The organism is Candidatus Merdisoma sp. JLR.KK006 (genome assembly GCF_036941035.1).
In the GTDB taxonomy this organism is placed as follows: Bacteria; Bacillota; Clostridia; order Lachnospirales; family Lachnospiraceae; genus Laedolimicola.
The window spans coordinates 288,043-339,665 of the sequence record NZ_JAYMNS010000002.1 but is presented as its reverse complement, the minus strand read 5'-3'; the positions used below and the strand labels follow the sequence as shown (position 1 = coordinate 339,665).

The 51,623-nt window shown below is 43.6% G+C and carries 42 protein-coding genes (1 of these 42 running past the window's edge); 38 read left to right on the top strand and 4 right to left on the bottom strand.

The genetic code is table 11. The features are described from left to right. Nucleotides 1-76: 76 nt before the first annotated feature. From uppS to rseP, 4 genes are all read left to right on the top strand, one after another. Nucleotides 77-787: an undecaprenyl pyrophosphate synthase gene (uppS, locus tag VSQ61_RS03190; protein WP_334342981.1), complete on the top strand. Its 711-nt coding sequence runs from the start codon at nt 77-79 to the stop codon at nt 785-787. Further along, nucleotides 788-1,621, top strand: coding sequence for a phosphatidate cytidylyltransferase (locus VSQ61_RS03185; protein WP_334342980.1), 834 nt, complete (start codon nt 788-790; stop codon nt 1,619-1,621). A gap of 181 nt (nt 1,622-1,802) precedes the next feature. Further along, complete coding sequence (gene dxr / locus VSQ61_RS03180; RefSeq protein WP_334342979.1) at nt 1,803-2,945, top strand: 1-deoxy-D-xylulose-5-phosphate reductoisomerase; 1,143 nt, start codon at nt 1,803-1,805, stop codon at nt 2,943-2,945. 1 nt (nt 2,946) lies between these two features. Further along, nucleotides 2,947-4,080 (top strand): RIP metalloprotease RseP, encoded by a 1,134-nt coding sequence (rseP, locus tag VSQ61_RS03175; protein WP_334342978.1) that lies wholly within the window; start codon nt 2,947-2,949, stop codon nt 4,078-4,080. A gap of 67 nt (nt 4,081-4,147) precedes the next feature. On the opposite strand, the gene VSQ61_RS03170 is transcribed toward rseP, so the two are convergent. Then, on the bottom strand, nt 4,148-4,606 hold the full coding sequence (locus tag VSQ61_RS03170) for a MerR family transcriptional regulator (protein ID WP_334342977.1): 459 nt from the start codon (nt 4,604-4,606) through the stop codon (nt 4,148-4,150). Between the two features lie 213 nt (nt 4,607-4,819). Between VSQ61_RS03170 and VSQ61_RS03165 the strand changes: the two genes are divergently transcribed. The 24 genes from VSQ61_RS03165 to VSQ61_RS03055 all read left to right on the top strand — a co-directional run bounded on the left by VSQ61_RS03165 (nt 4,820) and on the right by VSQ61_RS03055 (nt 30,787). Continuing rightward, entirely contained in the window at nt 4,820-5,950 is a 1,131-nt protein-coding gene (locus tag VSQ61_RS03165; RefSeq protein ID WP_334342976.1) for an aldo/keto reductase, read from the top strand. A 183-nt stretch (nt 5,951-6,133) separates the two neighbouring features. Beyond that, complete coding sequence (locus VSQ61_RS03160) at nt 6,134-6,331, top strand: hypothetical protein (protein WP_334342975.1); 198 nt, start codon at nt 6,134-6,136, stop codon at nt 6,329-6,331. Between the two features lie 47 nt (nt 6,332-6,378). Next, the gene (gene acsB, locus VSQ61_RS03155; RefSeq protein ID WP_334342974.1) at nt 6,379-8,514 is read left to right on the top strand and encodes an acetyl-CoA decarbonylase/synthase complex subunit alpha/beta; all 2,136 of its coding nucleotides are present in this window, start codon (nt 6,379-6,381) and stop codon (nt 8,512-8,514) included. 271 nt (nt 8,515-8,785) lie between these two features. Then, complete coding sequence (gene dinD / locus VSQ61_RS03150) at nt 8,786-9,637, top strand: DNA damage-inducible protein D (RefSeq protein ID WP_334342973.1); 852 nt, start codon at nt 8,786-8,788, stop codon at nt 9,635-9,637. 22 nt (nt 9,638-9,659) lie between these two features. Then, complete coding sequence (locus VSQ61_RS03145; protein ID WP_334342972.1) at nt 9,660-10,025, top strand: ACT domain-containing protein; 366 nt, start codon at nt 9,660-9,662, stop codon at nt 10,023-10,025. 11 nt (nt 10,026-10,036) lie between these two features. Then, a complete protein-coding gene (locus tag VSQ61_RS03140) occupies nt 10,037-11,212 on the top strand; it encodes a hypothetical protein (RefSeq protein WP_334342971.1) in 1,176 nt (391 codons plus the stop codon). Nucleotides 11,213-11,358: 146 nt separating this feature from the next. Continuing rightward, nucleotides 11,359-12,246, top strand: coding sequence for a helix-turn-helix domain-containing protein (locus VSQ61_RS03135; RefSeq protein ID WP_334342970.1), 888 nt, complete (start codon nt 11,359-11,361; stop codon nt 12,244-12,246). Between the two features lie 473 nt (nt 12,247-12,719). Further along, the gene (locus VSQ61_RS03130; protein ID WP_334342969.1) at nt 12,720-13,409 is read left to right on the top strand and encodes an alpha/beta fold hydrolase; all 690 of its coding nucleotides are present in this window, start codon (nt 12,720-12,722) and stop codon (nt 13,407-13,409) included. Between the two features lie 607 nt (nt 13,410-14,016). Beyond that, nucleotides 14,017-14,685, top strand: coding sequence for a CRISPR-associated protein Cas5 (gene cas5 / locus VSQ61_RS03125; RefSeq protein ID WP_334342968.1), 669 nt, complete (start codon nt 14,017-14,019; stop codon nt 14,683-14,685). Beyond that, entirely contained in the window at nt 14,682-16,748 is a 2,067-nt protein-coding gene (locus tag VSQ61_RS03120) for a hypothetical protein (RefSeq protein ID WP_334342967.1), read from the top strand. The genes cas5 and VSQ61_RS03120 overlap by 4 nt, the downstream gene beginning before the upstream one ends. Then, entirely contained in the window at nt 16,741-17,610 is an 870-nt protein-coding gene (locus VSQ61_RS03115) for a type I CRISPR-associated protein Cas7 (protein WP_334342966.1), read from the top strand. Before VSQ61_RS03120 ends, VSQ61_RS03115 begins: the two co-directional genes overlap by 8 nt. Continuing rightward, on the top strand, nt 17,610-19,787 hold the full coding sequence (locus tag VSQ61_RS03110; RefSeq protein WP_334342965.1) for a DEAD/DEAH box helicase: 2,178 nt from the start codon (nt 17,610-17,612) through the stop codon (nt 19,785-19,787). Before VSQ61_RS03115 ends, VSQ61_RS03110 begins: the two co-directional genes overlap by 1 nt. 78 nt (nt 19,788-19,865) lie before the next feature. Next, nucleotides 19,866-20,555 (top strand): CRISPR-associated protein Cas4, encoded by a 690-nt coding sequence (gene cas4, locus VSQ61_RS03105; RefSeq protein WP_334342964.1) that lies wholly within the window; start codon nt 19,866-19,868, stop codon nt 20,553-20,555. Further along, nucleotides 20,552-21,583, top strand: a complete 1,032-nt coding sequence (cas1c, locus tag VSQ61_RS03100; RefSeq protein WP_334342963.1) for a type I-C CRISPR-associated endonuclease Cas1c — start codon at nt 20,552-20,554, stop codon at nt 21,581-21,583. The genes cas4 and cas1c overlap by 4 nt, the downstream gene beginning before the upstream one ends. Nucleotides 21,584-21,630: 47 nt before the next feature. Continuing rightward, complete coding sequence (cas2, locus tag VSQ61_RS03095) at nt 21,631-21,921, top strand: CRISPR-associated endonuclease Cas2 (protein WP_334342962.1); 291 nt, start codon at nt 21,631-21,633, stop codon at nt 21,919-21,921. A gap of 269 nt (nt 21,922-22,190) precedes the next feature. Next, nucleotides 22,191-22,322 carry a hypothetical protein gene (locus VSQ61_RS22910; protein WP_502877015.1) on the top strand — a complete coding sequence of 44 codons (132 nt, stop codon included), beginning with the start codon at nt 22,191-22,193 and terminating at the stop codon, nt 22,320-22,322. Nucleotides 22,323-22,484: 162 nt separating this feature from the next. After that, nucleotides 22,485-23,297 carry an MBL fold metallo-hydrolase gene (locus VSQ61_RS03090; protein ID WP_334342961.1) on the top strand — a complete coding sequence of 271 codons (813 nt, stop codon included), beginning with the start codon at nt 22,485-22,487 and terminating at the stop codon, nt 23,295-23,297. A gap of 307 nt (nt 23,298-23,604) precedes the next feature. Then, complete coding sequence (locus VSQ61_RS03085) at nt 23,605-24,381, top strand: Cof-type HAD-IIB family hydrolase (protein WP_334342960.1); 777 nt, start codon at nt 23,605-23,607, stop codon at nt 24,379-24,381. Between the two features lie 132 nt (nt 24,382-24,513). Next, nucleotides 24,514-25,539 carry a threonine aldolase family protein gene (locus VSQ61_RS03080; protein WP_334342959.1) on the top strand — a complete coding sequence of 342 codons (1,026 nt, stop codon included), beginning with the start codon at nt 24,514-24,516 and terminating at the stop codon, nt 25,537-25,539. Nucleotides 25,540-25,636: 97 nt separating this feature from the next. Further along, nucleotides 25,637-25,873 carry a preprotein translocase subunit SecG gene (gene secG, locus VSQ61_RS03075; protein WP_334342958.1) on the top strand — a complete coding sequence of 79 codons (237 nt, stop codon included), beginning with the start codon at nt 25,637-25,639 and terminating at the stop codon, nt 25,871-25,873. 186 nt (nt 25,874-26,059) lie between these two features. After that, complete coding sequence (gene rnr, locus VSQ61_RS03070; RefSeq protein WP_334342957.1) at nt 26,060-28,195, top strand: ribonuclease R; 2,136 nt, start codon at nt 26,060-26,062, stop codon at nt 28,193-28,195. A gap of 40 nt (nt 28,196-28,235) precedes the next feature. Next, nucleotides 28,236-28,703, top strand: a complete 468-nt coding sequence (gene smpB / locus VSQ61_RS03065) for an SsrA-binding protein SmpB (protein ID WP_334342956.1) — start codon at nt 28,236-28,238, stop codon at nt 28,701-28,703. A gap of 510 nt (nt 28,704-29,213) precedes the next feature. Continuing rightward, nucleotides 29,214-29,861: a methylenetetrahydrofolate reductase C-terminal domain-containing protein gene (locus VSQ61_RS03060; protein WP_334342955.1), complete on the top strand. Its 648-nt coding sequence runs from the start codon at nt 29,214-29,216 to the stop codon at nt 29,859-29,861. Beyond that, nucleotides 29,861-30,787 carry a methylenetetrahydrofolate reductase gene (locus VSQ61_RS03055; RefSeq protein ID WP_334342954.1) on the top strand — a complete coding sequence of 309 codons (927 nt, stop codon included), beginning with the start codon at nt 29,861-29,863 and terminating at the stop codon, nt 30,785-30,787. Before VSQ61_RS03060 ends, VSQ61_RS03055 begins: the two co-directional genes overlap by 1 nt. 188 nt (nt 30,788-30,975) lie before the next feature. Here the strand turns inward: VSQ61_RS03055 and VSQ61_RS03050 are convergent, their stop codons facing one another. Then, nucleotides 30,976-31,140, bottom strand: a complete 165-nt coding sequence (locus VSQ61_RS03050; protein ID WP_334342953.1) for a hypothetical protein — start codon at nt 31,138-31,140, stop codon at nt 30,976-30,978. Nucleotides 31,141-31,336: 196 nt separating this feature from the next. Here VSQ61_RS03050 and VSQ61_RS03045 point away from each other — a divergent pair, with 196 nt between their 5' ends. The 6 genes from VSQ61_RS03045 to VSQ61_RS03020 all read left to right on the top strand — a co-directional run bounded on the left by VSQ61_RS03045 (nt 31,337) and on the right by VSQ61_RS03020 (nt 46,122). Continuing rightward, nucleotides 31,337-33,172 carry a tetratricopeptide repeat protein gene (locus tag VSQ61_RS03045; RefSeq protein WP_334342952.1) on the top strand — a complete coding sequence of 612 codons (1,836 nt, stop codon included), beginning with the start codon at nt 31,337-31,339 and terminating at the stop codon, nt 33,170-33,172. A 397-nt stretch (nt 33,173-33,569) separates the two neighbouring features. After that, a complete protein-coding gene (locus VSQ61_RS03040) occupies nt 33,570-38,141 on the top strand; it encodes a hypothetical protein (RefSeq protein ID WP_334342951.1) in 4,572 nt (1,523 codons plus the stop codon). 291 nt (nt 38,142-38,432) lie between these two features. After that, entirely contained in the window at nt 38,433-40,127 is a 1,695-nt protein-coding gene (locus VSQ61_RS03035; protein WP_334342950.1) for an AAA family ATPase, read from the top strand. A gap of 358 nt (nt 40,128-40,485) precedes the next feature. Then, a complete protein-coding gene (locus tag VSQ61_RS03030) occupies nt 40,486-42,168 on the top strand; it encodes an AAA family ATPase (protein ID WP_334342949.1) in 1,683 nt (560 codons plus the stop codon). Between the two features lie 24 nt (nt 42,169-42,192). Continuing rightward, entirely contained in the window at nt 42,193-43,878 is a 1,686-nt protein-coding gene (locus VSQ61_RS03025) for an AAA family ATPase (RefSeq protein WP_334342948.1), read from the top strand. Nucleotides 43,879-44,283: 405 nt separating this feature from the next. Beyond that, on the top strand, nt 44,284-46,122 hold the full coding sequence (locus VSQ61_RS03020; RefSeq protein WP_334342947.1) for a recombinase family protein: 1,839 nt from the start codon (nt 44,284-44,286) through the stop codon (nt 46,120-46,122). Between the two features lie 83 nt (nt 46,123-46,205). Here the strand turns inward: VSQ61_RS03020 and VSQ61_RS03015 are convergent, their stop codons facing one another. Both VSQ61_RS03015 and VSQ61_RS03010 read right to left on the bottom strand, forming a co-directional pair. Next, on the bottom strand, nt 46,206-46,919 hold the full coding sequence (locus tag VSQ61_RS03015; RefSeq protein ID WP_334342991.1) for an ABC transporter permease: 714 nt from the start codon (nt 46,917-46,919) through the stop codon (nt 46,206-46,208). Beyond that, nucleotides 46,906-47,673 carry an ABC transporter ATP-binding protein gene (locus VSQ61_RS03010; protein WP_334342946.1) on the bottom strand — a complete coding sequence of 256 codons (768 nt, stop codon included), beginning with the start codon at nt 47,671-47,673 and terminating at the stop codon, nt 46,906-46,908. Before VSQ61_RS03010 ends, VSQ61_RS03015 begins: the two co-directional genes overlap by 14 nt. Nucleotides 47,674-48,010: 337 nt before the next feature. Here VSQ61_RS03010 and VSQ61_RS03005 point away from each other — a divergent pair, with 337 nt between their 5' ends. The 4 genes from VSQ61_RS03005 to VSQ61_RS02990 form a co-directional block, all read left to right on the top strand. Next, nucleotides 48,011-48,664 carry a response regulator transcription factor gene (locus VSQ61_RS03005; protein ID WP_334342945.1) on the top strand — a complete coding sequence of 218 codons (654 nt, stop codon included), beginning with the start codon at nt 48,011-48,013 and terminating at the stop codon, nt 48,662-48,664. 5 nt (nt 48,665-48,669) lie between these two features. Continuing rightward, on the top strand, nt 48,670-50,121 hold the full coding sequence (locus VSQ61_RS03000) for a sensor histidine kinase (RefSeq protein WP_334342944.1): 1,452 nt from the start codon (nt 48,670-48,672) through the stop codon (nt 50,119-50,121). A gap of 78 nt (nt 50,122-50,199) precedes the next feature. Then, nucleotides 50,200-51,084 (top strand): hypothetical protein, encoded by an 885-nt coding sequence (locus tag VSQ61_RS02995; protein ID WP_334342943.1) that lies wholly within the window; start codon nt 50,200-50,202, stop codon nt 51,082-51,084. A 68-nt stretch (nt 51,085-51,152) separates the two neighbouring features. After that, nucleotides 51,153-51,623, top strand: partial view of a M15 family metallopeptidase gene (locus VSQ61_RS02990; protein ID WP_334342942.1) — the 5' portion only. The gene runs 393 nt beyond the window's last position; the window shows 471 of its 864 coding nt (coding positions 1-471); the start codon lies at nt 51,153-51,155; its stop codon lies beyond the right edge, outside the window.

The window sequence follows — 51,623 nt, the reverse complement described above, 5'->3', positions numbered from 1 at the left end:
GTACTTGTGGCTGGGAATTGATTTAGGTTAAGGTGTGTTGAAAGGATATTACGGAACTTAAAATAGGAGAATTATAATGAAGATACCACAACATGTGGCAATTATTTTAGACGGCAACGGCCGCTGGGCCAAGTCCAAGGGCATGCCCCGGAACTATGGTCACGCTCAGGGAAGCAAAAATGTGGAAACCATATGCCGGGAAGCCTGGAACATAGGGATCAAGTACCTGACGGTATATGCCTTTTCCACCGAAAATTGGAAGCGTCCCCAGGAGGAAGTGGATGCATTGATGAAGCTTCTGCGTAATTACATGAAGACCTGCCTGAAAACTGCCGAAAAAAATCATATGCGTGTTCGTGTAATCGGGGATAAGACAGGGCTGGCAGAGGACATCCGAAAACGAATTGATGAGCTTGAGGAAGCTTCCAAAAACAATGACGGTCTGAATTTCCAGATTGCCATCAATTACGGCAGCCGGGACGAAATGATCCGTGCCATGAAAAAAATGGCGGCGGATCAGGAAAGCGGTCAATTAAAGCCGGAGGATATTTCCGAGGAAACTTTCACATCCTATTTGGATACGGCGGATATTCCGGATCCGGATTTGCTGATTCGAACGAGCGGAGAGCAGCGGCTTTCCAACTTTCTTCTCTGGCAGCTTGCCTATACGGAATTCTATTTTGCTGATGTACATTGGCCTGACTTTACAAAGGATGAACTGATGAAAGCAATCGAGGCTTATAATGGACGTGACAGGCGTTATGGCGGGGTTAAGGAGGAGGCATAGTTGAAGTCATTTTTTACCAGACTTGTCAGTGGAATCATATTGCTGGCGATTATGATTGCAGCCGGGATTTTGGGCGGATGGTTTTTGCTTGGTCTGACACTACTGATTTCTGTGATTGGATATACAGAGTTTGCCAGGGTGTTTCAGCTTGAACGTAGAATTTTTGGAATTTTGGGAGGGATGGTCTCCGTTCTTTATGTGCTGCTGGTTGGAATGGGAGTAAACAGGTATGTGCTGGGGAGTCCGAGTACTCTGGTCTGCCTGCCTTTGCTGCTGTTTGCATACCTCCTTTTGCTTATGGGGATCTATGTATTTACATTTCCCAAATACCGGATTGAGGACGTTATGTCTGCCTTTTTCGGTGTTATCTATGTTCCGGGCATGCTGTCTTTTCTCTACCTGGTTCGGATGTCTGATCTGTTCGGGTACGGAATGGGAATGTCTTTGTATTGGCTGATTTTTATATGCTCCTGGGGCTGTGATACCTGTGCCTATGCGGTGGGAATGCTGATTGGAAAACATAAGCTGGCTCCTGTGCTAAGCCCGAAGAAGTCGATTGAGGGTGCCATAGGAGGAGTTGCGGGTGCGGCACTTCTTGGATTTCTGTACGGAAGCTTTTTTATGGCGGAAAGGGCGGGTGTCTGTGCCCTGCTTTGTGGAGCCGGGGCCGTGCTTTCTCAGATTGGAGACCTGACGGCTTCTGCTATTAAGCGGAATCATGATATTAAGGATTATGGCCATTTGATTCCCGGTCATGGAGGGATCCTCGATCGGTTTGACAGTGTGATTTTTACAGCACCGGTAATATTTGTTCTGGCAATGCTGAGTTTGTAAAAAGATATCTAAAGTGCCCTGGGGCATATATCTTTATGCCCTGAGAAAACGGGCGGATTAAGGAAACACCCTACGGGTATACTTTTATGCCCTGAAAGGATGGGCAGATCAAGGAAACACCCTACGGGTATACCTATATGCCCTGAAAGGATGGGCAGAACAAGGAAAGGAACGGATAAGAATGAAAAGAATTGCTATACTGGGTTCTACCGGATCGATTGGAACACAGACTTTGGAGGTTGCCCGTGAGAATGGAGATCTGGAGATCGTTTCTCTGGCGGCAGGCTCCAATGTGAAAAAGTTAGAAGAGCAGATTCGGGAGTTTTCTCCGAAGCTTGTGGCTGTCTGGACAGAGACGAGTGCAAAAGATCTGCGGGAACGGATTCGGGATCTGGATGTAAGGGTAGTTTCAGGTATGGACGGACTGGTGGAGGTCTGTACCTGTCCGCAAGCGGAGATTGTGGTCACGGCCATTGTGGGAATGATTGGAATTATACCTACCATTGCGGCTATGAAAGCAGGAAAAGACATTGCTTTGGCAAATAAGGAAACTTTGGTGACTGCCGGGCATATGATTATACCATTGGCAGAAGAGACAGGAGTGAAGATTCTTCCGGTGGACAGTGAGCACAGCGCCATTTTCCAGTGCCTGCAGGGAGAGAACCGGGGGCAGCTTAAGAAGATTCTCCTTACGGCATCCGGCGGACCCTTTCGTGGAAAAAAACGCTCGGATTTGACAAAGATTCAGGTGGAGGACGCTCTTCGGCATCCCAACTGGGCTATGGGGCGGAAGATTACCATTGATTCCTCTACGCTGGTTAATAAGGGATTGGAAATGATGGAGGCGAAATGGCTTTTTGGCGTGGAGCCCAGGGATATTCAGATTGTGGTTCAGCCGAAGAGTATTATTCATTCTATGGTGGAGTTTGTGGATGGGGCTGTGATTGCCCAGCTTGGCACGCCGGATATGAAGCTTCCTATTCAGTATGCCCTGTATTATCCGGAGAGGCGGTATTTGCCCGGAGAACGGCTGGATTTTTGGAAGCTGACGGAGATTACCTTTGAGAAGCCGGATATGGAGACTTTCCAAGGGTTAAAGCTTGCCTTTGATGCTGCTGCTGCGGGCGGGTCTATGCCTACGGTGTACAATGCAGCCAATGAACGGGCGGTGAGCAAGTTTCTGGAACGGAAGATTGCCTATTTGGAAATTCCGGAGATTATTGAAGCCAGTATGGAAGTGCATAAGGTGATGCCCAATCCCACGGTGGATGAGATTCTTGAGACGGAACAGACGGTATACGAATTTATTGAAAGCAGGTGGTAAGTTGAAAATCTTACTGGCATTGATTATTTTTAGTTTAATTATTATTATTCATGAGTTGGGGCATTTTCTCCTGGCTAAAAGGGGAGGCATCCGGGTCAATGAGTTTTCCCTTGGCATGGGGCCCCGGATCTTAAGCAAACAGATAGGGGAGACCCGCTATTCTTTAAAACTCCTGCCCTTTGGAGGTTCCTGTATGATGGAGGGAGAGGATGGATATAGTCCGGAGACGGATGCTCCGGGCAGTATGATGGAGCGGACGGAGGTTGTAGATGTACTTTCCGGGGAGAAGAACCGGAGGAGACAGGTAGTGCTGGTAAACGGAATTCCGGAGGATTCCTTTGCGGCAAAGTCTGTCTGGACTCGGATTTCCGTAGTGGCGGCAGGGCCGATTTTCAACTTTATTCTGGCTTTTATTTTGTCCTTGTTTGTGATTGGAAGTATTGGGTATGATGCGCCGGTGGTGGCGGCTTTGACGGAAGATTATCCGGCGGCGGAGGCTGGTATGCAGCCTGGAGATCGGATTGTGAAGATGAATAATACCCGGATTCATGTGTATAGAGAAGTCAGTATGTATGTGCAGATGAATCAGGGGAAGACGGTGGAACTGACCTATGAGAGAGATGGGGAGCGCCATACGGTGATTTTGGAGCCTAAGCAGTCGGAGAGCGGGATGTATTATCTGGGATTCCGGGGTTCCGGGATTCGGACGAAAGGGAATATTCTTAAGACTATTGGATATAGCGCTTATGAGGTGAAGTATTGGATCTCTACTACGATTAAAAGCCTTGGGATGTTGTTTGGCGGCAGTGTGGGAGCGGAGGATATCTCCGGTCCCGTGGGGATTGTGAATGCCATTGGGGATACTTATGAGAGCAGCCGGGCGGATGGGGCTTTTTATGTTTGGCTGAATATGCTTTACATCTCTATTTTGCTTACGGCGAATCTTGGGGTGATGAATCTTCTGCCTTTGCCGGCCCTGGACGGGGGCAGGCTGGTTTTTCTGTTTCTGGAGGCTATTCGGGGAAGAGGGATTGATCCGGAGAAAGAGGGGATGGTGCACTTTGTGGGGCTGATGGTTTTGATGGCTCTTATGGTGTTTGTGATGTTTAATGATTTTCGGAATATTTTAATGTAGGCGGACGGGACTGCCGGAAAATAAGCTGGGAGGCTTATTTTCCGGCAGTCCCTGACTTTGGGGACGGTTATTCGCCGGCAGATTTTTGCTGGAGTTTTTGCTGGATGCTTCGGAAGCGTTCGTGGATGTCTGAGGGGGTTAGGGTTTCGTGGATGTCACAGGTTCCGGCTTTCTGGGCGGTTTCGTAGTACCATTCTTTGTAGTCGAGAATTTCTAAGGTTTCCTTAAGCTGTGTTATCTGGGAGAGAACTTGTTCTCTCTGGCGGCGGAACATGGCCAGGCGTTCGGGGATGGTGGAGTCGCCTTTTTCACACCATTCCATGAAGAGCTTAATGTCTTTGATGGACATGCCGGCTTTTTTCAGGCATTCGATTACAGACAGGGATTCGAAGTCTCTGTCGCTGAACATGCGGATGCCTCCGCTGGAACGCTCTACGAAAGGGAGTAAACCCTCTTTATCGTAATAGCGGAGAGTGGAGGGTGGGATGTTTAGTTTTTTTGCAATTTCTCCTACTGTGTAAAACATGGTTTAACCTCGTTTTTGTGTGTAAAATCAACATATGGATATGGTATGGTATTCATTTAGCTCGAAATGATTGTGCTTTTGACAAGGATTGGTAATTTTTCCTTGACTTAAAGCTGACTTTAAGTTGTAGTATATAAACATAGTTTCATGAATGGTTTGATTATAACTGAAATTACAACAAAAAGTCAAATGCTTGGAAAGGAGAACAGAATTATGGTTTACAAGGATTTTCAAGGCATGAAGCTGTCTGCTCTTGGCATGGGAACGATGCGCCTGCCTGTGGCGGACGGGGATGATGCCAGGATTGACGAGGCTGCTGCTCAGGAGATGGTGGATTATGCCATGGAGCAGGGGATTAATTACTATGATACGGCCTGGGGCTATCACAGCGGCAATTCGGAGCTTGTGATTGGGAGGGCTTTGTCTCATTATCCCAGAGAGAAGTATTATCTGGCTACAAAGTTTCCGGGATATGACCTTTCTAATATGGATAAGGTGGAGGAGATTTTTGAGAAGCAGCTTAAGAAATGCGGTGTGGAATATTTTGATTTTTATCTGTTTCACAATGTATGTGAGATGAATATTGATGCTTACCTGGATAGAAAGTATGGGATTTTTGATTATCTGGTGGAGCAGAAAAAGAAAGGACGCATTCGGCATTTGGGATTTTCCGCCCATGGAAGTGTGGAGGTTATGAAGCGCTTTTTGGATGCCTATGGAAGTGAGATGGAGTTCTGCCAGCTCCAGCTTAATTATCTGGATTGGAGCTTCCAGAATGCAAAGGGCAAGGTAGAGCTTTTGAAAGAGTGGAAGCTTCCTGTATGGGTGATGGAGCCGCTGCGGGGAGGAAGGCTTGCCAAGCTTTCGGATGCTGCCGAAGAGAAGCTTTTGGCTCTTCGTCCGGAAGAGAAGATTCCGGCCTGGGCATTCCGTTTCCTGCAGACCATTCCGGAGGTTGCCATGGTTCTTTCCGGTATGTCGGATTTCACGCAGCTTAAGGAGAATTTACATACCTTTGAGACGGAGAAGCCTTTGAATGAGACAGAGAAAGAGACGCTTCTTAAGATTGCGGACGGTCTTCTTGGAGGAACACTGCCTTGTACGGCCTGTCATTATTGTGTGAGTCATTGTCCCCAGGAACTGGATATTCCGAAGCTTCTCAGTCTGTATAATGAGCATTGCTTTACGGGAGGTGGGTTCCTTGCTCCTATGGCATTGGCTGCCGAGCCGGAGGAGAAGAAACCCGGCGCATGTGTTGGATGCAGAAGCTGTGAGGCGGTCTGTCCTCAGGAGCTGAAGATTTCTGAGGCTATGGCAGATTTTGCGGAGAAGCTGAAAGGGTAGTGTAAGGAGAAAAATAGAAATTGCTGATTGTATTTCTGCTTACGGGAATCTGGCATGGAGCAAATTATACCTTACTCATATGGGGCTTCTTTATGCAGTGCTTCTGATTGGAGAGAGGCTGTTTTATTCCGGTGATGACAGCATTTTATTCTGAGTCAGGAGGAAATGGAGGAGTACTTGGGAATGATGAAATGGCTTCAGGAGCTGTGCGACGAGAAAGGGATTCAGCTGCTTCCCGTTGCGGAGAAGGTGATAAAGCTGTTGGAGGAAAATACAAAAACAGATATAGATTTGGTTTGTAATGGATCCGGGCCTTGGCGATTTTCACAAAACCCCTCCCAGGGGATATTGACTTCCTTATACAAGAGTGATAAAATTTGAATTATATAGGGTATCAAAAACATTAAACCCAAGGAGGGACAGATACTATGAGCGTATTAACAGATTTGATTTATGGAGGCTCCAATGCGGTTGCGGGTCTTACCGAGAATGCCGTAAATGATGCCATTGCAAAGCACGGAGAGGACAAAAAGGTTGCAATGCCGGATACGGCGTATTTCCTGCCTACTATCTATGCGGCAACAGGCGTGAAAGTAAGTAAGTTGGGCGATCTGCCTGCCTGCGTGGGCGTATTGAAGAGCCTGATTACCAACAAGGAGGATTTGGGCGATGCCCTCAACGCCGGACTTGCTACGGCAGTGGGAGCTGAAATTATCGAGGCCTTAAAGTATGTGGAGAGCGCAGATCCTTATGCAGAGGACAGCGGCATCGGCTTTGTTCCGGACCCGATTATCCGTTCTCTGGGCGTTCCGCTGGTAACCGGCGACATCCCCGGCGTGGCTGTTGTGCTGGGCAAGGCGGATGACGCTGCAAATGTAGTGGATGTAGTAAAGGATTATCAGAGCAAGGGTATTATGACTTTCCTGATTGGCGACGTGATTGAACAGTGCATGGAGGGTGGCGTAAAGATCGGTCTTGACTTCCGTGTGGTTCCTCTGGGACATGACGTTACCTCTGTGATTCATGTAGTTACCGTTGCCATTCGTGCGGCTCTGATCTTCGGTAATGTAACACCGGGCGATCTTCCTGGACTTTTGGCTTATACCAAGGAAAGAGTTCCTGCATTTGTAAATACTTTCGGAGCACTGAATGAAGTAGTGGTATCCGCAGGAGCAGGTGCTATCGCTCTGGGCTTCCCGGTAGTGGCAGATGTGGATCTGGGCGAGAATCAGGTTCCGGGCGCTCTGGAGTCTGTAACGGATCACGCTGTGACCGTGAAGAAGTCCTTAGAGCTTCGCAATATTAAGATTAAGGTAAAGGAGCTTCCCATTCCGGTTGCATTTGCTTCCGCATTTGAGGGTGAGATTATCCGTAAGGGTGATATGCAGGTTGAGTTCAGTTCCCATAAGCAGCCTACCTGTGAGCTGGTTCAGACAAGAGAGGACAGTGAGGTTGAGGATCACAAGATCACCATTGTTGGCGGCGATCTGGACGCTTTGGAAGCAGGCGGAACTTATGCGCTGGCTACCTTTGTTGAGGTTGCAGGGGCTAAGATGCAGTCTGACTTTGAGTCTGTAATTGAGCGTAAGATTCATGCTTGGTTCAACTATATGGAGGGTGTAATGCACACCGGACAGAGAAATCAGATTCGTGTGCGTATTAATAAGGAAGCTTTTGAAAAGGGCTTAAGGCTTACCCATTTTGCAGAGGTTCTCTATGCAATGATTATGGACGAGTTTGATATTGTTGTGGATAAATGTCAGATTACTATGGTGACGGATGCTGCCAAGGTGCAGGAGATTCTGGACGGAACGGCTATGCCGGCTTATGCATCCAGAGACCAGAGACTGGAGTCCCTAACAGACGAGAGCGTTGATGTATTCTATACCTGTACGCTGTGTCAGTCCTTTGCTCCCTCTCACTGCTGCGTGGTAACGCCTGAGAGACTGGGACTTTGCGGAGCCGTTTCATGGCTGGATGCAAAGGCTACCAAGGAGCTGACACCTACCGGCCCATGCCAGCCTATTTCCAAGGAGGGCTGCGAGGATGAAGTAAAGGGTGTATACCCGGATGTAAATAAGATGGTAGAGCAGGCCACCCAGGGCGCTCTTTCCAAGGTTACGCTGTACTCCATCATGGAAGATCCCATGACCTCCTGCGGATGCTTCGAGTGTATCTGCGGTATTGAGCCATTCTCCAATGGTGTTATCATTGCCAACCGTGAGTATGCCGGCATGACACCTCTTGGAATGACCTTTGGCGAGCTGGCTTCCATGACGGGCGGCGGTGTGCAGACCCCCGGATTTATGGGACATGGAAGACACTTTATTGCTTCCAAGAAGTTTATGAGCGCAGAGGGCGGCTTTGAGCGTATCGTATGGATGCCCAAGGAGCTTAAGGATGACGTGGCTGAACGTTTGAATAAGTCTGCGAAAGAGAAATACGGCATTGACAACTTCTGCGATATGATTGCGGATGAGACCGTTGCTACGGATGAGGAAACCTTGATGGCATTCCTGACTGAGAAAGGACATCCGGTATTAGGATTGGAGCCGATTATGTAATTCATATCAGAATAGTAGTCTCTAATATATCCCTTTAGGCATGCATTATGGTGCACCCGTAAGGTATATTTTTGGGAGACAGAGTTTGCCTATTAGAGGATACCTGTAGGATATGATTTTTAGAAGAAATAGTTAAGTGAAAATTTCCCCCGTTTGCAGTTAAGGAGCTGTGGACGGGGGATTTGTTCCTAGCGTTGAATGAAAGTCTGAAAAGGAATATCAGACTGCCGCAAATAGATTGCCAACAAGATTGAAGAAAGGAATTGCATTTATGGACAAGAGAAAGCTTCATATTATTATGAAAGAATTCGATAATGCGGTGAATACAACAGAGGAAAATATAGAGTATTGGTACGCCAGAGAGTTAATGGAATTATTGGGATATAGTCGTTGGGAGAATTTTGAAAAAGCCATAAAACGTGCAGTGGAATCCTGTGAAACTTCACAAATCGAACCACGAAACCATTTTCGTGAGGTCACGAAAATGGTTCGACTGGGAAGTGGAGCGAAAAGACAGATTAGAGATTATATGCTTACCAGATACGCTTGTTATCTGATAGCAATGAATGGAGATACAAATAAAGAGGAGATTGCCTTTGCACAAAGTTATTTTGCGGTACAGACCAGAAAGCAGGAAGTAATTGAGGAGAGAATTGCCTATATTGAACGGACGCAGGCGAGAGAACGGTTAAAAGAATCGGAAAAAAGATTGTCTCAAAATATTTATGAGCGTGGAATTGATGACAGTGGATTTGCAAGAATTCGCTCTAAAGGAGATCAGGCGTTGTTCGGCGGATACTCTACAAAGGATATGAAAGCAAAGCTAGGTGTAAATGATAAGAGACCTTTAGCGGATTTTTTACCTACATTAACAATAGCAGCTAAGAATCTTGCGACAGAAATGACAAATTATAATGTAGAGGAAAAGGATTTACAGGGAGAGAATGCGATTACAATAGAACATGTTCAAAATAATACCGGGATTCGGCAAATGCTTGGCAAGCGAGGAATTAAGCCGGAAGAATTACCGGCGGCAGAGGATATTAGAAAGTTAGAGAGAAGAAATAAAACACAGGATAAGAAAATTATAGAGAAATCAGGGAACTTTGGAGAGAATAATTAGGAGAATAGGCAGGAATTGGGAGATGAAGCTGAACAGGATTGAACAAGATTTTACCATTTGTACGGTTGCTGATGAAGGTGAGATTGATCTCACAAAGGAATTCTGCTTTGTGGGGAAGACGGATGAAGAGATTTCTCTGGTCTGCATGACGGAGGATGTGCCGGAGCATACTTTGCAAAGAGAGGATGGATGGAGGGCTTTTCGGATAGAGGGAGAGCTTGATTTTTCTTTAATTGGGATTTTGGCAGGGATATCTGCCTTGCTTGCAAAGGCCAAGATTGGGATTTTTGTGGTGTCTACTTATCGGACGGATTATGTGCTGGTGAAGAGGGCACAGTATGAGGACGCACTTGAAGTCCTTGCAGGTGCAGGGTATGAGATAAATTAAGGGGACGGAAGATGAAAGGAAACAGATTTTGGGCGAAACTTTTCCTGGGGTTAGTCAGCGGTTTGTGCCTGGGGCTGTTGTGCGCATGCAAAGGGGGAAGCGTTCCGGAAGATGACCCGATTGCAGAAGAAGAACAGACAGAGTATGCTGCTGATTTGGAGAATATGGATACGAAAGAAGAGGCTTCTCAGGGTGAAGACGGACTTTCGGAAGAAGAGAGGGCGCTCTACGAGGCATATTTACAAGCGGAATATGCAGGCGAGGAATGGCTTTATGCCTATTGCGATTTTGACGGCGATGGTTCTATGGAGCTCTATATTCGCAGAAAGGATTCGGAACGAAATTTTGGCCGTGTGATGAAATATATCCAGGGCGGTCTGACAAGTGCGGAAAGCGGGGAGATATCAGGAGAATATATAGAAGAATTACTCTGGTCAGAGCTGCCATGGGAAGCATCGGGTGAACAGGAAGAAATGACACATGAGGGTATTTATGCCTATATAGATCAAAATGTGGAAAATCACGAATTCTGGTATCCAGATGAGCAGGTTTTTTTAGAGCAATATGGATTTGCCAATGAGAAGCCGTTCTATGAATACATACTGCCGGATGGTACACAGCGTTTAAAGTTTTATTATAATGAGGAAACACAGCTTGGCTGCGGAATCGATTATTATGAACGGGATCCCTCGGATATTATGACTTCGGGAGCTTGTGGATTTACATTTCAGGGGCTGACGGAGGAATGGAGTGCAGATGGGATTTCGGTGGATTATGGCAGATTTGAAACGGTAGGTGGTGATGTGCTTTCGGGGGAAGAAAGCTATGAGGAAATGATTGAGTACGATGGGGCATCCGAACAAGTGTCACATTATGAGGTGAACGGGGCCGTAGAAGAGGGAGAAGAGCCGGAGATTTTGTTGTGGATGGATTACCAGTATTATCCCAATGGAAATCTGAAAGAGAGATTTTACTATCATAATCCACGGATGTTTGGAACATGGTATACCACATGGCAGAGTTATTTTGATACCTGGGGCAGGCTGGAGCATGAGTATATTTATATTACGCACGGATGGCTGGAGTATTATTATTTATATGAGGGTGAGGGGGAAATGCCGGCATATTGTCTTAAGCTGGACAATAATGTTGGATGGTTTATGCCGGAGTTTATGAAATATCAGTGAATCTTGAAAAATGCCACGCAAAGTAGCGGAAAATCCCCACAAGCCACTCTTGCTTTCTTGTTTTGTAATGTGTGGTTTCCTATACTAAAGCTGTAAAAAAGAAAACAAAAAAATATTATGGAACGGGAACAGGAGGATTGACAGATATGACATTTGGTGAAAAATTAAAGTCCATTCGCAAACAGGCAGGAATGTCTCAGGAAAAGCTGGCGGAGAAGCTAGGGGTATCCAGACAGGCGGTTACGAAGTGGGAAACGGATGCAGGGATTCCGGATATTGAAAATATTATGGCGATCTCTGCGCTATTTCATATTTCCATTGATGAATTGCTGTCGAATAGGGTGGCAAAGAGCAGTCAGCCGGATTATCTCTATGAAAGTGTGACGGAGTATGATGTGGATCGTCCCAAGAATTATGATATCAATCTTGGCGGTGCTCATGAGGTATTTTTATCCGGCTGTGAGGGGGAGAAGATTCATGTTCGGCTTGCATCCAATATCCTACCGACACTGGAACAGGATTTTAAGGTGAGGATTGATGATAACAGAAACAGTATGGATGTGGATATCAGCCGCAGAAGCACAGTGACGGAAGCCTCCGCAAAAGAAAGTCTGGTGATATTTCTGCAGATTCCAAGGCAATATCTGAAAAAAATGGAGCTTGCAGTAAATGGAGAACGGGTTGAGGTAAGGAATTTGGAATGTGAGGAGTTGGAGCTTGATTTGAAAGTGAGGCGGCTAGAGCTTCGGGATGTAGCCGGGCCTGTGGAAATTGACTGTAATCTGGATATGGATATCCGCTGCCATTCTTTAAACGGGGAGATATCCGTGAATCAGATATCGGCATCTTCCCGAATGGGAGTGCCGGCGGGAATAGACTTTGGCGCTGTCTGCAAGGGGATTGGCACCCATATTTTTTATGAGAGAGACGGAAAGCAGGTGGAGAGTTTTTCCAATCCGGAGGCGGAGCAGGTGATTGAATTGAACGGAATCAAGAGTGAGCTTGTGATATATCCTTTGGAGCAGGGGAGATAATTCATATCATTTTCGGAAAACAAATTGCTATGTAGATTACATTATGATAGGATTATGATATACCAAAGAAGATCCGTTACAAATGATGATAAATGATGGAAAAATGGAAATATGATGATATTATTTGATGACGAATACATTTATCCAACTTATGTCGCCGGCAAGGAGAAAGAGACTGAGGAAAGAGCGGAAAGAAAAGCGGAAAAAGAGCAGAAAAGAAAGCAAAATAAGTCACTCGGAAGTTATATGAAAAAGGCAGTTCCCCAGAGGATATTGCAGAGATCCTGGATGTACCCATGGAAGAAATAAAACAATGGCTAGGTTTAGCTTTCGTATAAGGGAACATAAGCAGTTGAAAAGCAGATGATTATGACGAAAATGTGGGGCTTGGGGCTTTATAGTCGATTCCGCATTTTCGCCATATTTTAATATGGGTAATCAATATCTTAATGGACGATAAAAGAGAGGGAACAATGAGCATAAAAAATTATTACAAAGAAGCAGGTGAGGGATTTCCGTTGATTCTGCTTCACGGAAACGGCGAGAATCATGAATATTTCATTCACCAGATCGCCAGGTTTTCAAAAACTCACTGGGTATTGGCATTGGATACCAGAGGGCACGGGAAGACGCCAAGGGGGCATGCACCCTTTACCATTGCACAGTTTGCAGAGGATTTAAAGCTTTTCTTTGATGAGCATAAAATCCAACAGGCGGATATTCTGGGATTTTCCGATGGGGGAAATATTGCTATGGCATTTGCCACGAAGTATCCGGAGTGTGTCCGAAATCTTATTTTAAATGGGGTCAATCTGGATTCAAAGGGAGTAAAGGCTTCTGTGCAGATTCCTATTACCATAGGATATAGGATTACAAGCCTCTTTGCTTCCAAAAGCCCAAAGGCCCGCCAAAATGCGGAGCTGCTTGGACTGATGGTTCATGATCCCAATGTGAAGCCAGAGGATTTGCGGAAAATCAAGGCAAGAACGTTGGTGATTGCGGGAACAAAGGATATGATTAAGCGTTCTCATACGGAATTGATTGCCCGCAGTATCAAGGATGCGGAGCTGGTCTTTTTGGAGGGGGATCATTTTATTGCCAATAAGAGGGCGGAGGCGTTTAATGGGGTGGTGGAGAGGTTTTTGCAATATACGAATTTATGAAATATATTGAGATTAAAAAATAGGCACAATATCTTTTCTATATTTTAAAAGAAATGGAAGAAAGCCATTTTGCTTGTAGATGGATTTGACCAGATAAAAAACAAATGAGTGCATTCAGATGCAACTGGCTGAAATGGAAGTTGCTGTAACTGTAGCACTCAAATCACTAATCAAATGTTTCAATCCACACATAAAATTTTTATATAAAGATTTCATATGACATAAGCTGATGAATTTTCAACTATATGCATCATAGCATAAAATGTTTTTATAGTAAAGTAAAATTGTTGCCTGGGCTAGTTGTAAAAAAATGAGACGGAAAATCCATCCCACTGTTAAGTTACGCTTTGGGTGGTGAAATATTCTCTTATAACTGTCTCACTTGGGGCTGAGATATGCCCGATCATAATTGTCTCTGTTAAAGGTCGAGATATACCGTTTCTTAAACCAAATTGCATAACTTATATTTAGTATACTCAAATAACATAAAATCAGCAACAGATTTTTTGGAGGTATTTTATTGTAATATAAACCAAAGTATGATATTTTTATATTAATTACTAATCAAATGAAATTTTAAAATAAAACGAAAGGAGAGATGAGGTATTTGAACAATAAAGTATATTCTGTTTCCATGGAGATTGCAGGGAATACAGCTTTATGGACAAGACCCGATAGTGGTGATTCACCCAGTTCTTATGAGGCACCAACCTACTCTGCAGTGCGAGCGTTATTTGAGGGAATACTTTGGGGACCTGCGGTACTAATAATTCCTCGAAAAGTAGAGTTATGTAAGCAGCCACAATACCATACTTATGTAACAAATTATGGGGGTCCATTACGTAGTTCTAAATCAGTAAAAAGTGGAAATAATTATCAACTTTTTGCAACTGTTCTGGTAGATGTGTGCTATCGCCTTTACGCTGATGTGGTGGCAAATCCAAATAAAGAAATGTTACCAGACAAGGCAAGCATATGGGAGCGACGGACAACGTCGCCAGGTCACGCATATCAAGAAATGTTTAATCGCAGATTAAAATGTGGGCAGTCCTACGCCACCCTTTTTCTGGGATGGAGTGAGTTTACTGTGTCCTATGTAGGACCCTTTCGGGAAAAAACTCAAGTGTGTACAGATTTGCCGGATATTCCTATTCCTTCTATGCTCCGAGAGGTGTTTCCGGATGGGTATCGCTCATCATATCGGGCCGTATATGACAATGACTTGTGTATCCACAGGGGAACGTTGGTTTACCCGGAAAGAGGTGCCTGCCTATGATTAACGAATTGTACCAGCTTTCTAATGCAATGGAAAAAGCTGAAATACATGCCCAAAGCTGGCATCGCAAATACAAGCCTATTCCAAATATCAGAGCAAAAGCACCGTGTATACGCATCTCTTTACATCATGGGAAAGTGACCGGTATTTCTGAGGTTGACAGTGAGTTGGGGGCACAGCTGCGTAAATATGGTTCAAATCAAGGCTCATATCCATGTATGAACCTTGTGCCGCTTTATCGGATAACTGACGAGAATGTAAAGAAAAGAATTTCGGAGCTTTTACCGGAAGAACTGGATGATTCCGAAATTGAAATGATAAGAAGCTGGTGTTCAGAGGATAACTGGGGGGCAAAATTTCGAAATAAATATAGGATTTCCATGGAAAGCGTTCCGCAAGAGCTCCAAACTATGCTTGGAACTTTTAGATATAAGCCTTTAGAAATTTTAATGGAAGAAACTTTTGGCTTTCTTAAACCGGAATTGCTACATAAAGAGTTGGAAGATTTATTGTTTCACATGCTACGTCACAAAGAGAATGTAGCACTTGCCCTTTTGGTATTGTTTCATTTTGGAAGCTCCCGGAAAGCGGCAGGGGACGATACGGGTTCTCTTTCTGTTGTGTTTGAAAGTGAGGAATTAATTCATAGGGGTATTCCTGTGGTCAGTGTACGGTTTACGGAAGAATTAAATGCAGCATTGTTAAATGCAGATGCAGCTGAAGAATGCATTACGAAGGACAGTATAACAGATGCATTTGGGATAAGCTTTATGCCAATAGAAGAGCCCATGCCAGAAGTAAAATTGGCGGGAGGATTTGACGTTAAGCTTCGCACAATGTTTAAAGAGCAGTATTGCCAGACACGTTATGGAAGAATTGAAAATGCCAGTTACCCTATTTCTCCGGCTATGCGAAAAAAATTACAGGCAGCATTAAATTGGCTTGGTAGTAGTGAGCAGAGAGAATTGACTTGGATTAATATAGGTAAAAATGAGATTTTATTTGCATATCCTTATGAAATTCCCCAAGGAACGGGAGCTATTAGCTTTATCCGAATGTTTAAAAGGCAGGAAAGTAAAGAAAACTCGTTCGAAACACAGGCAAAGCGGTTTATATTGGAACTGAAACAGGTTCGGAAGCCGGGAACAGATTCACATGCGGAGAACATACGGATATTTATTTTGCGAAAGATTGATAAAGCAAGAACAAAAATAATTTATAGCCGTTTGACGAATGCTTATGAATTGGAACAATGCAGTGAAGAATGGGCGATTGGATGCGGGGACAATTTGCCCAGGTTTTCTTTTGGGTCACCCAAAGTTCCCTTTCCCTTGGAAGTGGCAGATATCCTTAATCGTATATGGAAGCAGGATGGGACATTGGCGAGTAATAAGTTTGAGGCATATCCAAAGTATTATGGTATGAAATTATTGATGGAACAGGAACTGTCAACACAGAAGGACTTGCATATTTTAGTGCAGGGAGCAGCAGCGATTGGGGCTTATTTGAGCAGGCTAAGTATGGAAAACCCGCAAGATCCGATTTGGTGGAAAGTAAAAGATATGCTTGCACTTTTGGGACTGTTACTTTATTGGGAGAATATAAGAAAGGAGCAATATATGGAAGATTATCCTTATATGTATGGGCAATTATTAAAAGCATTTGATGAACTGCATGCATTATATTGTATTGTGGAAAGAGACGGAGAATTGCCGTTACAACTGGCAGGGGGAAGTGTGTTCCAGGCGGCATCAGATGCTCCGGTGCGTACTTTGAATCTTTTAGGGCAACGAATGGGTCCCTATCTTATGTGGGCAAAATCCTATCGGACGAAGGAAGTGGAGAAAAAAAATAAGGAAAGCTGGCGTGCCGGATGGCTGCTTTTTCTGTGTGAGAAAATAGCTCTCAAGATTCATATGCATTGGAAGGAGGAAATCCGGCTAACAGATGCGGAAAAGGCTCAATTGTTTATCGGATATTTAGCAGCTTTTCCCAAAAAGGAGCAGATGGAAGATATAGAACCTATTATTGATAAAATGGAGGAGGAAAGTGAAAATGAATAATGAGATAAAGCGTGCCACAGGTCTTTTGGTTATCGAGGTAGTGAATTCAAATGCCAACGGAGATCCGGATCGTGAGAGCGATCCCCGTCAACGTCCCAATGGCTGTGGAGAAATTTCGCCCGTATCTTTTAAGCGAAAATTGCGTGAATTGGTGGAGGATCATGATGCACCATTTTTTAAATCCTTACCAGATAAATTTCTTCAACATTCAGAACGCTATTGGATTCTTGAGCATAGAGGGCGTGATCGAAAGTTGATTGCTTCGGAAATGGGGACGAATCCCGACAAGTTTATGGAGAGTGAATTTGTACATAAATACTGGGATGCTCGTGTGTTTGGAAATACATTTCTTGAAGATGGGGGAAATAAAGGGTTTATAAAAACCGGTGTTGTGCAGTTTGGCATGGGAGTATCGATTGCTCCAATTAATATACTGCGTCAGACAAACACAAATAAGGCGGGTGTACAGGAAGGAAAAAATGCAGGGATGGCACCGCTGGCATATCGTGTAGTAGAGCATGGAGTGTACTGTATGCCTTTCTTTGTAAATCCTAATTATGCACATAAAAGTGGTTGTACGGCAGAGGATATTGAGCTGTTGAAATTGCTCATTCCGAATGCCTATGATATGAACCGATCTGCAATACGTCCGGATGTCCGTCTTCGCCATGCTTGGTATGTGGAGCATAAAAGCATGTTAGGAAGCTGTCCGGAATATCTTCTTCTGGAAGCATTGACCCCAACACGTATAGATGCGAAGAATGAGCCATCTACCAGTTGGGCCGATTACCAAGATGTGAGGGAGCTTCCGGATTCAGTGTTGGAACGAATAGACAATATTGTAGATTTGGTAAATCTGTAATGACTTATCTGGCACATAGTAAAAAAGACAATTCTTCTCCACAGACATATGCGGATCATGTTAAAGGAGTATACATAAGAGCTGTTAAATATGCAAAAGAGGCAGAAGCTTATGCTTGCAAAACAAACGGGTTGCTTCAAAGTGTGGCTGGTAATAGTGCTATTTGGCATGATTTGGGGAAGCTGGATGATGAAAATCAAGCAGTTTTGCAGGGAAAAAGCTTGGGCAGTCATTTACCGGTAAATCATGTGGATGCCGGAGTTGCGGCGTTAATAGAGCAAAAGTGTTCATATTCAGCATTGAATGTCTTTGCACATCACAGAGGACTTCCGGAAATTTGCGAAAATGCTACGTTCAGAGATGAACATCCTGCAATCCGTAAACATGTTGATGAAACTTTAAAAATAATGCTTATACGGCATCGGCAGGAAATAACATTATTGGACAAAGGCCAAGAAGAAGTATATGATTTTAATGGAGAGCCCAATCTGTTATTGCGTATGATGCTATCTTGTCTGGCTGATGCAGATCATATGGATACTGCATTGGCATATGGACAGGCACCGGAAAATGAAGAACTGCCCAAGTTACAAGCAGAAGAAAGACTTGCTTTATTAGACAGCTATGTTTCTGAATTTAGAGGAAATGATGAGCGTAGCAAGCTTCGGAGGAAAATGTATTTTGATTGTCGTAATTCAAAGACAGAAGGAGGATTTGCTGCGTGTGACAGCCCGGTAGGTTCAGGAAAAACTACAGCTATTATGGCACATTTATTGAAACAGGCCATAGACAGAAAATCAAGGCATATTTTTGTGGTTCTTCCTTACACAAGTATTATTACGCAGTCTGTTGATATTTACAGGAAAGTGCTGGTTCTGCCGGGTGAAGAGCCGGAACAGGTAGTAGCAGAACTCCATTATCGTGCGGATTTTCAGGATATGGATGTGCGGTATTTGACATCTCTTTGGCGTGCGCCTATTATTGTAACAACAGCAGTAGCATTTTTTGAAACGTTGGCATCTAATAAGCCTTCTGCTTTAAGGCGGTTGCATGAATTACCAGGCAGTATGATTTTTATAGATGAATCTCATGCTGCTTTGCCGGCAAAGCTTCTTCCGCTTGCATGGCATTGGATGAATGTTCTGGCAGATGAATGGGGCTGCTATTGGGTTTTGGCATCCGGTTCATTAGTTCACTTTTGGGAATTAGAGCCTTTGTGTTCTATAGGTATTGAATGCCCTAAAGTCCCTGAACTTGTTAATGCTTCATTGCATGAAAAATTAATGACATATGAAAAAAATAGGATTGCTTATCGATGGAATCCGGATTCGTTAAGCAGAGAAGAATTATGTGAATGGGTACAAAGTATGCCAGGGCCACGTTTGCTTATTTTAAACACGGTGCAAAGTGCCGCAGTTATTGCAAATGATTTATGCCAGAAGTTCGGTCGTGAATGTGTAGAGCATCTTTCTACGGCGTTAACGGCGTCAGATAGAAGTGCAACAATTGAAAGCGTGAAAGCACGATTGAGAAATATGACAGATAAAGATTGGACTTTGGTGGCGACTTCTTGTGTTGAGGCAGGTGTTGATTTTTCCTTTTGTACAGGTTTCAGAGAAGTTTCGTCATTGTTGTCTCTCCTGCAGGCAGCGGGCAGGATTAATCGTCATGGTAATATTCCATGTGCAGAAATGTGGAGTTTTACTATGCAAAATAATTCTATGCTAAAGGGAAATGATGCATTAGAAGCATCAATTAATGTCTTGACAGACTATTTCAGGAGAAATGTTTCCATTACTCCAGAGCTTAGTACTTCCTTTATGAAAGAAGAAATTGTGTATAATGATATTTGCCTAAAAGCGATGAAGAAAATGTTGGAAGCTGAATGGACCATGCAGTTTGAAACAGTGGCAAAACAGTTTAAAGTGATCGATTCAGATACGGTAACAGTGGTAGTAGATCCGACACTTGCGGCTCGAATTCGGGATGGAAGAGGAGACTGGATTCAACTTCAGAAACATGCAGTATCTATTAGCAGAAAAAAGATAAAGGAATGGGGATTAATAGAGATTGCAAAAGGCGTTTACCAATGGACGTTATCGTATGATTCATTTCTTGGTTATATGGATGGTGTACTTGGGATTGAGCGAGAAAGAAAAGATTTTTTGAATTTTTAACAGAATAAAGAAAAATTCTAAGACACAGTATTTATGAAAATGGGATATTAAAATGATGAAAAGGATTTTAGAAATAATATGTATTTGGAAAGGCTAGATAAATATAAAGAAGAGGATTATCTGATGCTCTCCGGAATTCAACATTTTTCATTTTGCAGAAGACAGTGGGCGCTCATTCATATTGAACAGCAATGGGATGAAAATCTAAGGACTGTAGAGGGAAATATTTTTCACAAAAGGGCTCATGATGGTTATTCATCAGAAAAAAGAAAGGATGTTATCATATCCAGGGGAATGCCGGTATTTTCCCGCACACTTGGAATCAACGGCGTATGTGATATTGTTGAATTTTGCCGAGATGATAAGAGGGGCGTTTCTTTGCATGGCAGAGAAGGCAGATATTTAGTTTATCCGGTAGAATACAAAAAGGGACAGCCGAAAGAGGATGAAGCAGACATTCTTCAGATGGCAGCACAGGCTATGTGTTTGGAGGAAATGCTGGAAGGTGAGGTTGAAAAGGGATATTTATTTTATGGAGAAATCCGACGGCGCATAGAGGTATCCTTGAATGAAGAAATCCGGCAGAGGGTGAGAGATACGTTTGGGGAAATGCATCATTATTATGAACGCAGATATACGCCGAAGGTAAAGAGGACGAAAGCCTGTAATGCGTGTTCTTTGAAAGATTTATGTCTTCCAAAATTGATGAAAGAACGATCTGTAAAAGAATATATTTCCAAATGGGTAGAAGAGGAGAACGAGGATTGAAGAAGCTGCTGAATACACTTTATATTACTTCCGCAGACAAATATCTATCTTTAGATGGGGAAAATGTAGTTGTACTGTCTGATAAACAGGAAGTGGGCAGAGTGCCGTTACATAATCTGGAAGCTATTGTGACATTTGGATTTACAGGAGCAAGCCCTGCTTTGATGGGAGCATGTGCGAAAAGGAATGTGTCACTTTCTTTCTTGTCCCAATCAGGGCGTTTTTTGGCCAGGGTTTCAGGAGAAGAGCGGGGAAATGTTCTGTTAAGAAAGAAACAATATTTTCTATCAGAAGATGAGAAAGCCAGTTTGAATATTGCTCAAAATTTCATAATTGGGAAAGTGTTTAATGCCAGATGGGTGCTGGAACGTGCAACACGGGATCATGCGATGCGTCTGGATGTGGAGCGAATGAAAAGAGTTTCCGGGCAATTAAAGAAATCATTAAGTTCTGCCCAAAATTGTGATTCTATAGGAACTTTGCGAGGGATCGAGGGAGAAGCGGCAAGCTTGTATTTTTCCGTATTTGACGAAATGATTTTACAGCAGAAAGAGGATTTTTCTTTTCGTATAAGAAGCAGGCGTCCTCCTTTGGACGCAATAAATGCATTACTTTCTTTTACCTATACTTTGCTGACACATATGTGTGTGGCAGCATTGGAAACGGTGGGAATGGATCCTTATGTGGGATTTATGCATACGGATCGTCCGGGAAGAGCATCTTTGGCTTTGGATTTGATGGAAGAATTGAGGCCGGTGTTTGCAGATAGGTTTGTCCTTTCTTTGATTAATAAGCGGATGGTATCCTCCTCCGGATTTCGGCAGAAAGAAAATGGGGCGGTTATCATGGATGATGATACCAGAAAGAATGTTTTGTCGGCATGGCAGATGCGAAAGCAAGAAGTAATCAAGCATCCCTTTTTAGAAGAAAAGGTAGAATGGGGGATGGTGCCATATACACAGGCATTGCTCCTGGCACGCTATATTCGGGGAGACTTGGATGCATATCCGCCATTTATGTGGAAATAAGAAAATGTTTGGCAGTATGACAAGAAAGTGGTTTTAGGGGGATTGAAATGCTTGTGCTGATTACTTATGATGTAAATACGGAGACGGATGCAGGAAAAAAACGCCTGCGCCGTGTGGCGAAGCAATGTGTGAATTATGGAAAAAGGGTTCAAAACTCAGTTTTTGAATGTGAAATGGATGCAGCTAAATGTAGAGAGGTGAAAGCAATTCTGGAAGAGATTATTGATGTTAAGAAAGATAGTCTGCGTTTTTATTATCTGGGGAACAATTACAAAAATAAAGTGGAGCATATTGGTGTAAAAGAAAGTTTGGATGTGAATGGTCCTTTGATTTTTTAGTGCGAATCGTAAGTGAACATAAAAAGTGTGGGGATTCGCACTGGAATTTGTGGGGGGTTTTGTGGATTTAATTTTTTTAAATATGGTGAATAAGTAGTAAGATTAGTTATTTTTGTGAAAATAGTCAGGAGATTGCTTTTGGGTTGGCATTGTTTTGGCTGTTTTTGCTGTCATCCTCCACACGGAGGATGTGGATTGAAATTATACAAAGGCAGAGTGGCACAGGTTCGAGGAGTGTCATCCTCCACACGGAGGATGTGGATTGAAATATGGACGCACTGAACGGAACGGCGGCGGAAGTGTGTCATCCTCCACACGGAGGATGTGGATTGAAATATACCAATCCCATGGTATTCAAACGACTTTCGACGGTCATCCTCCACACGGAGGATGTGGATTGAAATTAGTTCATCACGGCGTATGTTTTGAACCATCTCCGTCATCCTCCACACGGTGGATTGAAATAATGATATAGGCTGAACCCGAAGCGCAAAACGATTGTCATTCTCCAATGATAGTAATGATAAAGTAGAAATAAAAGATTAAAAAAGGAGACCCACCCCATGGAAGCAACAATCTTAGTAGACAACCTAACAAAAAATAACCTATCCCCCGAATGGGGCCTGTCCGTCTACATAGAATACGGACAACACAAAATCCTCCTGGATACGGGAGCTTCCGGACGCTTTCTGAAAAATGCAGAAGCCATGGGAATCCCTCTTGCAGAGGTAGACTGCGGTGTGCTGTCCCATGCCCATTACGATCACGCAGACGGCATGGGCGATTTCTTCGCCTGCAATCCCAATGCAGTTTTTTACTTAAGAGAGGGAGCAAAGGAGAACTGCTATGGAAAGAAATGGTGCTTTCGCAAGTACATAGGCATTCATCGGGGCTTCTTAAAAACATACCGAGAACGGATAAAATATGTTTCAGGAAATTGCAGGATTCTGCCAGGCGTTACCTTAGTTCCCCATAGCACAAGGGGATTAGAAGAGATCGCAAAACGAGTAAATCTGTATGTAAAAGAGGGAAGAAGGCTCCGGCCGGATTCCTTTTCCCATGAGCAAAGCCTGGTTTTTGATACAGAAAAAGGACTTGTGATTTTCAGTAGCTGCTCTCATGGGGGAGCAGACAACATTATTCGTGAAACTGAGGCCGCATTCCCAGGAAAACGGCTCTATGCTATGTTGGGCGGCTTTCATCTCTACAAATCCTCCGATGCAGAAGTAAGGGCCTTGGCAGAGCGCATCCGAAAGACAGGAATTCAAAAGATTTACACAGGGCACTGTACAGGACAGAGAGCATTTGATATATTAAAGGAAGAACTGGGGGACTGCGCAGAGCAGATCTATACTGGGATGGAAATAGAATTGTAACTTTGACAACGTTCAAAAAGAACAGAAGAATATTCTGCATGATTTCCCTGTTGCTAACATTTAAGTATACGAAACCACATGCATCCCCATTATTGCACCACCATAAATGAAAGTCCGTAGTAGCGCATCGGGCATCCCTGAATTCAGTTTTTCGCTATGCAAAAAAGGAGCTTTCATAGTAAACCCACATGCACCCCATTGGCGCACCACCATAAATGAAAGTCGGCAGTGGCGCATGGGGCATCCCTGAACTTAGTTTTCTGCTGCGCAGAAAAGGGTACTTTCATAGTAAACCGGGAGGAAAGAGATGAAGATAAAAGCAGCTTTTTTTGATATTGACGGAACCTTGATTTCCCATAAGCATGGAAATATTCCGGAAGATACACGAATGGCCCTGGCTCAGCTTCGAGAAAAGGGAGTTCAAATTTTCACCTCTACAGGCAGGCACATTCTGGAATTTGCTCAGCTTCCGATTAATGATATAGCTTTTGACGGTTATGTTCTGCTGAACGGTCAGCTCTGCCTTGATCACAGAAAAGAGGTTTTATCTGGTTCTCCAATTGAAGAACAGGATATTTTGCGCATTCTCCCCCTTTTTGAAAAACGGGAGCTTCCCATTGCCTTTGTGGAAAAAGACAGGATATATATTAATTATATAGATGAAAAAGTGGAGCATGCTCAAAAGGCCATTTCCTCTGAGCTGCCGGATTTGGGGCAATACCATCCGGGAGAGAGGGTATACCTGGTAAATGTATTCTCCGACAGGGAAGAGGCTTATAAAGTATTGGAAGAGATGCCTCATTGTAAGCTTACATGGTGGACAGAGTACGGGACAGACATCATTGCAAAAAGCGGCGGCAAGGTAATGGGAATAAAGCAGATGCTGGAATTCCATGGGATACGGCCAGAGGAGATCATTGCCTTTGGAGACGGGGAAAATGATACAGAAATGCTGGAATTTGCCGGAATTGGCGTGGCTATGGGAAACAGTGAGGATTATGTAAAAGAACGGGCCGATTATGTGACAGACGATGTGGATGCAGGAGGAATCCTCCATGCCCTGCAGCATTTTGGAATTTTGTGAATATTACGGAACTGGAAACAGTAATATTCAGCCAGTGCACAAATCAATTTACAGGCACGCTTTTTGTGGCTGGGAATTGATTTAAACTTGGTGTGCTGGAAGAATATTACGGAACTGGAATAGGAGGACACGATGTTATCATTTGAGAGCGATTACATAGAGGGAGCCCATGAACGGATTTTACAGCGCCTGGCAGAGACTAATCTGGAGCAGCTAAGCGGCTATGGACAAGATCTTTATTGTCAGCGAGCCAAGGAAAAGATACGGGAGGCTTGTGAATGTCCGGAGGCTCAAATTTTCTTTTTGGTGGGCGGTACACAGACCAATACAGTTGCCATTGATGCCTTCTTAAAATCATATGAAGGAGTTGTGGCAGCAAAAACAGGCCATGTGAGCACCCATGAAGCAGGGGCAATCGAATACCACGGCCATAAGGTATTGGAACTTCCGGAGCATCAGGGAAAAATCTGCAAAAAAGAATTGGAAGTCCTATTGAAGAACTTTTGGCAGGATGAGAACCATGAACATATGGTGTTTCCGGGAATGGTTTATATTTCCCATCCCACAGAATATGGCACCCTCTATACAAAGGCGGAATTGGAGGAACTTGCGGCTATATGCCGAAGCTATGAGATCCCCCTTTACATGGACGGCGCCCGTCTGGGGTATGGGCTTATGAGCCGGGATACGGATGTAACTCTTCCTGTGATAGCAGAATACTGTGATGCCTTTTATATTGGCGGAACCAAGGTGGGAGCCTTGTGCGGGGAAGCCCTTGTGTTTACAAAGAAGAATATGCCAAAGCATTTTCTGGCTATTGTAAAGCAGCATGGAGCGCTTCTGGCAAAGGGGCGGCTTTTGGGAATTCAGTTTGATACTTTATTTACAGACGGACTGTACTATGAAATCAGCCGCCATGCTATAGAGATGGCGGAGCTTCTGAAAGAGGGACTGGACCGAAAAGGATATGTCCGCTATCTGGAATCCCCCACCAATCAGCAGTTTGTTGTTTTGGAGAATAAGAAGTACCAGGCTTTGCAAAAAGAGGTTGTTATGGGATTTTGGGAAAAGCCGGATTCGGATCATACCGTTGTCCGTCTTGCTGCAAGCTGGGCAACAAAGCAGGAGGATGTGGAGAGGTTTCTGGAGCTTTTATGAAAGAATAGGGATTGATTGGATTCTATCTCGAAAAGGGCTTGAACATTTTGTAAATGTATGGTAAACTGTATTTTGTTTGGCCGTAGGAGGTGTGATAATGGGCATTTTGAGGATTATTCTTACAATTGTATTTGTTTTGGTAAGTTTAGGTTTGACTGTAATTGTTTTGATGCAGGAAGGGAAATCAGCAGGTTTGGGTGCTATAGCAGGCGGCAATTCTTTCTGGGAGCAGAATAAGAACCGTTCCACTGAGGGAAAGCTTGTATTGGCGACAAAGATTTTGGCGGCGGCCTTTATTGTACTGGCACTTTTGCTGAATATGAGTTTTATCTAAAGAAGACAGGTAAAGAAGCACTTCCGGATTTGGCCGAGAGTGCTTTTTTGTTATAATTGGCATCAGCATTTAATTTTTCGTTTTTCTCTAATATTTAGAAAAGTTTTGGAATTTTCCCATAAGATGAAGGCTCTCTGGGTAGAATTTTGTAGTAGAGGTATTAAAATTAGTTTTAACGGAGTGTTTATGGACAATCGGAGTTTGGAAGAAAAGAAAAAAATTATTTATGAATTTATCTGTGATACCCGCTATGTTCCTATGAAGCAGAAGGAGCTGGCTGTATTGCTGCAGGTAGAAAAAGAACGGAGAGCAGAGCTTGCGCAGGCTTTGGAGGCTCTTTTGGCGGAGGGGAAGATTCAGCTTTCAAAACGGGGACGTTATTCAAAAGCAGAGGCAAAGATGGTCACAGGCGTATTTACCAGTCATGCAAAGGGCTTCGGCTTTGTGTCAGTAGAGGATCAGGAAGAGGATATCTTTATTGGAGAGGATGACACCAAGGATGCATTTCTGGGGGATACGGTGCAGGTGGCCCTCAAAGGGAAGTCGGGAGGGAAGCGCCAGGAGGGTGTTATTGTTCAGGTCTTGTCCCATGGCATCACAGAGGTGGTAGGCACCTTTGAGAGAAGCAAAAGTTTTGGTTTTGTAGTGCCGGACAATCAGCGGATTACCAGAGATATTTTTATTCCTCTGGAGTATACCAAAGGAGCGGTTACCGGGCATAAGGTTGTGGCAGAGATGACGGATTACGGCGCCGGACGGAAGAATCCGGAGGGACGTATAACGGAGATCCTGGGACACGGCAACGATCCGGGTGCAGACATTCTGTCCATTGTTCGAGCCTATCAGATTCCCATGGAATTTCCGGAAAGGGTGTTAAATCAGGCAAAGCGCAATGCAAAACCAGTGTCCGAGGCGGATATGCAGGGACGTCTGGATCTGAGGGATGAAGTCTGTGTCACCATTGACGGGGAGGATGCCAAGGATTTGGATGATGCAGTTTCTGTGCGGAAGGAAGGAGAGAATTACATCTTAAGTGTGCACATTGCAGATGTGACCAATTATGTGCAGGAGAACAGCGCTTTGGATTGGGAAGCTTTTCTTCGGGGAACCAGCGTGTATCTGGTGGATCGGGTGATTCCCATGCTGCCCCACAGTCTTTCCAATGGCATCTGCTCTCTGAATGCGGGGGAGGATCGGCTAACCTTAAGCTGTATTATGACAGTGGATCCAAAGGGGAAAATCATCGATCACACCATAGGGGAGACTGTGATCCGGGTCACAAGGCGGATGAGCTATACCAGCGTAAAGAAGATTCTGGAGGATCGGGACGAGGCGGAATGCAGAGAATACGAAGAGCTGGTTCCTATGTTTGAAGAGATGGACAAGCTTGCAGGGCTTCTTCGCAGACGGCGGAGGAAACGGGGCTCCATTGACTTTGATTTTCCGGAGTCCAAGATTTTACTGGACGAGCTGGGGCTGCCTGCGGAGATTCGTCCCTATGAGCGGAATACGGCTACCAGGATTATTGAGGATTTTATGCTGGCGGCAAATGAGACAGTGGCGGCGGATTACTATTGGCAGGCACAGCCTTTTGTATACAGAGTTCATGAAAAACCGGATGCCAAGCGGCTTCACAAGTTGGGGCTTTTTCTGCAAAACTTTGGATATTCTCTGCGTGTAGGAGGGGATGAGGTGCATCCGGGAGAGATTCAGAAGCTGCTTGATCGGCTGGAGGGAACACCGGAGGAAGCTATGCTGAGCCGGCTGACTCTTCGGGCCATGCAGAAGGCGAAGTATTCTACGGACTGCACCGGGCATTTCGGGCTGGCAGCGGATCAATACTGCCATTTTACATCTCCTATCCGCAGGTATCCGGATCTGCAGATTCACCGGATTATTAAGGAGAATCTGCGGGGGCGCTTAGATGTCGGACGGACGGAGCACTATGAGACGATTCTGCCGCAGGTGGCAAAGCATGCCAGCGAGACGGAGCAAAGGGCTGACGAGGCAGAACGGGAGACAGAGAAGCTGAAAAAGGTGGAATATATGGAGCAGCATATTGGGGAAATCTTTGAAGGGGTTATTTCCGGGATTACCCAGTATGGCTTGTATGTGGAGCTGTCCAATACAGTGGAAGGGCTGGTTCATGTGAATTCTCTGGAGGATGACTATTATGAGTATGCGGATGATGCTTATGAGCTTAGAGGGCAGCGAAGCAAAAAGGTCTACCGGCTGGGAGATCGGGTGCGAATCCGGGTGAAAGGAACAGACAGGTTATGTAGGACCATTGATTTTGAACTTGCATTGAGCACAGGGGAATAACTCACTGGGGAGTAAAGGATATAAAGGAGAATGGGAGATTATGAGTAAGGAAGCAGTAAAATTAATTGCGAATAATAAGAAAGCGTATCATGATTATTTTATAGATGAGACTTATGAGGCTGGTATTTCTTTGGCGGGTACGGAGGTGAAGTCTATCCGTATGGGGAAATGCAGTGTGAAGGAGTCTTTTATTAAGATGGAGAAGGGGGAGCTGTATATCTATGGGATGCATATCAGCCCCTATGAGAAGGGGAATATTTTTAATAAGGATCCGCTTCGGGTGCGCAAGCTTTTGATGCATCGGTATGAGATTAATAAGATTGGCGGTAAGGTGACGGAGAAGGGGTATACGCTGGTGCCGCTTAAGGTTTACTTGAAAGGGAGTTTGGTGAAGGTGGAGATTGGACTGGCCCGAGGGAAGAAGCTTTATGATAAGAGGCAGGATATTGCTAAGAAGGATCAGCGGAGGGAGGCGGAAAAAGAGTTTAAGGTGAAAAATCTTTATTAAGTGGGGCGGACGGGGCCAGCCAAAAAACAGGCCAGCCGACATTTCCATATCCTGGCAATAAGGAATCCTCCCACTTGCGTGGGTCCCTCCTTATTACAACGTTCGGACGGTTCACGCACACTCCATATGCTCTGAACGTACATTGCCCTTGGAGGGTTTCGACAGTTATAAGTTATTAAGGGCAATGTTCGTTCATATCATACGGAGTGTGCGTGAACAACCGGACACTTGATATTGGAAATGCCGGCTGGCCTGTTTTTCGGCTGGCCCCTGTTTGTTGGCTGAATAAGGAGATTTTTAAATTTTTTTCATATGGGAGAATGGGATGAATGTTATAAAATGTTATGTTTTTGTTAAAAATGATATATTTTGTTAAAAAAACGTGAATTTGGGCTTGATTTCTTATCAGAAAGTATTACAATAGAAATGGAGAGGACAGCTCTTTGCCGGCGTGTCAGTTTTGTCAGTGGGGGATGTCTGTACCAGAAAGGGATATAAGGAGAGGATACCATGATTATCACACAGAAAAAGCCCATTGAAGAATTGATGGCAATGATTGGGGATGCGAAGAAGATCGCAATCCTTGGCTGTGGCAGTTGTGCTACGGCTTGCGCCACGGGCGGCGAGAAGGAGATTGGGGAACTCAAGGCTTACTTGGAGTCCAAAGGAAAGACAGTGGTAGCTGCCGGAATGGCGGATTACTGCTGTATGAACATGGGAGTGAAGACTGCCATGAAGAAGCTGAATGCAGCAGAGCCGGATGCAGTTGTCTGTATGTCCTGCGGTGACGGTGTGCAGGTGGCGGCGAATCATGCCAAGGCGCCGGTTTATCCGTCAAATAACACGATGTTTTTAGGAGAAGCTGTGCGGTTTGGTCTTTTTGAGGAAGCCTGTCATCTCTGCGGAGACTGTATGCTGGGAAGTACGGGAGGTATCTGTCCGATTTCCAGATGTGCCAAGTCCCTGGTAAATGGACCCTGCGGCGGACAGAAGAACGGCAAGTGTGAGGTGAATCCGGAGAATGATTGTGCATGGATTCTGATTTACAAGCGTCTGGAGTCTCTGGGAATGCTGGATAAGCTGGCTAAGAGACGTGATGATAAAGGATATGAGAAGGTTTCATATCCCAGAACGATTAATATTAGGGGGAACAAGTAATGGGAATGTTAGAGAAAGCGCTGGAAGGCGGAAAATTTGGTGTAACCGTTGAGATGGCTCCTCCCAAGGGATATGATTTTACTGAACAGATGGAAGCGGCGGAACTTCTGAAAGGCAAGGTACATGGCGTCAATGTAACTGATATGCAGTCTGCCTGTCTGAAGGCTTCTTCCTTGGGACTCTGCATTAAGCTGAAGGAAGCAGGATTGGAGCCGATTATCCAGGTGACAGGCCGTGACCGCAGCCGTATGGGAATTATGGGCGATATGCTTTCTGCGGCGGCTTTTGGAATTGATACAATGCTGGCTTTGACGGGAGATCATCCTATTGTAGGTGACTGTAATCAGTCTAAGCCGGTATATGATTTGGATTCTGTAGGTATTCTTCACATGCTGTCTGTGATGGAAGCGACCGGAACAGACTGCGGCGGAAATGAGCTGCAGGGCGGTGCGCCGGAGTTCTATAAGGGTGCGGCAGTAACCCCGGTTTACGAGCCCCTATTCCTGCAGATTAATAAGCTTCGCCAGAAGGTAGAGGCTGGAGCGCATTATATTCAGACCCAGGGTATTTTTGATCTGGAAAGCTTTAAGCGTTTTATGGATGAAGTGGACAAGGCGAATATTAAGACGCATATTATGGCCGGCATCATTCCTTTGAAGGCAGCAGGAATGGCTAAGTACATGAATGAGAACGTGCCGGGAATCGCAGTTCCTCAGGAGATGATTGACCGTCTGGCTGCTGCAGCGGCAGAGGGCAAGGAGAAGGGCGTTAAGGGCCTGCCCACACAGCTTGGCATTGAGATGGCGGCTGAGATGATTGCCAAGATTAAAGACGAAGGTCTCTGTGACGGTGTACATATTATGGCCATTGGTGCGGAGAAGAATGTTCCGAAGATCCTGGAGAAGGCTGGGATTACGATAGAGTAGAGGCTTGCATTTTTTTGCAGAGCTTGTTATGAAGATAGTATCAACAAAACAAATGGGCTGTTGCCAGAGAGAATTAATTCTTCTCTTTGGTGACAGCCTGTTACCTTGATGATTACAGTTAAAAAGGTGTAAAGTCCTTCATATTTCGACAGACCTTACACCTTGTTCTGTGTAACAGTTATACAATTTTATAAATCCAGATCAGTTGTTACAATACCGAATGATTCAAGCTTCGCTTTTAATATTTTTAATTGATAATCAAGTTCTTTTTCGGTATCATTTGCCTTTTTAATACGCTGCAAATTGGTATAATTATCAATTAAATTATTGATCATTTCCTTATCACTTGGCATATAATCACCTGCTTCCTATAATTGTGTATTGTATTATTGTGCTATAAATAGTATAGCATAAATGAGGCAGGAAGTCCATTCATTTAAGATATATGCGTACATTTTCAAGCAACAGTTGAATTGCTTGGCAGCAGCCAAATTAGAAATAAGAAAATTAACAGTATACAAAAGCTGACGTCCAGCTCGGGAGGCAGATATGTTAGGTTCAGTAGGAGTATTTTTATCACAGACCTTTGGCAAGCAATTCTTTTTACAGTATTTTTTCTCCAAGGGTTTGGACAAATTCGGGAATACCGTAGGGAAAAAGCTTTCAAAAGCCGGGCTTAAGGAGCTTTTTGAGGAAACCTACAAGTGTTTATGTGAGGAAAATGGCTGGGAATATGATATTGATGCAGTTTACAATTCCCTGCAAAAGAACAGACTTGGCATAGACAAGTTAAACGATATAGTGTACATAAATAACTTTTTATGCGAAATATTAGGAAAAGACTATCAGGAATATTATGACATAGATATAGCAGAACAGTGGTATCAATGCCTGCGCAGGTGCATGCTGGAGCCAAAGTTTGAAAAGCTTCGGGAGACCTTTCAATTTAAGAAGATAGAGAACCTGGAAGAAAAATTTGACAATTATACAGCAAGTGAAGAAGCCTGGAGAAAAAGGGAAGCTGAGGAAAAAAAGGAAAAGAAAGCGCTCAAACAGAAAAAGGCACAGGAATTTCAGCAGAAATTAGAATTTGAACTGGCGGATAAAGCACTGGATGCCGGAGAATATGAAAAGGCGATAGAAGGATTCCGGAAGGTAAGCATATGGAATACAGATGATCAGATAAAATATATGTGCATTTACAATGAGGCTTACTGCTACGCTGAGCTGGCGGGGGATGCAGAAGGTTATCAGAAAGCCATCCGATTCTTTCAGAAAGCAGAAAAACTGTCAGATCCTTCCAGGGATGATGTGGTACTGCTGTATCGGAATATTGCATTGTTGTTTATTTATCTGGGCGAGGAACAGAACAAAGTTCTAAACTATAAAAAAGCCAATGAATATCTGGAAAAGATTTTACAATGTGCAGGGGAAGAGGATGAATATTATGTCATTGATGTGATTCTGCATATAGCAAGAAATTACATGGATATGTGTGATGAGCTTCCCTTCGACGAGGTAAGAGACAGCCTGCATCTTGCACTGAATCTGATGATGGAAGTATACATGGTGAGCGGAGACGTACTCAGTGAAGAGCACGCATATATATTACTGCATAATATGGGAAGAGTACTTTTCCATCTTGCGGAGAAAGAAGAGCAGCCGCAGCTTCTTAAGCAGGCCAGAGAACTGTACAGAGAAGTTCTGAAGATGAACCTTATAAAAAAGGACAATGAGCGTCTGGCCAGGGTGAATCTGAATATGGGAATGGCGTACCAGTGTGATGCTTCCGAAGAAATAGAGAACTTAAACAAGGCACTGGCCTATTATCAGACAGCCCTTGACCTTTATCAGAGTTCTGAAAAGAAAAGCGCCTGGAATGCATGGAATGTGTGTCTGAATATAGCAGAGGCATGCGGCAGGCTGTATGTGCTGACAAAGGAGAAAAAGTGGTTTGAGAAGGCAGAGAAGCAGCTGCAGGGTATTGCCGATAAGGTGAATGCCGCACCTGGCAATTCTCTCTATCTCAGGGTCAACCTGTCTTTGATGAAGTTATATAACAACCGGCTTGCATATACAGAGGATGAAGCAGAAAGAGAAGATTACCTGGAAAATGCAGAGGCTCTCAGCCGCAAAATAGATATAATTTTGGAAACGGCAGATTATAAAAAGTATCAATATACCTATCAAATATTGAAAGCAAGGCTCAAACTATACAGGATAGATGAGACAGCAGATGTTCAAATGCTTGTGGATGAGAAGGAAGGACTGAAAAAGCTTAAAGATGTCCTCAGAGACGGCAATGAGCATCTGTATCAGGCGGCAGAGGAAGTAGTGGAGGATTATGAGACAGCGATTGGCTGGATTAGAGAATGCAAAAGATGACGGGTTAAATAAAAATGTAACAAATTTTTTTGCTTGAAAGTATAATAATTATGAAGATATCTGCCGATATACGTTATAGAAGTGGATATTTTTACGAAAAGAGTGTAGAGGCATATCCAGAATGCGGTTTTTACAAAAATATTCTTGAAAGCATTAAAAAGATCTATTTCGACGCTTCCATTTCGACAAATTTTTTGATAGAATGAGAGTAGTTGTAATAGATAGCCGGCGATTCCTAAATTAAGGAAAGAAATTGTCCGGTTAGGAATATCGAAGCACATGCTTGGAATAGGTATACCATAGAGGGAAGAGGCCGTTCGTCTTAAAGCGAAGCAGACTATGGTGTGCTTTTTGAGTGTACAATAGTGCCCGATACATAAAAGGAGTGAATGGATTCATGAGTAAATGGGGAAAATGGTTGAAACGATCCACATTGATGCTGCTGGGGGCTGTCGTGATCAGCAGCTCGGCGGGTATCTCTGCTTTGGCGGCAGATGCGTCTAAGCCGGAGGAACCAGTGGAAAGCACGGAGTCTGCTGGTAATGAGGCGGATGCGGGAAACACTGAGAGCAGTGAGTCTAAAACAGACACAACGCTCATCATTACTAATTTTGCTTCTTTAGATCAAGATATACGGCTCCAGGAATTGGAAGAAGGAGAAGAACCGAACCTTCCGGATAAATTGGATGTAACAGTTGCGATCAAAGAAAATAAAGAAGGCGAAGCAACGACTACTGCAGGAGCAGGTATATCAAATGTAGTTATGACCGTAGGTGAAGTTACTCAGCTTCCGAAAGGTAATACCACGATTAGCGGCCTGACATGGGATATGGTGTCTACTTCTCAAACAAATGACCGTATCACAGATACCTATGTGCCGGTAATGCCAGCGGCAGATGAGTATGGGAACAATCTGGTACTTATGAACACTATGACACAGGTGCCGGTGATTCAGACTACAAGAAGTGTTGTACAAAATGACCAAGATAATACTGCGAATGATACTGGTAGTGCAGGAAGTGAAAATGATATTGTAACTTATGCAGATCCGCCTGATGGAAAACCGGTGCTTGTTAATTATGGAATATATGCGATCGGGCCGGAAAATGGTATAATATGGTCTTCAATTAGCAAGCGTATACAAATTACAACACCAGGAAAGTATCGTATTACAGGTACTTTAACGGATATACCTCTGGATCTCCAATCAACAAATGAACTTATTGAATTAATGCAGCCTGGTACCTATGAAATTATTCTAACAGATTTGAATATTGATATTAGTGATAAGGGATATGGTACTATTTTTTCTATTCCATCAGGCGCAACTGTAAATTTGTCAACGGTGGCTACTGACGTAAATGAAGTAAATTTGACGAATTCTGTTGGAGGATTTGATAGAGTCATTAAAAATGAAGGGATATTAAATATCAATAAAGATGTTAAAATGACCTGTACAGGTGAATTTGAAAATATAGGAACTATGTCAATGAAGGGGGCAAGTGAGATTATCAATAACGGCCCATTTACAAATAGTGGGACAATGACAATATTAGAATCTAGCAAATTAGGGACCTTGGATTTTGCCAATGATGGAAAAATTGAGATTGGAGGAAAGTGGGAAGGTAATAGTTCAAATGTAAGTACTTTGACTGCACAAGGTAGATTTAAAAATGGTAGTGGAAAGACTGTTGTAATTAGCGAGGGCGGTTTGTATGTCAATGAAGGGACTGTTATAAAAGATGACAAGACGAAGGATTGGCTGATTGACAACAGTGGAACAATAGAGTTGCTTAATGGAGGTAGTGCGGAAGCAAGGGATATTATAAACAGAAGTGGTGGAATTATATCTGTTACAGGACAAAATAGTAGCTTGAAGGCTGATAAAGACGGGCAGGTGGGAATTTTAACAAATGAAGGAGAAGTGTCAATTGATGATGGGGCAAAAGCGCAGGTAGGGATGCTTCAGAATAAAAATAAGTTAATTATAGGAAGTAGCTCAGAGAGTTCTGGTGCAGTAACAATTAAGCGTTCTCCAAAACCGGACGATCCGGATAATTACAATTTAAATACAGGAACAATTGTAATTGAATCTGGAAGTGTTTTGGAAAAAGAAGATACGGCTAATGTGACACTTACAAATGACGGCTCCTTAACAATTAAAAACAAAAATTGTTTAGGAACGGGCAATAGGCAAATTAATCTGGCAGGGGGAGGCGAGTTTATTCTTGCCGGGCTCAGTGCGGATATGCTGCATGTCCCTACAGGATATGAGCTTGCATATAATGGTGAGGTCCGTACGCAGGATGTAGCTGGTAATATGCGTACAGTTGACAGCACAGTAGAGGTAGATGATACGGAAGATTCAGGCGACACGAGTGATACAGATGTTACAGACAGTACAAAAGGTGTAGTTACGATTGACAAAGAATGGCCTTATTCTTTAAATGAAGATATTAAATTTGAAATCAAGGTAATTGCAAAGCTTACAGAGATTAGCCTGTTTAGGGAAGGGAAGTCTGAGGAGTCAACTGGAGACAATTGGAAACCAGGGATAGAGGATGCGGATCCTGTTCCGGGTAATACTACTCATACAGCCATTATGGATGAAATCAGAGATCCGGGAGATTATACACTTGTTTATACAGATACAAAAACCGGTGAGACGGCTTCTGTTGGATTTACAATGACACCATGGAGTATGACTATTAATACAGACAGAGGCGATGATGAGACAGCAAAAGGGATATATGGAGCTGATAAGTCTGCAGTATATGAAAACAAGGAGCGCATTACAGGTAAAGTTCAGGTTGCCATATTTAATGAGAAGGCTGCTAAAGGCGGCAAAACAAATGGAACAGTAACATTGTACTGGAATGCTGTTGATGCAAAAAATCTTGATGATGACACTATAAAGAAAGTAAAACCTCTTACAATAGAACTCGATGACAGAGGGGTAGGCACAGTACCCTTTACAATTGAGACGGCGGACCAAGATTATATTTTACCGCCGCAGCTTGATGAAAGTAATCCGGCTTCATGGGATAATGAGGATTGGGCGTATAATCATCCTTACTGTCTGACCGGAGTATATGAGACGGCGGGAGGAAAGGTATATTATTCCGGCAGTCCTGCGACGGATTCTCATCATGTGACGGCTGGCGTTAGTAAGAACTTGGAAGGTTGGTATGCAGATAAAAAATTAATTATTATAAGACGTATATCCACTATTAATTTTACTAGTGATTATTATAGTCTGCCCCATATTTACGATGGCGAGCCTTTACAGATGCCGGTAAAACTCAAAGATGTTATGATTGGAAATACCAATGAGGATGAGCCGGAATATCTGTGGTATAAAGGCACTGAAGCAGCTGTAAATGAGGCATATGATAAAAAGTCGGTTACAGGAGTCTCGGGACTGGATCCTATAACGGATCAATTAAAAGCGGAGGACTTAGAGGCACCCATAGATGCAGGATGGTACATTATTGAAGGGACCTTGCCTTCAACAAAAGAATATATGGGTTCCAAGCAGCTTAAGATCATAAGAATCGAGCCGAGAAATGTCACTGTATCTGTAAAGGACCAGCATAAAGCTTATGGTGCAGATGATCCGGCTTCCTGGCGAGCGTTTGATGTGACAAGTGAGACAAATGATCTTTATGTAATTGAAGGCGGTATTTTGCCCAGAGATGAGAAAAAAATAAAGGGTGATATAGCAAGACAGGACGATAAAGGTGAAGCATGCGGCAGATATGAGATTAAGATTGAAACATATGATGCTGACAGCACCAAGCCTGCAAGGGATAATTACAGATTCACACAGCGTTCAGGTTATTTGACCATTGACCAGCGTGAATTGGACTGGGATACAGAAAAGATGTTTATGGTAATCACAGATGACAATACTGTTTCTGTAGTGGGTGGTTTGAAGACGGAATATCATCTGAACGACGGCGAAGATTTGGAAGCTATTCAGAAAAACCTTGCAGATGATGATGTGCTTGTGGTTTATGATAAACTTGATTTGAGTGCGGATCAGACGAAAGTAACCATTGATAAGCCAAGACTTAGCGGCGTTGCCTGTGATAACTATGTGATTCAAAGCAAGAGTATTCCGGTATCCGTCAGCAATCTGTATAAGGTATCTGTGAAAGCAGGCGGTGTTGATTCTACTACTTTAGAGAAGCTGAAGGATTCAGGATTTGATACTGAAAATCAGATTATAAACGAGATGGAGTCACAGCTTATAGGTCAGGGAGTTCCAAAAGGAAATATTGCAGTATATGATATTCTGCTTACAAAAGCAGATGGAAGCCAGTTGACTGATGAAGAAATAAGAGATTTCCCGTGGGGAGCATTGACTGTTACGGTGCCATATCCAACAGGAACTTCAAGAAGAACTTCCTTTATGGCGGCTCACATGTTTACAGAGGATCTTGCTCTGGATGGTCCTGGCATGAAGCGAGGCAATGTGGAAACACGAAATTGGAGTGAGGTGGCAGCTATGGAAGAAGGTGTTCGCTTCCAGGTAACCAGCTTATCTCCGATTGCGATAGGATGGTCGGCAACAACCGCAACTAATCCGGGTGACACAAATAATCCCAATAATCCCAATAATCCAAATGACCCGAACGGCGGCACTAATGGTGGTGACGGAAACGGTAATGGAACGAACGGCGGGACTAATAGTGGTGACGGAAATGGTAATGGAAGCACTAACGGTAATGGAACCACTAACGGTAATGGAACCACTAACGGTAATGGAACCACTAACGGTAATGGAAGCACTAAAGGTAATGGAACCACTACAACGAAGAATGGCACTACAACCACAAAGACGACATCTGCCAAGACGGGTGATACAGCACAGATCGCCTTTTATATGATAGCAACCTTGGTAGCATGTCTGCTGTTGATACTTATCATTGTACTGATAAGGCTTCAGTTCCGTAAAAAAGAATAATTATTAAAGCAATACCTGCCATAGTGCTTTTGCACTGGCAGGTATTTTGCTTATATGTTTTACAAAATGCTCATGCACAAAAGAAGGAATTATATGTGGATATAAAACAGTTTCTTTTTGCATATAAGCTTTACACTTTAGGAGCTGATTGCCTGCATTTTAAGAGGCAGACAAATCATTGAATCCACAGTCCAAAGCTGATATACTATTATCGAATAGGATTATGGATTCAGTTTATATAGGAAAAATTCAGGTAAGAATCTGTATAGAGAGATGAAAGAGGGCATAGGTATGGCAAGGACTGTGGGTATAGGGATTCAAAACTTTGAAAAAATAAGAGATAATAATCTCTTCTATGTGGATAAAACAAAATTTATAAAGGAATGGTGGGAAAATGGGGATGATGTAACTCTGATTACCCGTCCCAGGCGATTTGGAAAAACTTTAACTATGAGTATGACAGAGCAGTTCTTTTCTGTAAAGTATGCAGGGCGGGAGGAATTGTTTCAGGGGCTTACTATTTGGGAGGATGAAAAGTACAGAGAATTGCAGGGGACTTACCCGGTAATAAGCCTTTCTTTTGCCAATGTGAAAGAAAATGGTTATGAAAAGGTTCGCTATAGAATATGCCAGATACTTAGAGATTTATATGTGCAGAATTACTTTCTTTTGGATGGAGAGTTGTTGACGCTGGGGGAAAAGGACTATTTTAATCGGATATCGGAGACCATGAACGAAGAAGATGCTACCATGGCGATTCATTACCTGTCTTCTTTTCTGTCCCGGTATTACGATAAAAAAGTGATAATTCTCCTGGATGAATATGATACACCTATGCAGGAGGCCTATGTAAATGGATATTGGGAGGAACTGGTCTCCTTTACAAGAAGTCTGTTCAATTCGACCTTTAAGACAAACCCCTATCTGGAACGGGCCATTATGACAGGGATAACACGAGTGAGCAGGGAATCGATCTTTTCGGATTTGAATAATCTTGAAGTAGTAACGACTACTTCTGATAAGTATGCGGATAGTTTTGGGTTTACGGAGGAAGAAGTATTTGCGGCATTGGACGAACTTGGAATGTCAGATAGGAGACAGGAGGTTAAAAACTGGTATGATGGTTTTACTTTTGGAAATCATACAGATATTTATAATCCCTGGTCTGTTTTAAACTATTTGGATAAAAGGAAATTAGGAGCATACTGGGCCAATTCCAGCTCCAACAGTCTGGTAGGAAAGCTGATTCGAGAGGGAAGTGCAGATATTAAGCAGGAATTTGAAGACTTGATTTCCGGTCAGTCGATTATAACACCGATAGATGAGCAGATTGTGTATGGGGAACTGAATGGAAGTGAAGAAGGAATCTGGAGTTTGCTGTTGGCCAGCGGATATCTGAAGGTACTTCATTATGAAGAGGACCCGGAATCCGTAGATGTGCCTGATTATGAGCTGACCCTTACAAACCGTGAAGTGAGGCGGATGTTCTGCATCATGGTGCGGGACTGGTTCCGCAAGAGCAGAGGTGAGTACAACAGATTTATTAAGGCTTTGCTGGCAGATGATTTGAAAGCCATGAATTACTATATGAATAAGGTAGCATTGGCTACTTTCAGCAGCTTTGATGTGGGAAATAAACCCTCCGAAATTACGGAGCCGGAGCGTTTTTATCATGGCTTTGTATTGGGGCTTCTGGTGGAACTGGCTGACCGCTATACAGTGACCTCAAATCGTGAAAGCGGTTTTGGCCGGTATGATGTGATGCTGGAGCCGAAGCAGGGGGATGATGGAATTATTCTGGAATTCAAGGTACAGGATCCGGAGGATGAGAAAGAATTATCCGATACGGTAAAGGCAGCTTTGCAGCAGATAGAAGAGAAGAATTACAAGGCCATACTTATAGATAAAGGAGTTCCCAAAGAGAAGATAAGAAAATATGGTTTTGCCTTTTGCGGAAAAAAGGTTCTGATTGGAACAGAGAGTTGAAAATATGGAGAATGTATGGCATGGTTATATTGCCGAAGAACAAAATATGTATTCCAGGAGGTGCCTTTTGCATCTCCTGATTTATTATTCCAGAGAATCAAAGCTTTATTCTCTGATACTATGCAGAAATTTCAGAACCGTTTGAGACAATGCTTTTCCACCAGATTAATAATCTGGTACAGGATCATAGCCATAATACAGAGAATGACAATGGACATCAGCACCATGTCTAGCTGGAAGAGACGAGTGGTGCAGCTGATAGAAAGGCGGATGCGAAAAGGTACTGGATAGCAGGCGGGAACTGTGATAAGATATGGACATAGAGGCATAGAGGCATAGAGGCATGGAGGTGCAGCATATGGCGAGAACTGTAGGGATTGGACTGCAAAGCTTTGAGACAATACGGGAGAGACAATGTTTTTATGTTGATAAAACAAAGTTTATAAAAGAGTGGTGGGAAAACCAGGATGATGTTACCTTAATTACCCGTCCCAGGCGCTTTGGGAAGACATTAACTATGAGTATGACAGAGCAGTTCTTTTCCGTAAAGTATGCCGGACGAGGAGATCTGTTTGAGGGACTTTCTATCTGGAAGGATGGAAAATACAGAGAGCTGCAGGGAATCTATCCGGTGATTAGCCTGTCTTTTGCTAATGTTAAGGAAAATGGCTACGAAAAGGTTCGCTATCGAATCTGTCAGATACTTCGGGATTTATATGTGCAGAATTATTTTCTGCTGGATGGAGATTTGCTGACCTCCGGGGAAAAGGACTATTTCAACAGGATATCAGAGACCATGAATGAGGAAGACGCCACCATGAGCCTTCACTATTTATCTTCTTTTCTATCCCGTTATTACAATAAAAAGGTAATTATTCTTCTGGATGAATATGATACTCCTATGCAGGAAGCCTATGTGAATGGATATTGGGAAGAATTGGTATCCTTTACCAGAAGTCTGTTTAATTCGACATTTAAGACGAATCCCTATCTGAACAGGGCTATTATGACAGGAATCACACGGGTGAGTAGAGAATCTATCTTTTCTGATTTGAATAATCTGGAGGTGGTGACAACTACTTCGGATAAGTATGCCGATTGTTTTGGATTTACGGAGGAAGAGGTATTTGCCTCATTGGATGAATTTGGAATATCAGATAGGAAGCAGGAGGTTAAAAACTGGTATGATGGTTTCACCTTTGGAAGCCATACGGATATTTATAATCCCTGGTCTGTTTTGAATTATTTGGATAAAAGAAAAGTAGGAGCATATTGGGCCAATTCCAGCTCCAACAGCCTGGTAGGAAAACTGATTCGAGAGGGAAACAAAGAGGTTAAGCAAAGGCTTGAGGCCCTGATGCGTGGAGAAACCTTCCGGGTAGAGATTGATGAGCAGATTGTTTATGGGGAATTAAATACAAAAAGAAATTCTGTCTGGAGTCTTCTTCTTGCAAGCGGTTATCTGAAGGCTCTTCAGGTAGAATATATAGAAGCAACAGGCCGCTGGTACTATACTTTGACCCTGACGAATCGGGAAGTACGGATGATGTTTGAGAATATGATTCGGGGATGGTTTTCAGAGCAGGATGAAAACTATAACGACTTTATCAAAGCATTATTTTCGGATGATTTGAAAGCGATGAATTATTATATGAATAAAGTGGCGCTGGCTATATTCAGTACTTTTGATGCAGGAAACAAGCCCTCAGAGACTGCGGAGCCAGAGCGCTTCTACCATGGTTTTGTATTGGGGCTTCTGGTGGAATTGGCTGATCGCTATACAGTGACCTCAAATCGTGAAAGCGGTTTTGGCCGTTATGATGTGATGCTGGAGCCAAAGCAGGATGATGATGGAATTATTTTGGAATTCAAAGTGCAGGATGCGGATGATGAAAAAGAGTTATCTGATACGGTAAAGGCAGCTTTGCGGCAGATAGATGAGCGAAAGTACGAAGCCGCACTTATATCAAAGGGTGTTCCAAAAGAGAAGATACGAAAATATGGGTTTGCTTTTTGTGGGAAAAAGGTTTTGATCGGCTAATGGTGATATTAATAGGGGTGAAGTATGGCGAGAACTGTAGGGATTGGACTGCAAAGCTTTGAAGTCATAAGAGAAAATGATTGTTTCTATGTAGATAAGACAAAGTTTATCAAGGAATGGTGGGAAAATAAAGATAGTGTAACATTGATCGCCCGTCCCAGGCGTTTTGGAAAGACATTGACTATGAGTATGACAGAGCAGTTCTTTTCCATAAAGTATGTCGGACGAAGAGATTTGTTTCAGGGGCTATCTATCTGGGAGGATGAAAAGTACCGGGAATTACAGGGAACATATCCGGTGATTAATCTTTCCTTTGCAGGAGTAAAGGAAAAGGATTACAGAGGGGCTAAGCGTTCTATTAACCAGATCATAGAGGATCTGTATAATAAAAATATTTTTTTGCTTGATGGAGAGCTTTTGACAGAAAATGAGAAAAATTATTTTCAAAGCGTAACCAGTCATATGGAGGACACTACGGCGACATGGGCAATTCATAAGATGTCGGATTTCCTTTCCCGCTATTACAATAAAAAAGTGATTATTCTTCTGGACGAGTATGATACACCTATGCAGGAGGCCTATGTAAATGGGTATTGGGAAGAGTTGGTATCCTTCACTAGAAGTCTGTTTAACACAACTTTTAAGACAAATCCCTACCTGGAACGGGCCATTATGACAGGGATTACAAGAGTGAGCAGGGAATCTATTTTTTCTGATTTAAATAATCTCAAGGCAGTAACAACGACTTCGGATGAATATGCGGATTGCTTTGGTTTTACAGAAGCGGAAGTTTTTGCAGCATTGGACGAGTATGAAATGTCCGATAAAAAGCTGGAAGTAAAAAGGTGGTATGATGGATTTACTTTTGGGACCCATACAGATATCTATAATCCTTGGTCTATTATAAATTATTTAGACACAGGGAAGCTTGGGGCTTACTGGGCGAACTCCAGCTCTAACAGTTTGGTAGGAAAGCTGATTCGGGAGGGAGGCGCAGATATAAAGCAGGAATTTGAAGATTTGATTTCCGGCCAGTCTATTATAACACCTATCGATGAGCAGATTGCATATGGGGAACTGGATGGAAACGAGGAGGGAATCTGGAGTCTTTTATTGGCCAGCGGATATCTGAAAGTACTAAATTATGAAGAGGACCCGGAATCCATAGATGCGCCGGACTATGAGCTGGCTCTTACCAACCGCGAAGTAAGGCGGATGTTCTGCATCATGGTACGGGACTGGTTCCGTAAAAGCAGAAGGGAGTACAATGAATTTATCAAGGCCCTGCTGTCAAATGACTTGAAAGCCATGAATTATTATATGAATAAGGTAGCGCTCACTACCTTTAGCAGTTTTGATGTGGGAAATAAACCCTCCGAAATTACAGAGCCAGAGCGCTTCTACCATGGTTTTGTATTGGGGCTTCTGGTGGAATTGGCTGATCGCTATACAGTGACCTCAAATCGTGAAAGCGGTTTTGGCCGTTATGATGTGATGCTGGAGCCAAAGCAGGGGGATGATGGAATTATTCTGGAATTCAAAGTGCAGGATCCGGAGGATGAGAAAGAATTATCCGATACGGTAAAAGCGGCATTGCAGCAGATAGAGGAGAAGAACTATGACGTTGTACTTGTATCAAAAGGAGTCCCAAAAGAAAGGATAAGAAAATATGGATTTGCTTTTTGCGGGAAAAAGGTTTTGATTGGCTGATGGTGATATGAAAATGAACTGGCGCCTGAAGAGGCAGATGCAGGGCTTAGTGAGGAAAGGATAACACAAAAGGTATGGAGATGAAATAATCTGACGGAAAATACCGCAGATTAAAACATCCCATACCTTATTTAATTTGGAGAAAAACTGGGGATTTTGGTTCAGATAAACTAACGAATAACAACTTTTAAGGCATACTCGTCATTTTTGGAAAATTTGGCCCATAAAATTTATGAAAACGAATCGGAAAGATTTTATGGGCCATATAAGAAAGGAAAATGAAACCATGGCAAATGAAAAAAATCGGATTTTAAAGCATATTGCGAGAATTCTTGTGGAAGAGAAGCAAATCACATTCCAGGAACAATTTCGTATATTAGAGCTTCTGCGGAGGAAATAGCCTAGATGGGTGACAGACTGCGCGCCGTTATCTACAACCGCTGCAGCACCGAGGAGGAGAGCCAGAAGGATGCCCTGATAAAGCAGGTCAGAGAATCAGAGGACTGCGTCAAACATCAGGGCTGGCTTCTGGTGGGCAGCTATGTGGAGGCTCGGAGTGGAACAACGGCGAAAGGACGAAATGAGTATAACCGTCTGTATCAGGATTTACAGACCGATAAGTTTGATATTATCGTGATCAAATCCTTAGACCGGCTTATGCGGAACACCAAAGACTGGTATCTGTTTTTGGATTGTATGCAGAAGAACGGGAAAAGGCTTTACATGTACCTGGATCATAAGTTTTACACACCGGATGATTCACTGATTATCGGGATCAAGGCGATTCTGGCAGAAGAATACAGCCGGGAATTGAGTAAGAAGATAAACAACGCCCACCGGAATCGCCAGAGAGAGGGCCGCAGTTTTGTCATCACCAATAACACCTATGGAATTCGGAAACTTCCGGATAAAAGCATTGTATTGGATGAACAGGAGGCGGAAATGGTTCGATTGCTATTTCGTCTCTCGGCCGAGGGCTACGGAACCTATAGGATCTCACAGATTTTATATGAGAAAGGTTACCGGAACCATAAAGGTGAGAAAATCAACGCTTCTGTAATAAGGAAGATTATCCGAAATCCCTTGTACAAGGGCGATATAGTTCAGAATCGGGAACATTATGATTTTGAGAGCAAGAGGCAGGTAAAGAATCCGGAAAGTGAATGGCTTATCCATGAAAAGGTAATTCCAGCCATTGTGAATGAAGAACTATTTGAAGCTGCCAATCGCTGTATGGATACCCGTAAAAATGAAAGAAACTGCGGCGGAATTTACCGAAAATACAGCAATAGGGGACAGTATGATTTATCTGGAAAGATGATATGTGGTTTATGTGGTCAGCCCTTTTATCGGACAATTCGTCATAGGACAAAGGAAAAGGTCATTGAGTGGAAATGCAAGAATTACCTGGAAAGCGGAAGAAGACAGCAGAATGGATGTAAAAATATCCATTTGAATGAAAACAAGGTTTTTGCGCTATTGAATAATATTTGTAAAAAGAAGGATGCCAACTTGCAGATTGGGAAGGAGGAATTGTTAAAGGAAACGCTTGCTATTTTAAGGAAAGCTTTGCAAGATAATGGTGTAGAGAAAAAGAAGAATGATTTGCAAAATTACATGAAGCAGATATTGAAGAAGAAAGATATTTTACTACAAAAGCTTTTGGATGGAGTGCTTTCAGACCAGGATTTTAAGCGAAAAAATCAGGAATTTGAGAATCAGCTTGAGAGCATTCGGGAGCAAGAGAAGGAACTTGAGAACCAAATGCGGCAAAATGACCAATTGGAAAGACGAATGGAAGATATTAAGGGGAGATTAGAAGGAGAAATTATCGAAAAGGCAAAGACGGCGGATATGATTGACAGTATTCAAAAAATAGAAGTTTTTCCGGAATATCTGGATATATTCTTTGACTCCTGGACGATTTTGGGATGGGAAGATACGAAGGATGCCAGACTGTTGTCAATCAGAAAAGAAACCGATCAGCTAACTGTTATCCGGATTCCCCAGGAATACGGCACTTCGCCGCAATTTGTAATAGAAGAGGAGAAGAAGAGAATTTTGCAATATATGAAAGAAGAACCTAAAATAACAGCCAAGGCACTTGCCGAAAAAATGGAGGTAAAGCTGTCTAGGATACATAGGCGAATCAATTGTTTAAAAAAGGAAGGAAAAATCCGGTACAGTACTCGCAATGGCAGAGGGTATTGGATAGTTAAAGAAGAGGAAGGTGTCTATTCTTAAGAGTGGGCGCCTTAAACTTTGTAATTGTAAAAAGTCCGGAGATTCGTTGCTCCTTTTGCTATTCGGATACATAATTCTATCGGTTACACGTCCAGTCTAAATATCTGACTCCCATAAATAATCAAATACCCCAGCCCCCGCCGGCTTCCGATAAACTCCCCAATCACTACCCCCACCAGGCAAAGGCCGATATTCACTTTCATGGTATTGATAAAAATAGGAATCGAACTGGGAAGAACCACTTTCCAGAGCACATCACGCCGATTGCCGCCTAAGGTATAGATGAGCTTCACCTTTTCCGGATCCACTTCTGAAAATCCTGTATAGATCGTAAGAATACTGCCAAACACAGCCACAGACATTCCGGCTGCAATGATAGTCTTCATATTAGCTCCCAGCCACACAATCAGAAGCGGGGCCAGAGCAGATTTTGGCAGGCTGTTGAGCACCACCAGATAAGGCTCCAGGACCTTGGAAAGACTATGAAACAGCCACAGTATAACAGCAGTCAGCAGACTGAATAAAAAAACCAAAAGAAAGCTGACCAGAGTTTCCGCCAGAGTAACCCCCATGTGCAGAAAGATAGAATGGTCCGATACCATGGAAACAAACATTCTATAGACTCGGCTGGGGCTGCTGAAAATAAAAGCATCAATCAGATGCAGTCTGGCGCTGGCTTCCCAGATAAGCAGGAAGAAAAGAAAAATAAAAATACGGGCAAAGGTAATAGCCCTAAGCCTGCGTTTTCGATTCTCCAGGAAGCTCTGTTGAGCAAGGGATGGTTCAGCCACTTGTATTCAGCTCCTTCCATATGAGATTAAAATATTCTTTAAATTCCGGTGCATTTCTGGAACGCATGGGTGTGCGGTCCTCCATAGCAAAGGTCACAGGGACCAGCTTCTGCATGCGGCCGGGCCGCTTGGAGAGCACCAGCACCTGATCCGCCATGCTGATAGCCTCCGACAGATCGTGTGTAACCAAAATGGCCGTTTTTTCCTCTTTTTTAATGATAGAGGAAATGTCATCACAGACCGAGAGCCTTGTCTGGTAGTCCAAAGCAGAAAAAGGTTCATCCAAAAGCAGCAGATCCGGTTCCAGCGCCAGAGTGCGTATAAGAGCGGCACGTTGGCGCATTCCTCCGGAAAGCTGGGAGGGCCTTGCATCCTTAAAGGAGGAAAGTCCATAGGTTTCCAGCATAGTGTCCACAGAGGACAGATGATCCGGAGTTAATTTTTTCTGTATTTCCAAACCAAGGGTGACATTGCTGTATACGGTACGCCATTCAAATAAATGATCCTTTTGCAGCATATATCCAATATTAGCGGCGGCCTCTTTAAGAGGCTTTCCAAGAAAAGAGATAGTACCCTCTTCCGGCTCCAAGAGATTGGAGATAAGCGAAAGCAATGTGGATTTTCCGCAGCCGCTGGGCCCCACGATTGCCAGGAAGCTGCCGGCTTCCAGCGTAAAAGAAATATCGGACAGGGCAAGAGTTTCGCCGTTCACGTCATGGTAGGAGTAGCTGACGTGATGAAGCTCCAGTAATGGATTCATAAGCATGCCTCCTATTGTAATATATTGATATTTTATGAGATTGACGGGAATTGGTGCTTTTCTCCTTGGCAGGAAAATAGAAGCCGGATGTTTAATTTGAAAATTAGAGACAATTTTGATGCAATTATGATACACTAATGATGTAAATTTTTCATGGAAGGTTAAGAATAAACCGGTACAACGGCAAGTCAAACTGCCAATAACATCTTGCTTGTTGTACGATTATAGATTTCCGAGTGACAGCATGGAGAGCGTTTTTTGGTAGAATCACAGTTATGCATATGGATGTGACAAACTTACTGAAAAGAACGCTTAAGTAAGAAAAAGAGGGAAAAATATGATACAGATTTTAGTAGTTGAGGACGAGAAACCAATATCCAATCTCATAGCCGTCAATTTAAGAAAAGCAGGCTATTCCTGCCACTGCGTCTTTGACGGCATGGCGGCCGCAGACGCCCTGGACAAAAGCAGATACGATCTGATCCTCCTGGACGTTATGCTTCCCAAGGTAGACGGTTATGAATTGATGAATTATATTGCGCCTTTGGAGATTCCCGTGATTTTTCTCACGGCTAAGGCTTCTGTCACAGATCGGGTAAAGGGCCTTAAGCTGGGAGCGGATGATTATCTCACAAAGCCCTTTGAGATCATTGAGCTTTTGGCACGGGTGGAGACGGTGCTTCGCCGTTATCACAAGACGGAAAATATCTTAACGGTCCATGATTTGGTGATTGATACAGCCTCCCGAATCGTAAAGCGAAATGGGGATCCCATTAATCTTACAAAAAAAGAGTATGAGCTTCTGCTTCTTTTTGTGCGGAACAAAAATGTTGCCCTCTACCGGGAGACTATTTACGAGCGGATCTGGGGCGGAGAATATATGGGCGACAGCCGCACGGTGGATCTCCACGTACAGCGGATGCGCAAAAAAATAGGCTGGGAGGATAAGATCGTCACGGTCTACAAGGTCGGATACAGGCTGGAGGGATAGGCAGGATGAAATTTTCCTGGAAAATGTGTTTTTCAACCATTATGCTGAGCCTTTTCATCTTTAGCATCGGCGGATACGTTCTGATATCCGCCTTATTTCAGTCTACCTACGAACGGGAGATTGCCAATGCGGGGGAAGAGAATCGGATGCTGCAGTATTCCTTTGTGGCATACTGGAGCGCTGCCATACAGGATATGAATTTAAACCGGGAAAATGTGCGGCAGGTGGCAGATGCCATGGTAGAGGGAATGGCCGGAAGTGAGCTGCGGATACGAATATCCGATGGCACAGGACAGATTTTTTATGATAATGCAAAGGCAGATCCGGATAATGGACTTTTGGAGACGATTACAAAGACCAGCCGGGGACATATGCTGCGAAAGACGGAGGATGGCTACGAGCTTCAGACTGCAAGCATGGTCTGTTTAGGAGAGGATCAGTTTTTGTATCTGGAAAGTATTCGAGAGGTGACGGAGCTTTTTGAGGAGAGAGAATCCCAGTATCATATTTACCGGCAGTGGCTTACGGGGCTTTTGATTGTGCAGAGCATTCTCTGCTATCTGATGGCGTCCTGGCTTCTGCGCCCGCTACGTAGGCTTAGCAGAGCTGCAAAAAGAATGGCAGGAGGCAACTTAAGTGCCAGGGCCCGGATGGAAAGCCGGGATGAGATAGGAGATTTGGCGGCAGACTTTAATCATATGGCGGACAATCTGGAGCAGCAGTTTCAGGAGCTTGAGGATGCGGCCAGACGGCAGGAGGACTTTATCGGGAGCTTTGCCCATGAGCTAAAGACGCCGCTTACCTCCATGATTGGCTATGCGGACATGCTTCGGTCTACGGAGGTAACTCGGGAAGAGCAGTTTGAGGCGGCCAATTATATATTTAAAGAGGGAAAGCGTCTGGAATCCCTTTCTTTCAAGCTTTTGGATCTGATGGTCGTAAAAAATCAGGAGCTGGAATTAAAACCCGTAAAGATCCGCTGGCTGGCGGAGGATATTAAGGGAATGCTTAAGCCCTCCTTAAAAAAAGCCGGGATTGTGCTGAAAGTAATTGTGGAGGACGCCCTCCTGATGCTGGAGCCGGACTTGATGAAGACGGTGCTTCTCAATCTTCTGGACAATGGGCGCAAGGCCATGGACGGAGAAGGAATACTATACCTGCTGGGGCGAAAGGAAGAGGATGGCTATGCCGTCTACGTGCGGGATACGGGGAAAGGCATGCCGGAAGAAGAGCTGTCACGGATTACGGAGGCGTTCTATATGGTAGACAAATCCAGATCCAGGCAGCAGGGAGGCGCAGGACTTGGCCTGGCCATCTGCCTGGAGATTGTAAAAAGGCATGGAGGAACGATGACATTTAAGAGCATTCAGGGAAAAGGAACCATGGTGCGTATTTTCTTGGACGGTAAAGTCACAAAGGCGTACGAGAGGAACTTTCATGAGAGCCCTTTTGAATGAAAGTTTCTCTCATTAAGGGTGTGCCGAAGTGACTTTACCCTTTAGTGCCATTGCGCAGCAATTTTGATAGGAGGACATATGAAAAATTATATTATTGCAGGATTTCTTCTCCTTTTTCTGTCTGCGGCAAGCCTCTTTCTGCCATCTTACGTAATGGAATGGCAGGATGAGCAGCGGACGGAGAAAAGCCAGGTGGAGGAGGTACAGGAGGTTGTACTAAAGGAGCAGGTTTCCATGACCCTGTCAGAAAAGCTGAAGCTTAGGGAACAGGAGGCCGTGAATGCCCTCAATTTGGTAAACGGTAAAAATTATAATCAGGATACAATCGATGAGCAGGTGCGAAAAGAGATAGGGATTCTGGCGGAGCAGGGGCTTTTGCTTGATTTTGATATGGAGCCATTGAAGGTATCAGAGGCTGTCATATACTTTTATGTGGATATGGAGGATAGTGAACGTTCTATTATGATGTGGGAGGTTTCTGCGGAAACGTTAAAATATCATTTGGTTCTTACTATGGATGATGAAACGGGAAAGATTCTAAGCTTTTCACAGTATGGCTATGATTGGGACGGAGTCTTTGGAGAAGCAGTTGAACAATATGATGCCCAGTCAAGCAGTATATCCATTTCGAAGAGCTCATCGGATTCGTATATAGGAACAGAGGAACTGCAGGAAATGGCAGAACGCTGGGGAGATTATTTGGGATGTGAAGTGACAGAGAGCCATATAACCTGGCTGGGGGAAAGATTTGTATCGGACACGGAAGAATTTGCAATGAGGGTGGAAAATATGATAGTTAAGGGATACACCAGAGAAGAAGCAGAGATGAAAGTAGCCAGTGAATATGGACTTGACATCTCAGAAAGGCTGCTCTATGCAGGTTTGGAGGATGAAAGCGGGCAGATAGGGTATGCTTTGTGGCCGGGAAAATATTTATTTCGCATAGAGCCTATATTGGAGTAAAATATTTTTTAAATTGATGCTTTTTTGATGCAACCCACCTCTATGATAAAAATCAAGAGGTGATGAATATGCGTAGATACAGAGAATATGAGCAGGAAAACAGGGGAGCAAGAAAAAGAAGACGGAAGCAGGCCATGCAGCGGAAAATCTTAGGCTTCTGTGTCTTTACCTTTTTACTGGGAGTATTGTGCGGAAAAATTGTATTTGCCAAAAGCCCGAAAGAAGAATCGGAAAAGATGACGGCTGAATATACAGAAAATACTAAGGAATTGTCAGAACAAAATTCAGACAGCCCTGTTTCCGATGGAATCGCCGGGAATCTGCTGACAGCAGGAGAAGCGGCCGGCGAGGACAGGGATGAAGCCTGGAAGCTGACACTGGTGAATAAATGGAATCCCATGGAAAACGGCTACAAGCCTGCGGTTGCGGAGATTGAGAACAACTATTATTTTGATGCAAGGGCGGTTGGCTATCTTCAGGAAATGCTGGCGGACGGCCGGAGGGCAGGACTTGACTTTTGGGTCTGCTCGGCATATCGT

Bases quoted from the DNA above. Each gene is read 5' to 3' on its own strand.
- VSQ61_RS03145 (WP_334342972.1), top strand. From the start codon at position 9,660: ATGAAGCTGAACAGGATTGAACAAGATTTTACCATTTGTACGGTTGCT.
- cas2 (WP_334342962.1), top strand. From the start codon at position 21,631: ATGCTTGTGCTGATTACTTATGATGTAAATACGGAGACGGATGCAGGA.
- VSQ61_RS03110 (WP_334342965.1), top strand. From the start codon at position 17,610: ATGACTTATCTGGCACATAGTAAAAAAGACAATTCTTCTCCACAGACA.
- VSQ61_RS03085 (WP_334342960.1), top strand. From the start codon at position 23,605: ATGAAGATAAAAGCAGCTTTTTTTGATATTGACGGAACCTTGATTTCC.
- VSQ61_RS03010 (WP_334342946.1), bottom strand. From the start codon at position 47,673: ATGAATCCATTACTGGAGCTTCATCACGTCAGCTACTCCTACCATGAC.
- VSQ61_RS03120 (WP_334342967.1), top strand. From the start codon at position 14,682: ATGATTAACGAATTGTACCAGCTTTCTAATGCAATGGAAAAAGCTGAA.
- smpB (WP_334342956.1), top strand. From the start codon at position 28,236: ATGAGTAAGGAAGCAGTAAAATTAATTGCGAATAATAAGAAAGCGTAT.
- VSQ61_RS03005 (WP_334342945.1), top strand. From the start codon at position 48,011: ATGATACAGATTTTAGTAGTTGAGGACGAGAAACCAATATCCAATCTC.
- VSQ61_RS03030 (WP_334342949.1), top strand. From the start codon at position 40,486: ATGGCGAGAACTGTAGGGATTGGACTGCAAAGCTTTGAGACAATACGG.
- uppS (WP_334342981.1), top strand. From the start codon at position 77: ATGAAGATACCACAACATGTGGCAATTATTTTAGACGGCAACGGCCGC.
- VSQ61_RS03060 (WP_334342955.1), top strand. From the start codon at position 29,214: ATGATTATCACACAGAAAAAGCCCATTGAAGAATTGATGGCAATGATT.
- VSQ61_RS03035 (WP_334342950.1), top strand. From the start codon at position 38,433: ATGGCAAGGACTGTGGGTATAGGGATTCAAAACTTTGAAAAAATAAGA.
- VSQ61_RS03170 (WP_334342977.1), bottom strand. From the start codon at position 4,606: ATGTTTTACACAGTAGGAGAAATTGCAAAAAAACTAAACATCCCACCC.
- secG (WP_334342958.1), top strand. From the start codon at position 25,637: ATGGGCATTTTGAGGATTATTCTTACAATTGTATTTGTTTTGGTAAGT.
- VSQ61_RS03020 (WP_334342947.1), top strand. From the start codon at position 44,284: ATGGGTGACAGACTGCGCGCCGTTATCTACAACCGCTGCAGCACCGAG.
- VSQ61_RS03025 (WP_334342948.1), top strand. From the start codon at position 42,193: ATGGCGAGAACTGTAGGGATTGGACTGCAAAGCTTTGAAGTCATAAGA.
- VSQ61_RS02995 (WP_334342943.1), top strand. From the start codon at position 50,200: ATGAAAAATTATATTATTGCAGGATTTCTTCTCCTTTTTCTGTCTGCG.
- VSQ61_RS03045 (WP_334342952.1), top strand. From the start codon at position 31,337: ATGTTAGGTTCAGTAGGAGTATTTTTATCACAGACCTTTGGCAAGCAA.
- VSQ61_RS03115 (WP_334342966.1), top strand. From the start codon at position 16,741: ATGAATAATGAGATAAAGCGTGCCACAGGTCTTTTGGTTATCGAGGTA.
- VSQ61_RS03055 (WP_334342954.1), top strand. From the start codon at position 29,861: ATGGGAATGTTAGAGAAAGCGCTGGAAGGCGGAAAATTTGGTGTAACC.
- rnr (WP_334342957.1), top strand. From the start codon at position 26,060: ATGGACAATCGGAGTTTGGAAGAAAAGAAAAAAATTATTTATGAATTT.
- acsB (WP_334342974.1), top strand. From the start codon at position 6,379: ATGAGCGTATTAACAGATTTGATTTATGGAGGCTCCAATGCGGTTGCG.
- VSQ61_RS03130 (WP_334342969.1), top strand. From the start codon at position 12,720: ATGAGCATAAAAAATTATTACAAAGAAGCAGGTGAGGGATTTCCGTTG.
- cas4 (WP_334342964.1), top strand. From the start codon at position 19,866: ATGTATTTGGAAAGGCTAGATAAATATAAAGAAGAGGATTATCTGATG.
- VSQ61_RS03160 (WP_334342975.1), top strand. From the start codon at position 6,134: ATGATGAAATGGCTTCAGGAGCTGTGCGACGAGAAAGGGATTCAGCTG.
- VSQ61_RS03050 (WP_334342953.1), bottom strand. From the start codon at position 31,140: ATGCCAAGTGATAAGGAAATGATCAATAATTTAATTGATAATTATACC.
- VSQ61_RS03140 (WP_334342971.1), top strand. From the start codon at position 10,037: ATGAAAGGAAACAGATTTTGGGCGAAACTTTTCCTGGGGTTAGTCAGC.
- VSQ61_RS22910 (WP_502877015.1), top strand. From the start codon at position 22,191: ATGGACGCACTGAACGGAACGGCGGCGGAAGTGTGTCATCCTCCACAC.
- VSQ61_RS03080 (WP_334342959.1), top strand. From the start codon at position 24,514: ATGTTATCATTTGAGAGCGATTACATAGAGGGAGCCCATGAACGGATT.
- VSQ61_RS03000 (WP_334342944.1), top strand. From the start codon at position 48,670: ATGAAATTTTCCTGGAAAATGTGTTTTTCAACCATTATGCTGAGCCTT.
- VSQ61_RS03040 (WP_334342951.1), top strand. From the start codon at position 33,570: ATGAGTAAATGGGGAAAATGGTTGAAACGATCCACATTGATGCTGCTG.
- dinD (WP_334342973.1), top strand. From the start codon at position 8,786: ATGGACAAGAGAAAGCTTCATATTATTATGAAAGAATTCGATAATGCG.
- dxr (WP_334342979.1), top strand. From the start codon at position 1,803: ATGAAAAGAATTGCTATACTGGGTTCTACCGGATCGATTGGAACACAG.
- VSQ61_RS03165 (WP_334342976.1), top strand. From the start codon at position 4,820: ATGGTTTACAAGGATTTTCAAGGCATGAAGCTGTCTGCTCTTGGCATG.
- VSQ61_RS03090 (WP_334342961.1), top strand. From the start codon at position 22,485: ATGGAAGCAACAATCTTAGTAGACAACCTAACAAAAAATAACCTATCC.
- VSQ61_RS03135 (WP_334342970.1), top strand. From the start codon at position 11,359: ATGACATTTGGTGAAAAATTAAAGTCCATTCGCAAACAGGCAGGAATG.